This window comes from Limnobaculum allomyrinae (assembly GCF_016649425.1).
GTDB classification, from domain to species: Bacteria; Pseudomonadota; Gammaproteobacteria; order Enterobacterales; family Enterobacteriaceae; genus Limnobaculum; species Limnobaculum allomyrinae.
The window spans coordinates 249,314-306,984 of the sequence record NZ_JADRCR010000005.1 but is presented as its reverse complement, the minus strand read 5'-3'; the positions used below and the strand labels follow the sequence as shown (position 1 = coordinate 306,984).

Here is a 57,671-nt window from a genome sequence, read left to right as displayed (position 1 = left end):
GGCCAACTTCACGCTGTTGAATCAGGCAACGTTGGCTGTGATGTATAAACTCAATGGGATCTTCCAGAGTAATAATGTGACGTGCTGACTGCTGGTTAATCATTCCGGTCAAAGCGGCCAACGTGGTCGATTTTCCACTCCCGGTTGCTCCAGCTACGATAACTAAGCCATCCTGACAGTTGCTCATTGCTATCAACGAATCAGGAATTCCTAACGACTCCGGCGGTGGTATATGGTTTCGAATAAAGCGTAAAGCAGCAGAGATACCATCACACTGCTGAAAGAGATTCACCCGCAGGCGTATGTCTTCAATCGTTAAAGCAAAATCTAACTGCCTCTGTTGCTGGAATTGTACTCGTTGTTCACCGGTTAACAGAGCTAACAGTTGTTCTGACAGCCATTCAGACCGCAGTAAACTTTCTCCAAAGTAGTGTAAATCCCCGTTCACGCGCAATACTGGCAAATGGCCGGCAGAAAGGTGCAGATCGGAAGCATTTTGCTTTACACTATCAGTTATTAATTGGCATACATTCATAGCAGGCTCTCTGAATAGACTTATGACAACTATCCAACAGAATCTAGAAGCAGTCAGGTACCGTATCGCTGAAGCAGCGCAACAATGCGGCCGTTCTCCCAAAGAAGTTCAGTTACTTGCAGTCAGTAAAACAAAACCTGTAGAGGCCATTCAGGAAGCTATCGACGCCGGTCAACGTCTGTTTGGTGAAAACTATGTACAGGAAGGTGTGGACAAAATTCAGCACTTTGGCAGCCTCTCTGACACAGAATCGTTAGAGTGGCACTTTATTGGCCCATTGCAATCGAATAAAAGCCGACTGGTTGCAGAGCATTTCCACTGGATGCATACCGTGGACAGAGAGAAAATAGCCCACCGTTTAAGCGAGCAGCGGCCGGAAACCATGCCTCCGCTGAATGTACTTATTCAGATTAATATCAGTGATGAACAGAGTAAGTCAGGTATTAAGCTGGAGCAGTTAACCGAACTGGCAGCACAAATTCATAATCTACCCCACCTGACGCTGCGTGGGTTAATGACTATCCCGGCTCCGGAAAACGATCCAGCCCGTCAACTTGCGGTATTTCAAAAAATGACACAGGCTTTTAATCAGCTTAAAACCCGTTACCCACAAGTCGATACCCTCTCAATGGGAATGAGTGACGATATGAGTAATGCCATCCGTGCAGGCAGTACGATGGTACGTATTGGTACCGCTATTTTCGGTGCGCGTGACTATACCCTGTAATCTGCCAGGTAATTTGGGCACGTTTCCGATTACCTGAGCTTTAAACTGACAAAGTGAGACTTATCATGCAACACCGTAAAATTGCGTTTATTGGTGCCGGTAATATGGCAAAAGCGATTATTGCCGGATTGGTCAACGGCGGTTATCCGGCAGATTTGATTACTGCAACCTCGCCATCAATGAAACAGGATGGCCCACTACACAGCCAATATGGCATTCGTTGCAGTAATGATAATATTGAAAGCGCTCGTCAGGCTGATGTCATCGTGCTGGCGGTTAAACCTCAGATGATGGCCGACGTTTGTGCCCCTTTACATCAGCAGGTGGATCTCAGCGGAAAATTAATTTTATCCATTGCTGCCGGGGTTAGCGTTTCCCGTTTCACCCAATTGCTGGGGTCTGTCGATCTTATCCGCATAATGCCGAATACCCCATCGCTGATTGGTTTGGGAATGAGCGGTCTGTATGCGCCACCGCAGGTCAGCGCTCAGGATAGAGAATTTACCTCACAGCTTATGCAATCCGTCGGCGAAATCTGCTGGGTAAATGAGGAAAGTGGTATAAATAGTGTCATCGCTGCCGCTGGTAGCGCTCCGGCCTATTTTTTCCTGTTTATGGAGGCGATGCAAAATGAGTCTGAACGTCTTGGCTTTGCACCAGAAACCGCTCGTTTACTGGTTCAGCAAGCCGCGTTAGGCGCTGCGCAAATGGTGGTTAATAACCCACAGCTCGATATCGGTACTCTCCGCCAGCAAGTCACCTCAAAAGGCGGTACCACCGCTGAAGCCCTGCGCGTTTTTAATGAACATGGCTTAAGTGAAACAGTAGCCTCGGCTATGCAGGCTGCCATTAAGCGAGCAGATGAAATGGAAAAATCACTTTAAAATAGCAATCCGGCAATGAATTAGCGGGTTCGTTGCCATTTTTCCTTGATTTACTATATGCTAATCCCCAAATATACAGATGTTGTGATAGCGTAATACCGTTTTTCAGATTCCAGTCTGGCTAAGCCAGGGCAGACAATAACCAAGGGTTAACCATGCAATTTTTATCTTTTCTTATTGTAACCGTGCTCGATCTTTATGTATCGGTGCTACTGCTGCGGGTATGGATGCAATGGGCAAGAGCCGATTTCTACAATCCATTCTCTCAGTTTGTGGTGAAAATCACTCAGCCAATCATTGGGCCATTGCGTCGTGTTATTCCGTCGATTGGCCCTATTGATACGGCTTCACTCCTGGTTGCCTATGTTCTTATCCTGTTGAAACATGTCATTGGCCTGTGGCTGATTAATCAGGTTCTATTATTCTTCCCGGTTTATCTGCCGCTCTCTTTGCTGGAACTGCTAACCGCTGCCGGTAAACTGGTGTTCTGGATTATTATTATTCGTGCGCTGATGAGTTGGATTAGTCAGGGGCGTAATCCGGTGGATCAATTACTGATCCAATTAACTGAGCCGTTACTGTCGCCGATTCGTCGTTTACTGCCTTCAATGGGAGGTATCGATCTGTCGCCAATGATACTGATTCTGATCCTTTATGCGTTGAATTATCTGAAAGCAGATATTCTGGCTCTGATTCTGTAATGAGTGCGGTAGAACAACATTCTGATGCAATTATCCTTCGGCTTTATATCCAGCCGAAGGCCAGTCGCGATCAAATTGTTGGTCTGCATGGCGAAGAGTTAAAAGTCGCCATTACCGCCCCGCCGGTTGACGGTCAGGCAAACGCTCATCTGGTCAAGTTTTTGGCTAAACAGTTTCGCGTCGCTAAAGGTATGGTGACGATCGAAAAAGGGGAACTGGGGCGTCATAAACAGGTAAGAATCGATAATCCACAGCAGGTTCCTGCTGAAATAAAACTTCTGTTACCGGATGCCTGATAGCTCAGGCATCCTTCAATATTTATCTTTGGATAATCGATAGCTAAAATAAATTTTCAGTTTTCAGCAAATCACACTGATAGTCTTGTATATCCCCCGTATGACCTGCATTCAGGCCGAAAACGTCCAGTCGATTTGCCAGCAATAAATACATAGGTACATTGTTATGGTCGGTATAGGCCACCAACGCTAAACCATATTTCCCCATGTTATCTGCCGCATCTGAAACTTCCGTTGCTAAGCGCTGAAACGGATTGATTTCACGCAGCTGAGACTCAGTTAATGTACGCGCAATATAGTGATGACCATTGATCCCATAAGGAACCAGCGACCATTTCTCACTAAATTTATCTATCTGACTTCCTAACTGCGCCTGAATCTCCGGTTTAATACAGGCAATATGAATATGCAGTTGCTCCTGACTGCGCCCATAGGCTGAATTAACCGCTAATGAAACCATTTCCCGGGAAATAGGTTTGCCGGCCTGTTGAGCCAAATAGTGACGCGCCACCCATGCCTGATAGAGATAATCGGTAGAATCCCGCTGCTGTAATACCTTGCTCTCAATGCCATCAATTTTATCTGTAGGAATCAGCAAAAAATGCAAAGGGCCCTTACGATCTTTAAATATAACGTAGCCTCGTTTGGCATCTGGCGTCAAAACTACGTTAATACAGGGGGAAGCCACTGACGCACTTAATTGCTGATGAGGGACGCATTGCTCACTAACAATCTTCCATAATTCATCCGAGTGACTACGTACCCACCCCCACCAGATAGCTAAAATTACCAGCGATATTATGATGATCGCGACCAGCCATTTTAGTAATTTCGGCAATCGTTTTTTTCGTTTCATTCTCATCTTAGGAGTATTAATTGATAGTCTCTCCTGTCAATTATAACACACATGTAACAGTTGATTTTAATTCGATAAATTATGTTTCTGATGAACAACCGGATAAAACTTATTGATAATATTGAATAAAAAATAAAAACCATTTGATAAACGCTAAAAGAAACACTCTCCTTTACTATTTTCACTCATTCACCCGATGCTGTTTGAGTTATGCTATGCGGTTATGCAGTATTGAAAAATAAAACCCTATTCTATTGCAGGTATACCCTGCCCTGATTACAACTCGATATAACAGGTGGACTTCACAATGCAGAAACTGGTGCTTGCAACCGGTAACCCCGGTAAAGTGCGTGAGCTGGCAAACCTTCTGGCTGATTTTGGCTTTGAAGTGATTGCTCAAACCGACCTCGGCGTCGATTCGGCTGAAGAAACCGGATTAACCTTTATTGAGAATGCCATCATTAAGGCTCGTCATGCCGCGCAGGTTACGGGCCTGCCTGCCATTGCAGATGATTCTGGTATTGCCGTTGATGTATTAGGTGGAGCACCCGGTATCTATTCAGCCCGCTATGCCGGTGTTGATGCCAGCGATCAAGCTAATTTGAACAAGCTACTGGAAACATTGAAAGATGTACCAAAGGATCAGCGTCAGGCGCAGTTCCACTGTGTGCTGGTTTATATGCGCCATGCTAACGACCCCATTCCATTAGTTTTCCATGCCAGCTGGCCGGGTGAAGTGCTGTTTAGCCCGGCAGGTGAAGGTGGCTTTGGTTACGATCCTATTTTTTATCTTCCGGAACTGGGATGTACCGCTGCTGAACTAGCCCGGGAACACAAAAGTAAGATCTCTCACCGCGGTCAGGCATTGACCATGCTGTTGGATGCCCTGCGTAATGCTTAATCCTCCGCCGCTAAGCCTCTATATCCATATTCCCTGGTGTGTGCAGAAATGCCCTTACTGCGATTTCAATTCACATGCCCTAAAGGGTGATATTCCTGATATGGATTATGTAGAGCATTTGCTCACCGATCTGGATAACGATTTACCGCTTACCAGCGGCAGGTCAGTCAGCACGCTGTTTATTGGCGGTGGTACGCCCAGCCTGCTGGGTGCAGAGGCTATGCAAAGACTGCTGGATGGAGTTCGTAGTCGGCTAACGCTGGAAGATAACGCTGAAATTACGATGGAAGCCAATCCGGGAACGGTAGAAGCCGATCGATTTAAAGCCTATCAGCAAGCCGGAGTTAACCGTATATCTATTGGTGTTCAGAGCTTCAGCCAGCCAAAACTGGAGCGTTTGGGGCGGATACACGGCCCGGAAGAGGCAAAGCGTGCGGCGCATCTCGCACAAAGCCTTGGCTTGCGCAGCTTCAATCTGGATTTAATGCACGGTTTGCCCGATCAGTCACTGGATGAAGCACTGGATGACCTGAGGCAGGCGATTGAGCTGAATCCTCCCCATTTATCCTGGTATCAGCTCACCATTGAACCTAATACGCTGTTTGGTTCACGTCCTCCTGTATTACCAGACGACGATGCCCTGTGGGATATTTACCAGCGCGGCCATGAGTTACTCAGCGCGGCCGGTTATCAGCAATATGAAACTTCAGCCTACGCTAAACCCGGCTATCAGTGTCAGCACAACCTGAACTATTGGCGTTTTGGTGACTATCTGGGTATTGGCTGTGGAGCCCACGGTAAACTGAGTTTTAGCGACGGACGAATTATACGTACGGTAAAAACCCGCCATCCCCGTGGCTATATGAACGGTAAGTATCTGGACAAACAATTCAACGTTGAAACCGACGAACGACCTTTTGAGTTCTTTATGAACCGCTTCCGTCTACTGGAAGCTGCGCCAAGAGCAGACTTCAGTCGCCTTACCGGATTGGACGAAAGTGTTATTCGACAGAATATTGATAATGCGTTGAAGTTGGGGTACCTGACGGAGACCAGTGAATACTGGCAGATTACAGAGAAAGGGAAATTATTCCTGAATTCATTGCTAGAACTGTTCTTGTAACCAGAGAAAAAGGGCAATATTAAGTATTGTATCCATTTCGGCCATAAACAGTATTGTGTACAAATAAGCTATTGTGCATGGCCGAGCAGGAGGCGTTAAGGCGAACGCCTCCTGCACCTCCGCGCCTTCGCACACGAATCCAGGTCGCCTACGGCGACTTCCTTCCTCCTTCGTTCGGGCTTACGCACCAGCGCAGAGCCGCTCCAGACGTCGCTGCGCCTCGCCAAACATCCCTGTTTGGCGTGCTACCCTCCCTCAGTCGTCAGCTGAATTCCAGTGCTCAATAAAAAGGTCAAAAGGCAAAAGACAAAAGACAAAAGACAAAAGACAAAAGACAAAAAATCTTTGAATAAGATGTTGTTAGCCCACAACTATATTTAAAAAAACATAAAGCCCACATTAATGCGGGCTTTGTTATATATTGCTATGAAATTACTGTGGTAATACCTTCAATAAATCGGCTCGCTGCTGCTCCAGCACCGTCACCCGACCGCATGCTTCTTTACCGAACTGGTTGAAGTCTTTCTCTTGCTTCTTCCACTCGTCTTTAATTTGCTGCTGTAAGCCACCCAGACTGCCTAATACTGCCTGCAGAGGATTACCAGACTTACCGGCTTTAGCCACTTGCTGGATACCCAGTTCGTTAATGCTGTCCTGTAATACGCCGCCCAGAGTATTTTGCATAATCGCCTGACCATTCGCTTCAACTTGTGAAACGGCCTGATGGTGAAAAGCTAAACCTTCTGCGCGAGGCTCCAGTACTTTTTCCATCTCTTTCGTCAGTTCTGAGCTCAGAGTGACTAAACGTTTACGCACATTACTCTCGGTGCCCAATTGCTTAACAATCACGTTATCCAGTGCACCCTGAGCGGTTTTCAGGCGTGAACGAACACCGTCGTTAATATAAGGCAAATCGGTACGCAAATTGGTTTGATAGCTCACTGCCTGAGCGCGAGCTGCATCAGAAAGGGTTAATACTTTACCATTACGGGTCACATCACCATTCTTACCAATCACCAGCTCACCGCTGGCACCAGCAACTTTAACCGTATCCTGGTTAATAAAAATATCATCCTGTGGTTTTACATTACATTCATAAGCCGCTTGCGCCTGCCAGGCCATCAACAGCAAAAGGGCCGCGCCGGTTTTTCGTAACATAATTATTCCTCAATGGTTAATGCGAAATCGTACTTTTGTTGGTTCAACCAGACTATAGACATCAGAGTCTATCAGGTGTTCATCGCTTAGGGGGATTAACTGAAAAATAGCAGAATTAGTTAAAACTGTTCAATACTGTGGATAATCAACCTTACCCAAAACTGAAAACGATCGGGGGAAAATCATTCCCCCCGACTTAACCATTACTCTTCGTAATAATTAATATCCATCAGCTCGCTGGCTTTCACATCCAGCATACCTTTGTCTTCCAGCCAGTTAGTCACAATACCACGATGCTCTTCGGTACATTTACCGATCTTTTGCAGGCATACCAGACCATCCCACTTAAGATAGCCGCCGCCCTCAAAGGAGAGGTCGTGGGCTTCAAACACTTCGTTGATAAAGTTATCAATTGTTGCGTCGATCTTCTCAACCGCGGTTCCTTCAGGAAATGCCCAACTGATTAAAAATCCGATTTCCTGAAACTCATCGATACGCATTTTTTTACGTAAACGACGACTACGTTGATGTGCCATTATTCACTCCTCTCAAACATCAAATCCCATACACCATGTCCTAAACGATGGCCGCGTAACTCAAACTTGGTTAACGGGCGAGAATCAGGACGTGGCACATAAGTACCATCAACCGACAAATTACGATATGCCGGAATCGCGTTCATCACTTCTAACATATGCTCTGCATAATTTTCCCAGTCGGTGGCCATATGAAAAACACCACCCACTTTTAATTTTTTCAGTATCGCCAACGCAAACGGCGTCTGAAGAATTCGGCGCTTATGATGGCGAGCTTTATGCCAGGGATCGGGAAAGAACAATTGAACCATATCCAGAGAAGCGTCAGGGATCATCTTGTCCAGCACTTCAACCGCATCATGGCACATCACCCGCAAGTTCCCTACTCCGGCTTCATGAGCGGAAGAGAGACAGGCACCGACACCCGGGCTATGAACTTCAATCCCCAGAAAATCCTGCTGTGGGTTATCTTGCGCCATTTTAACCAGCGACATACCCATACCAAAGCCGATTTCCAGCGTAACTGGCGCTTCCCGCCCAAACAGTTCCGACAGGTTCAGAGCTTCTGGTTGAAACTCTACGCCCATCACTGGCCAGTAGTTATCCAGCGCATATTGCTGGCCTTTTGTCAGCCGCCCCTGACGGCGAACAAAACTACGAATGCGGCGCATCGCGCGGCCGTCTTCATTAAATTCAGGGGAAATGACATCGTTAATCATAAAAAATTCTGTTTATACCGGCCGCTGTTAATGATGAATATAAAAATTTCAGGCTGGCATCATACCCTATATTGCCTTAATCCTTAAACAATCCGCGACAAACCATTTGGGTTATTCCTGATGATTATTTCAGGTTAAGGTTTACTCTGGCTAATGTCTGTGCTGGAATCACGCCATCTGTTTTATTCTCCGAGAAATGTCACATTTATATGATGCAAGCAAAACCATTTGCACAGGCTGTTTTGAACTGGTACCAAAAGTTTGGCCGTAAGACCCTTCCCTGGCAAATTGAAAAAACGCCGTATCATGTCTGGCTTTCTGAAGTCATGCTGCAACAAACGCAGGTCACTACTGTTATCCCTTATTTTCAGCGTTTTATTGCTCAATTCCCTGATATTAACGCTCTGGCGGCGGCACCTACGGATGAGGTATTGCATCTCTGGACAGGGCTAGGCTATTACGCCAGAGCGCGTAATCTGCATAAAGCAGCAAAAACCATTGCCCTGCAATATCAGGGCGTTTTTCCAACGGATTTTGACACCGTACACAACCTGCCGGGCATTGGCCGTTCTACCGCGGGAGCCATACTCTCCCTATCGCTTAATCAGCACTATCCGATTCTTGATGGCAACGTAAAACGGGTCATCGCCCGTTGCTATGCCGTAGAAGGCTGGCCGGGGAAAAAGGAGGTGGAAAAACGCCTTTGGGACATCAGTACTGAAGTCACCCCGTCAGAAGGCGTCGCTCAATTCAATCAGGCCATGATGGATCTTGGTGCGCTGGTCTGTACTCGCTCTCGTCCTAAGTGTGAATTATGTCCACTCAATTCAGGTTGTATCGCCTACGCCAATCAGAGCTGGGCTGACTATCCGGGAAAAAAACCAAAACAAAAAATACCGGAGAAAAACGCATGGTTCCTGTTACTTAAGAACAATGATAAAGTCTGGCTGGAACAACGACCGGATGTCGGGCTCTGGGGAGGTCTTTACTGCTTTCCTCAGTTTAGCGATTGGAGCTCGCTGACTCACTGGCTGGAACAACGAGGAATGTCTGCCGATGATTTAAAACAGCAGACGGCTTTTCGCCATACTTTCAGCCATTTCCACCTGGATATTACGCCGATGTTGCTTAATATGGTGCCCGGTCAGCGCTGTCAGGAACAGAGTCAGGGTATATGGTACAACCTGACTCAACCGCCATCCGTCGGGCTGGCAACGCCAGTTGAACGATTACTTAATCAGCTTAAAAATGAACACGAGGATTAGCATGAGCAGAACCATTTTCTGTACTTACCTGCAAAAAGAAGCCGACGGGCAAGACTTCCAGCTTTATCCTGGTGAATTAGGCAAACGGATTTTTAACGAGATTTCGAAAGAAGCATGGGCGCTATGGATGAGTAAACAAACGATGCTCATCAATGAAAAGAAATTAAATATGATGGACCCGGAACACCGCAAATTACTGGAACAGGAAATGGTAAATTTCCTGTTTGAAGGTAAAGATGTCCACATCGATGGTTACACACCACCAAGCCAATAATCTTTGTTTTGAATAATGCGCCATTAAAAAATGATCATTAATTTAAAAAAAATCTGCGCGCTACTGCTGATAGCGCCCTTGCTGGTCTCGTGTGGAGGCGGCAGTAAGAAAAAACCTCAGGATGATGATAAATATATTAAAGACACCAATGCCTTCGATATTATGATGGGCCAGTTTGCCCATAACGTCGAAAACATCTGGGGTATGCATGAAGTCCTGATTGCCGGGCCGAAAGACTATGTGAAATATACCGATCAGTATCGTACCCGTAGCCATATTAACTTCGATGCCGGTGTGATTACCGTGGAAACGCTGGCGACAGAGAACCCGGAAGCCAGCCTGCGTCAGGCTATTATTACCACCTTATTGATGGGTGAAGATCCGCAAACCACCGATCTTTATTCTGACGCTAACGATATTCAGATCAGTAAAGAACCGTTCCTGTATGGTCAGGTACTGGATCAGGATGGCAATACTATTCGCTGGCAATGGCGCGCCACGCATTTTGCTGACTATATCATTCAGACTAAACTGAAGAAGCGTTCATCAGGACTGCGGGTAATCTGGTCGGTGGATATTCCATTGGTCGCAAACCACCTGGATAAACGTGCCCATAAATATCTGCCATTGGTACGTAAAGCCGCCCGTAAATATAACGTTGAAGAGTCACTGATTCTGGCAATTATGCAGACCGAATCCAGCTTTAACCCTTATGCCGTCAGCCGTTCCGACGCACTGGGTCTGATGCAGGTAATGCAACATACCGCTGGCCGTGACGTCTTTAAAATGCAGGGTAAATCAGGACAACCGAGTCGTAACTTCCTGTTCGATCCGGAAAACAATATTGATACCGGTACCGCTTATCTGTCGATTCTGCAAAACAGCTATCTGGGTGGAATTACTAACCCTACATCGCGCCGCTATGCGGTTATTACCGCCTATAACGGTGGTGCCGGTAGCGTGTTGCGAGTGTTCTCCAGCGATCGAAACAAAGCACCGGATGTGATTAACCGTATGTCGCCGGGTGATGTGTATGAGACACTGACTACCAAGCATCCATCGGCTGAATCACGTAATTACTTGAATAAAGTGAATACGGCACAGAAAAATTACCGGAGATAATCCGCTCATGCCGCTGCCAGTTCAAACTGTCAGCGGCATAAACCCAACAATAAGGAATTCTGTTATGGGTGGTATCAGCTTACCGCAAATTATTGGCATCGTTGTTGCCGTCGCTATCGTTATTTTTTGGCAAAGGCGCCAGCGTGAAAAAATGGCAGCACAACAACAAAAATTAGAAAACAAGCAACAAAACAACCAGGAATAATCTCAGACTACTGAGCGATATTGCACAAAACCGGCGAACAATCGTATTGCCGGTTTTTTAATGGATGCGAACCATCACAGGCAAACGTACAAAACCTGATATTATTCTGTTTAAGTTTTTCAATCACTCAACAACCAAACCGTGACGACAGATGGTTTTCCGTCACCACAGTATTAAAGGAATATACTGATGAATGTGGAATTGGATATTAATGGCCTTAGCTATATCGCCACATTTCCGGATAAGGATATACGGGATCTTCATCTGCCTTTGCTGCGAATGTTGACTGAATTCCAACGTCGTAAAAAACAGCGGCTAATTGTCTTTCTTGCAGCGCCTCCTGGTATTGGTAAATCAACCCTGACCAGCTTTTGGCAAATCTTGTCTCGTCAGGATATGGCACTAAAAGACCTGCAAGGGCTGCCGATGGATGGCTTCCACCGTTATAACAGCTATCTGGATGAGCATAACCTTCGAGCCCGTAAAGGTGCACCCGAAACCTTTGATTTGGGGCTGCTCAAAGACTACATAGCGACATTACAACAGCCGGAAGCCCGTTGGCCTGCTTATGACCGCAATCTTCACGATCCGCTGCATAATGCCATTGAGGTTACGTCCCCTATTCTGGTGATTGAAGGCAACTGGTTATTGTTGAAAGAACCTGGCTGGCAGGAACTGATTACTCTGTGTGATTACAGTATTTTTATTACCAGCCCAATAGAAAATCTGAAGCAGCGTCTGATTGAACGAAAAATGAAGGGTGGATTAAGCTATCAGGATGCCGAAAATTTCTTTGAAACTTCCGATGCCCTTAACGTCCAACGCGTGTTAAACCATAGCCAAAAAGCGGATATGACGTTAATGATGCTGCCTGATGGTTCTTACACTACGGTTGATATCAACATTCTTGATTGATTAAAATTTGATGAAACATACCACTAACTCGTTGCTTTAGGTGTATAAATAACCGCAGTAACGAGTTGTAAAAAGATAATAGTTAACGGTATATATTGTGCTATTCCAAAGCGTTTATCTTATCAAGTCATATATTTTACAAATCGTTATTACAAACGAACTATCTCCTACACCAGCAAAAACCAGATGCCGTCAGTATTTTGACAGGGGCACCTTATTTTTGCTCAAATACTGAAACGATTTTTCATTTTTATATATTGGTTACCGGAGCAACCGCTAATGTCCCGTCCATTATTATTAAAACTATTATGCCTTTTGTCTGGCTTGATGATACCTGCTACCAGTTTTGCAGCAGATATTGATGGTTCAACATTGAGTCTGGGATGGGGTATTCCATTTGTCGGTATTCTGTTGTCGATTGCACTGTGCCCCTTGCTTATCCCTACTATCTGGCATCATCATTTCGGTAAAATCACCGCGTTATGGTCAGTGCTGTTTCTTATTCCATTTACGATTACTTTCGGTATGGGAACCAGCGTTGGGTTAGTCGCTCATGCCATTCTGGCTGAGTACATTCCTTTTATTATCTTACTGTTCGCCCTGTTTACCGTGTCTGGCGGCATTTTAGTGAAAGGCAATCTGCATGGCTCACCTAAACTAAATACCGCCCTACTGGCCATCGGAGCGATTCTTGCTTCACTGATGGGAACCACCGGTGCAGCAATGCTGTTGATTCGTCCGCTTATCAGAGCAAACGATAACCGTAAGCACCGGGTACATGTGATTATCTTCTTTATATTTTTGGTGGCTAATATTGGTGGAGGGCTCACGCCGCTGGGAGATCCACCACTATTCATCGGCTTTCTGAAAGGTGTCGACTTTTTCTGGACTGCCAAACATATGCTACTACCGGTTTTAATCAGCACGCTGGTCTTGCTGGCGCTGTTCTATCTGGTAGACAGCCACTATTACAAACGTGAAGATGAAATTGAAGCGCGCGATCCTACCCCTGACTCCAAATTACGCCTGTATGGTAAATTTAATTTTATTCTGCTGTTGGCGGTCGTTGGCAGCGTTTTACTCTCCGGCTTCTGGAAATCTGGCGTAGAGTTCATTGTGCTGGGTGTACACATGGAATTGCAAAATATCACACGTGACATTCTGCTACTGGTGATTGCCGCTCTGTCGATGATGATAACCGCTAAACAGGTTCGCTCAGCCAATCAGTTTAGTTGGGAGCCTATACTGGAAGTGGGCAAACTGTTTGCCGGAATCTTCATTACTATCGGCCCGGTATTAGCTATTTTGCGGGCAGGTCAGGATGGACATATGGCCGGCCTGGTTGCCATGGTTTCTGACTCAGAGGGTGCACCAATTAACGCCATGTACTTCTGGCTATCCGGTGCGTTGTCCGGATTCCTGGATAATGCCCCAACCTATCTGGTGTTCTTTAATCTGGCCGCCGGTGACGCCGCAACACTCATGGGGCCATTACAGCAAACGCTGCTGGCAATCTCGATGGGTTCGGTATTTATGGGTGCACTGACCTATATTGGTAATGCGCCAAACTTTATGGTGAAGAGTATTGCCACGCAAAGCGGCATCGCGATGCCAAGCTTTTTCGGCTATATGAAGTGGTCGTTCGGTATTCTGATACCACTGTTCCTGATACTGACAGTGATATTCTTTCTAATCTAAAAATATTGTCACCAATAAAAATGCCGCATAAGCGGCATTTTTATTGTGGCGAAAACGGAATTATTTAAATCCCCATTGCCGACATCGACATCACAATAATGGCGAACAGGATACCAAACGCAACCAGCGCCCCAACCAAATTGGTACCACCTTTAGCTTTCAGTGCCGGGATAATTTCTGATTTTTGAGCAACCGCCAGCGTTTCGGCAATTTTCTTATCCATATGCTGTTTATACAGACGGTTAGCCAGGATACCAGCCCCGACGCCCATGCCGATACTGATAACGTTGGTAATCACCTCGGATATACCCAGCATTGACTGAATGCCCGTCAACAGGAAACCAAGCCCCAGATAAATCGCGGCATACAGATACATTTTGCGATAAATGAACCAGAACACACCGATAAAAAATGCCGCCCAGTTCCAGCTTTTAGGAATGTCACCACCATGGGGAAAGAAGGAGTAGTATTTGCTACCAACAAAGATTTTTGAATATTCCTCTGCTTCAGGGGTAGAGTAAATATCATCGATAGGAAAACTATCGGTAACCGCAGCAGAAACTGCATAAGGATTGACGGATGCCGATTCATCACAAACAACGCACTCTCCGTTGTCGTTGACCGACATATTCCCACACTTTTGACACTTCTCCATGACATCTTCCCGTATTTATCTGAGGTCTGTTTTGTCGTTCCGATCGACAAATATAATTAAAGTGAGCCTATAGTATCGCTCATGAAAGGGGCTTTCAACACGCCTTTCACCGAACAAATAAATTAGTTACTCAGGTAACAAATTATCTCTTTGGGATTGAATCAATTATGTTCCGGGATAAGTTTTAATCAGTTCGAATACACCATTAATCATAAACTGAACGCCCATACATACCAGCAGGAAGCCCATAACCCGGGAGATGGCTTCAATTCCGCTTTTACCGACACCTTTCATAATCAAATCGGAACTACGTAAACAGCCCCACAACACCAGCGATAATATCACTGCCGCTAGCACCACAGCGGTATAGACCATCCATTCACTATAGTTACCTACCTGATGCCAGGTTGATGCTGCAGAAATAACCATCGCAATAGTACCCGGCCCGGCGGTGCTCGGCATAGCAATAGGAACAAAAGCGATGCTTTGCGTCGTCGGTTTCAGTACCTTTGTCTCTTCGCTTTCTGTCTTCTCTGGCTTAGGTGGATGCACCGGAGGAAACAGCATTCTGAAACCGATATAAGCCACAATTAATCCGCCGGCAATACGCAGCCCCGGAATTGAGATACCAAACAATCGCATCACCAACTCACCGCAGAAGAATGAGATAACCAGAATCAAAAACACATAGAATGATGCCATCATAGCCTGACTATGGCGCTCTTCACGGCTCATATCACCGCTCAGACTGAGAAACAGCGCTACCGATGTTAAAGGATTGGTCAATGGAATCAGCAACACCAAACCAAGGCCAATCAAGTGCATAATTTGCAGTACATCATTCATACTTTAGGGAGTTCCATCTTATATCGCGCAGGCCGAATGCCTGTGATGTTTCATTATCATTAGATTAGCGGATATTGAATTAACAGCAATTTACTAATCATGCATTCATCATTCTTAATGATAACTCACCGTTATCATTTGAATTGCGCAGTATACATGCTAATCACAGATTATTATTAGCAACCCGAGCCTGAAACATGTCTGATTTCTCTACTCTGCCGATTTGAAAATTATGAAGTTAATGACAAAACTGATGAAAAAAAAACCAATTAGCCCCGTTTTATAGCCTTACTGGTTTAAAGTATTTGACCTTCGGCACGTAATCCGGTTTAATGTCGCTCCACTGCCCGGATAGCTCAGTCGGTAGAGCAGGGGATTGAAAATCCCCGTGTCCTTGGTTCGATTCCGAGTCCGGGCACCAAATTCATATCAACGGACCTCTACGGAGGTCCGTTTTTGTTTGTATATCCCCAGTAAAATCAATAAACCCCAGCCTGTCCATCTCAACTGAACTCAATCAGCTTCTACCCACATCTACCCCCTTGCGAGGGTACAATTGAGGGTATAGTCTGATTCGATAATATTTGTACCCTCAACATAATGCAGGAAACCCGTCATGGCATTAACCGATGCAAAGATCCGGGCTGCCAAACCGGATGAAAAACCCTACAAACTGGCAGATACTGGCAACATGCATCTGCTGGTTCACCCTAACGGCTCGCGCTACTGGCGGCTACGCTACCGCCATCAGGGAAAAGAGAAAACGCTGGCGCTTGGCCTCTATCCCGATATCTCACTGTCTGAAGCTCGCTCATTGCGCGATGACGCCAGAAAGCTCATCGCACAGGGTATCGATCCCTGTGAACAAAAACGGGCTAAAAAATCGGATTCGGAGGCATCGGATACCTTTGAAACAATCGCCCGTCGGTGGCACGCCAGCAACAAGAAGTGGTCTGAAGCACACCGGGCCAAAGTGCTGACCAGCCTGGAGACACATGTATTTCCTTCTATCGGTTCACGAGATATCAAAACGCTGAAAACCCCCGATCTTCTCGTCCCGGTGAAAGAGGCTGAGGCAAAGGAGATTTATGAAACGGCATCGCGCCTGCAACAACGTATCTCAGCCGTTATGCGATACGCGGCGCAGTCGGGCATGATTGACTATAACCCGGCGATTGATATGGCCGGAGCACTGGCAACCGTTGAACGTGAGCATCGCCCTGCCCTTCCGCTTCATCGCCTGTCAGAACTGATCACCCGCATTGATGTTTACAAAGGGCAACCTCTCACCCGACTGGCTGTAGAATTCACTCTGTTGATATTCATTCGTTCCAGTGAGTTACGCTTCGCCCGCTGGTCTGAGATTGATTTTAAGAAATCCATGTGGGTGATACCGCCTAAACGTGAGCTAATCCCCGGCGTGAAGTTTTCTGAACGTGGCTCAAAGATGAAAACACCGCACATGGTTCCGCTTTCCAGTCAGGCGCTGGAGATCCTGAAACAGATAAAACAAATCAGCGGTGAATATGACCTGATATTCACTGGCGATCGCGATCCGTATAAACCGATGAGTGAAAACACGGTCAATACAGCCTTACGGGTGATGGGATATAACTCGAAAGTTGAGGTCTGCGGTCACGGCTTTCGCACGATGGCCTGTAGCTCTTTGATTGAATCGGGACTGTGGTCGAAAGATGCCGTAGAGCGCCAGATGAGCCATCAGGAGCGTAACGGTGTACGCGCAGCGTATATCCATAAAGCGGAGTTTATCGACGAGCGTAAGCTGATGCTGCAATGGTGGGCCGACTTTCTTGATGCTAACCGGGAGGAAACAATTAGTCCGTTTGATTATGCAAAACTCAATAACCCAATGCAGACCAGATAATTCGTGTAGTACACCAATTACGCACAAGAGGCATCCGTACTTTAACGTCCGGGTGCCTTTTTGCTTTCTAACAAACTGAAATCAAGGAGAATTGTAAAATGACTACGATATGCCCGGAATGCGGTTCTGACCGCGTAAGTGAACGTCATATTGGCAGGAAGACGGGAGGTATTGTCGGCGGAGCGGCTGGCGCTCTCAGTGGCGCAGGGACTGGTGCTGCGATTGGTTCAGTTTTGCCTGTAGTGGGGACAGCGACAGGGGCGGTTATTGGTGCTCTGCTGGGACGGTTTGTCGCCGGGGCAACGGCTGGAGCTGTTACTGGGTCGGTCATGGATGGTGTACTGTTTGACCGGTATGAATGTCGTAACTGCGAGCATACATTTGACTGATTATATTGATGTATTTATCTTTCCATCTCTCAGATAGCATATCTATCACGTTCCTGTTCCCTTCAAATTCTTCTCATTGATTGATCTACTCCACCGATCGGTTTACGTTTTTTAATAGTTATTGCAGATTAATTATTGTTAATTGATCGTTTTTATAAATAGATAGTGTCGATCGATTTCGTAATTTCGATCGGTATTAACAATTTTACACATCTTCATCTTCCTGAAAAAATCACAAAATCTTGCATTCAATCGCGCAGTTACCTGTTGGAAATTTTGAAAATCGCTCAGTGGCTTTCGCAGCAAGATTTCCGTCTGGACTGGGTTAGTAAAGAGAAGGAGTAAATGGAAGACGAAGCAAAAGCAGGTGGCAGCCCCATAGAGTTTTATCCTGGGGATTAGAAAAAACCTATCGGAAGGCTTATGAGTTCTTCTGCTATGACACAAACAGAATTCGGAAAAATTCAATTTTTTAAGGGATTACAAATGAACATTAATTTTGCAGAAAGTATTTACTCCAGAAGGGGGCTTATCGCCTCTATTGCTCTTATCACAGCAATGCTCACTGGTTGCGATTTGCCAGAGAAAAGACAATTTATGACGGGGTGTAAAATTGCAACCCGTAACGGTTCTGTATGTGCTTGCACCTGGGAAAAGATGAGTGCTATTTATCCGCCAAAATTACTAAAAGCGATTGGCGATCAACGAACAGCCCCACCCTCTGACTTTCAGCAAAATATGAGAAATTCTTTACAACAATGTATACGTGAAGAATAACTATGATTGTCGTGAGTAGATACATTTTATTTATAAAAATGAGGCTAACCATATGCATCATACCGCAATAAAGTATTTTATTCTCGCGTTCGTGTTGTCACTGATTATTGTATTATTTAATCTATTTTCAGCGACAGGGAAAATTTATGGCTTTTGGCACGGGGTGAAAATTTTGTTCTGGCTGACGGTTGGCCCTGGTGTTGGAATGCTAATTGGTGCCTTTATTCGGCAGTGGTTAATGCCTGATGCAATATATACCCGCGAAGGTGCCATTGGAATATTCAAAGCCAAAATATTTTGGGCAGTTGGTCCTCAATCTATTGGTTGGCTACTTGGGGCATTGGCAGTTTCAGAGCAATTATATTAGTAGTTTTTATTCGCCTCCTGAGTTCAGGGGGCTTAATTATTTAATAAGGTAGTAGAAATGAATAAATTAAATATTAGTGTTCTGTTTATTTCTGGTGTTTTATTCGCAGGTCCTTCTTTCGCGAATGGAAATTATGACTTGAAATGTACGCTCGATGATGGTGATCAGATGACGGTTAGTCATGTCAGCGATACAGTTTACATCGCATTCCTTGCACCTGGAGATGATCCTGATGAGGGAGGTTCAGTTATTAAATTGGATGTTCCCTCTGGAGGCATTAAAGAAGAGTTATCAGATCCTGATTTAAGATATCCTTACTATACCCTCACAGGGACTGATGGAGAAATTGATGGGAGAGTTGTGGTTAGCTATTACATAAATGCAGATGAAAATAAGGCTATGACTTATTTTTCAAATATTAACAACAAAGGAAAAGAAATTTCCAAACATTATTGCAAATCCGACACAATCAAAATTAGAGATGAATTAACCACAAAAGGAATATTTATTAAAAATTCTCAAACAAACTCTGTAGATAATCAACAACAAATTCAAAAATACAATGCTGATGACGTTATTGATATTAATGTAACAACTTCTAACTGGAGTAATGGAACTGTTGCTACGTATTGGTGGAAATATAACATCACCAGTAAAATAGATGGTTTAAAAATTAATGGGTTTAAAGTTAATCGTGGGAACTGTGGCGTAAAATTAAGTGCAGAAAGTGAGTCAAGAATGGTCATGAAATCCACATTTGATTTTGGGGAAAGTATCTATTTTAATGTTTATACTAATCGAGATTATACAAAATGTCGCCCCTTAGAGGCGAGTGTGGAAACCAATTATGGTAACTTCACATACAATTTTGGCCGAAAAAATTAATAGGGAATAACATGAATCATAGTAATGTAAATATGCTGAAGAATACTATCAATACGAAAATTTCTAATTTTGTGCTTCTGTCTATTGTTACGGGTGGTATCTACCCTATGATGTGGTTGTACCTCAATCAGACAAAGATAACAGAAGAAACAAAGAATGAATTTGTTGCTAAAGACTATCCACTATGGTTTGCAATCGTTACGGGGTTTGGCTGGTTATTATCAGACATTGGTATAGCAATAAGCGACGATATGACTATTTTTGATTATATTGCTAATTTATTATCATTGGCTTCTGCCGTGATGATTATTGTCTGGACGTTTAAAGCAAAAAGTGCATTGCAGACATATGCTTTAAATGAGTTCAAGTTCGAACTGAAAATGAACCCATTCTACACGTTCATTTTTAATATTTATTACATCACCTATTGCATTAACGATATGAATTCGGAGTTACAGAAACATAATATTATTTTCAATCAACAAAAAGACTAATACACCTTTCAACAAAGGAAGATTATGTGGCTTAATTATTTAAGGACATCCATGAAAGAATTTATTAGCATTTTAATATTTGCCATTTCTGGCTTATTTTCTTTTTCTTCTTTTGCCAATCCTGATGATTCATGTAATGCTGAAGATATTATTTTTGATGCCTTCTCGATAGAGGGTGATAAGCATGTCAGCATTTGCTACGTTTATGGAGAAGCCCGTTATATTTTTAGTACAAATTCCAAGCCGGAAATTGTATTAAATGTACCATTGAATGCCATTAAGCTTAGAATAAATAATGATGGGGATCAGTTTGTGACCATTCTTAACGGAAAATATATCTACGAGGCAGGAGAACGTATTCATGGTGGCCCATTTTTTTCAAAAATACAAATATCATAAATTAGTAACCGAGATTAAGTTAACAACGAAGGCATATGAAAACAATATAAAAGAACATATTACACGTCGATCATTATAAATCTCATAACTTGAGTAACCAAGTTAATAAAAAGGGATGGATAACTTCCTCCCTTTTATTTTTTGAATCTGTACTTAATGGTTATGATTTACTTATTTAGATATATCCAATATCAAAAAAGTTATTGTTATAGAGGAAAAATACTTACAGGCTCTGGGCAGTTGTTCATTCAGTGTGATTAAACGTTCTGATAATGATGTTTCAAATTGAAGCGAGATACAGTCCAGTGATTACCACTCGTCACAAAGGTAGAGCGCAGTTTACAGTGACGCGCTATAGCGACTGAAAACGCCCCAAATATTCTCCTGTGTCACTGGCCCAACTGATAAAAAATATAGTGTACGAAGTATTGTTGATGATATTGATTCCGATTAATATCATCGCGTTATCTATAGTAGACCATGTGACCTGCTCCCCGTTGATTAATGCATACAATGATCCTGGTCATGTCTTTTGGTAATGAATCATCAGTGTCTACGTTTACTGTTTAGGATGCCTACAACGGGCAGGTTTCCATCGTTAAAGCATGGTTTCTCTCTTTCTTTTTGTTATCCTGCCCGGAAGATATTGGCAAATTGAGGCAAGCAAAAAGCTATGTTTAATGACAAGATGTCGTACCCATTCAGACCCTGGGGAGAACCACTCGAAGAGGCTGAGAAAATGAGCCTTTCCAGGGAACTGGCAAAGAACACCGGTTATCCTGTTGACTCACTCCCTCCGGTACTGCGTAATGTGATTACTGCATTATGCAGGGACATTAGCGCCCCCATTGAGCTAATTACAGGAACGGTACTCTCCGCTGTATCTCTGGCGTGTCAGGCCTTTATCGAAATTCAGTTTCCTGATGGCAGAATTAAGCCATGTAGCCTGTATAATCTGGTTATTGCCGACTCAGGTGAGAGAAAATCAACAATTTATTCACTGGTCATGAAACCTATTCTTGAGTTTGAAAAAACGGAGAAGAAAAATTACAGCGATGCGCTCCTGATACATAATGCACAAATGCTGATGTGGAACGCCACAAATAAATCTGTTTTAAGAAAACTAACACAAAAAATCGGAAACGGTGAAGATTGTCAGTCTGAACAGGATGAGTTGAAAAAACTTGCGCTTAACCAACCTCCGCCACCAAAAAAAATCAAGCTGATATATACAGACACAACACCTGAAGCGATGCAACGAGGTCTATATGATAATATTCCTACTGCGGGGCTAATGTCAGATGAAGCAAGTGTGTTTTTTGAAGGCCGGGCTAAAAATAATCTTGGATTTCTGAATGAGTTATGGGATGGTGCTCCTGTTGATATTGAGCGTCGTAGCCAAAAGAGTTTTTCAATTGATGATGCTCATTTTACCATGTTGCTTATGGTTCAATACGATGTATTTATCCAGTATTTTAAAAAACACGGAAGAAAAGCGGCTAGTTCTGGTTTTTTATCAAGATTTTTAATTTCATTCATTCCGTCATCAGTAACACCACGGTTGTCGTCTAGTAATATTGCTAACAGTAAAGAATTAGTCTGCTTTCATGAAGAAATAAACATTTTATTATTAAATTTAAAAGAACAACTTCAAAAAGGCAAAAAACCAAAGACGCTCAAACTCACCGCTAATGCTCAAACAGAACTTGAGGCATTTTATCGAAAAATTGAGGATGAAATTTCTACGCATCCTAAAAACAACGCTATTAAAGCATTGCTCATGAAACTGGCAGAGAATGCTTTACGCCTTGCAGGTCTGTTACATTATTTTCAGTATCGTGATGAAGATGAAATATCACGCGATACACTTCTCTGTGCTATATATTTTGCAGGAATTTATGGTAATCAGGCAATGATTTTATTTTCAACTGAACTGGCAACACCAGAACAGGATGCTGAATATGTTTACAACTGGCTGAAGCGAGAGTTATCAAACATAAAAAATATTGGAGGAATCTTTGCCAATATGCCTGATGATTTAGATGATGCTGCCGAAAGTAATCAGAAAGAAATACCTGAGATTGACTTCGTTATAAAATCGCATATGCGAAGAAGCATTAGCAACTCCCATCTGAGGAATAATGGGCGCTTAAATGCAGCTCTAAAATTCCTTGAAGAAGAGGATAGGATATGGATAGATCGACAACGAAACACCAATGGTAGTGTAACTGAAAAGATCTATTTAAAACAATAAATTCAGTATGTTTGTACTTGCTACTCATGCTACGTAGCATGAGTAGCAATATAATCATGATGAAAATAATGCATTTAATATCATTTTAAAACAAAAAATAAAAATATTAGCAACATTAAACAAACATTTATTTTTGAGTAAATTTCAATCAATCAATGGATGATACTGCTCCTCAGATAGACTGATTTCTATATTTCATTTTTCTGAATAAACGGACTTCATTTATTAATGTCTTTTAAACGAGCGGTACGCCACCCTGAGACGTTTTTAATAGCAAGGTGATAACCTTGCCTTCCCAATACATTTAAAGCATCTGAAATGATTACAGGGTGTTTATTATTTTTGTGTTCTTTATGGGCGTATATATCATTATAGAAAATATTACTGCCGTGAGGCATTAATTCGTTCCTGAACCCATTTTTCCACTTCACTTTGCAACCATCGGGAACTTCGACCTAATTTCACAGGTTTAGGGAATTGCCCTTCACTAATCAGCTTGTAAAACCACTTATCTGTCAGTCCAGTAAACTCAGTGATAAATTTCATATCAACCATTTTATCGTTAAGCAGACTAGTGTTGTTATTCCGGGTGTCCATGAGACTGTCTCCATATGAAATATTGAGAGATATGGAGAAGCGTTGACTGTAATGATTAACCGTTGACGCATTCCCCTTCTCAACATCCACATGTCAGTAATAAAATAATTAATGAGGATTAGCCTCCACCTAATCCCGCTGATGACATGATATTGTAATCAGTACTGAGAGCAACCAAAGTTACGTTTACCGTCCGAATAGTCTTTACTGTATTCTTTAGCCAGATAACTTAACCTGTTCATGATAGTTGCATAATCATTCTGGTAAGATAAGCCATACATGTTCAGACGAGCATGACACTTATCAGGAAACTGAATAAGCCGATAATACTGTTGATAGCTCTCCTCTTGATCGAGATGTAATGCCCTTACCCAGGCCTCCATAATCATATATGCCAGGTTGTGACGATATTTACCTTCATGGTCAGGTTTATATGTTCCGGGATAGGCATAAGCTTCTTGATTGAAAAATAAAGCCAGATGATAATGCTTCTTGCCTTTTTTGTTAAATTCTCTTACCCACACATATCTTATCCGACAATGATGAGTTCTTTTCCTGAGAGATATTTTATTTAGCCTATCTGCATTCTTCTGGGATTTCAGTGATTCCATAAAACGCGTTATTAATGTCGAGTCTTTTTCATATGGACTATTTTCTGGCAATCTCAGGTCAATTCTAAGTATCATTGTTCGGTGATATTCTCTGAGTGACTTGTTTAAAGTATCTTTGATTCTTTTTATGTGTTTTATATTTGATGGACCATTACTGCTTAAATTAATCATGCTCTTTCCCTTTTGTTATTACATGTCAATATTATTAGGAAGTGAGTAATATTTTATTACAAGCAACTGGTAATAATATTTAAAATATTGCATAGGTGCTATTTATCCATACTTATTAAGCACTAATTATTGGTTATGCTATATTATTATATTACCAACCCGACATGGGGACGGAAGTAAAAATCAAAAATGCAATAAAAGAAGGAAACGTCTAAAACAACTAATTTATTGTGCAATTACACATGATATTAACTCTGAAGTTAATTAATGAACTTTTATATAGAATAGCGTTCTTTAACACACATAAAAATACAGCTAAATATTATTAAGGTGAATAATCAAGAACGAACTTTATTTATCGAACTCAACTCCAAGCTTGACATCCTACACCAATTGCAGACAGACCATGCTCCTTTACCGGGGCATGGTCTTTTTCTTTTATGTTTTCTAATAAGGAATTATCCATGAGATTAGCCAGTCGCTTTGGTCGCGTGAACCAGATCCGTCGTGACCGCCCATTAACCCATGAAGAACTGATGCACCATGTCCCCAGCGTTTTCAGTGAAAATAAACACGAATCCAGAAGTGACAGATATACCTACATCCCAACAATTACCCTGCTGGATAATCTTCAGCGGGAAGGCTTCCGACCGTTCTTTGCCTGCCAGACCCGTGTTCGGGATGAGAGTAAACGCGAACATACGAAGCACATGCTGCGTTTGCGCCGCGAGGGGCAAATTACGGGTAAACAGGTGCCGGAAATTATCCTGCTGAACAGCCATGATGGTTCCAGTAGCTATCAGATGCTGCCGGGCTTGTTCAGAGCTATTTGTTGCAACGGGCTTGTTTGCGGTGAGTCCTTTGGTGAAGTTCGCGTACCGCATAAAGGTAATGTTGTTGAAAGGGTAATTGAAGGGGCTTATGAGGTGCTCGGTATTTTCGATAAGGTTGAAGAAAAATGCGATGCCATGCAGTCGTTGATGTTACCTCCACCTGCACAACACGCACTGGCTAAAGCGGCACTGACATACCGTTTTGGTGAAGAGCATCAACCTGTTACCGAATCACAGTTACTGGCTCCCCGACGCTGGCAGGATGAATCCGGGGATCTCTGGACAACTTATCAACGTATTCAGGAGAACCTGATTAAGGGCGGCTTATCCGGTCGCTCTGCGCAGGGGAAACGTGCCAGAACTCGTGCCATTAATGGCATCGATAGTGACGTTAAGCTCAATCGCGCTCTGTGGGTAATGGCTGAAAATATGCTGCAACTTGCATCGTAAATCCCTTTGGTTATCCCACTTCATTTGTCGTGGTGTTTTGTTTTCTAAGGAGTCGTCATGTCTGAATTTAATTTAACTTCTGCCTTCCCGATAAATGAACAGCGTATTATTCGCCGCGCAATGCGTCTGCTGGAGAAATACCAGCGTCAACCTGGCGAGCAGTTTATTGCTACCGGCTTTACTAAAAACTGGCTGCAACTACGTCTTGCCCGACAGGAACGGGAAATATTTATGGCGCTATATCTCGATAATAAGAACCGCCTGCTGGAACACGAGACGCTGTTCCTCGGCACGATTAACAATACTGAAGTACATCCCCGCGAGATTGTGAAATCAGCACTGCGCCACAACGCGGCAGCGGTGATCCTCGCACATAACCATCCGTCAGGGGTGACGGATGCCAGCAAAGCAGATCGCACTATTACTGACCGGATCGTAAATGCCCTGGATCTGGTGGAAGTACGGGTAATGGATCATCTCATCATTGGTAATGGCAACTGCCTCTCTTTTGCCGAACGCGGCTGGCTTTAAGGGAGAACAATGCAATGAAGATTATCAGCAAACGTCAGGCAATGGCGATATACCGCCAGCATCCCCGGTCCCGGCTGTTTCGCTTCTGCACGGGTAAATACAAATGGTCAGGCAACATCTGCCACTACCATGGTCGGGAAGTACAGGATATCAGCGGAGTGCTCGCCGTATTCGCGGAGCGCCGTCAGGACCGCAACGGCCCGTATGTCGTATTACGCAGCGTAAGCCTGAATTAATTCACGATTAAGGAGGACTACATTTTGTCGAAGAAAAACACGATAACAACGCATGATATCAGTGAACCCTGGTGGGGACTCAGACGCAACATCTCCCCGTGTTTTGGTGCCCGTCTGGTACAGGAAGATAACAGCCTGCATTACCTGGCTGACCGTGCGAATTTTAGCGGACAGTTCTGCGATGCAGATTTACGCCATCTTGACCAGTCTTTCCCGGTATTGATGAAACAGCTGGAGTTAATGCTCACCAGCGGTGAACTGAATATTCACCATCAGCACTGCGTCACGCTGTATGCCAGAGGACTGACCTGCGAGGCCGATACGCTCGGTTCGCACGGCTACGTTTATATCGTGATTTATCCCACTCAACGTTAATTTCATTTCCCAACGAGAAACTATATGAAAACTCTTCCTGCAAATCAGCGGGTGGCGAAGCCATGCCCGCCGCCAGTTCTTGTCTGGCAAACGCTACTTACACGCCTGCTGGAGCAACACTATGGCCTGACGCTGAACGATACGCCGTTCAGCGATGAAACTGTTATTCAGGAGCACATCAACGCCGGTATTACGCTGGCTGATGCTGTTAACTTTCTGGTGGAAAAGTACGAACTGGTTCGTATCGATCGCGGAGGGTTTAACTGTCAGGAACAGTCACCTTACCTTCGGGCGGTAGATATTTTACGGGCGAGGCAGGCAACCGGCCTGTTGCGACAAAGCCATCATCCTTCGATACGCTGAATCTCGCGAGCCGTCTTCCCGATCTACATTCCCGAACTTACTTCCTCTTTTACTCATTGCATAATGCGCCTGCCATTTACGGCGGGCGTATTTGCTTTTTACGGACAAAATATCATGCAAACAGAAGCTGAGGTTTTAACCGATAATAATGAACTAATTTGCTCGACCAGCATTGAGCGTATCGTGACAGGACGCGATGCTGCGCTGAAACAGATCGAGGCGCTGATTTGTCAGCTCGATGATGTTTCCCGACTCACTTCCGGGATTGGTGGCGATGTCGCTAATCATTGGGCGATGCGGCAGGGCCATTCTTTCGACTGTTGGTTAGTGCAACCTGTTGATAAAGCGATGCCAGTCATCACCCGTAAAATATCTACCGCAGTATCTGGCGCGATTTGATGTTAAAGGCCGAAATGTACGGTTTGATGGAGGACGAAGAACATGATGAGAGACACGGCAGTCTGAATTGAGGCTACAATTTTAAGCTATGCATGATGACTGAACCAATTCGGCGTTTTTTTCGTGTTTTGCGCAACATAAATTTTAAATAAATTCATTTAAATACATAATGTTAAGTTTAATTTAAACTTTTTAAAAACTTGTGTTGTGCGCACAATGTGTTTTGTATATCATGTATAAAAGATCAGGATTAGTTCCAAGAGAAGAACCAAATGACGATTAACATTACACCGGAAATAAAAAGTGAAAAAATCCATCTGCGAATTACTCCCTCACAAAAGGAGATGTGGAAGTCGTTAGCTGAAGCTCAAGGGATAAGTCTTGCCGCTTGGATTGAAAATAAAATATCGACAACCTTAGCGTCAAACAACGATCTTTTTAGAAAAGATAAATATAAGTTAGTTTCTCTTTTCGCTGGTTGCGGCGGAATGGATTTAGGCTTTTGTGGCAATTTTAAAGTACTTGGTAATGAATATAAAAAGACAAAATTTGAAATTATATGGGCCAATGAATTTAACCCTAATGCAGTAAAAACATACAAAAAGAATTTTTCTCACGATATTGTTGAAGGTGATATTTGGGAACTTATCGACTCAACACCTACTGAATGTGATGTCCTTATCGGAGGTTTTCCTTGCCAAGATATTTCTATCAATGGGAAAAGAGCGGGTGTAGATGGAAAGCGTAGCGGTTTATATCTCGCGATGGTGGAAGCAGTAAAACGAGCTCGGCCTAAAATATTTATAGCTGAAAATGTTAAAGGTCTTCTAATGAAATACAACGAAGACTCTTTAAACAGAGTTATCCAAGATTTCAGTAAATTAGGTTATAATGTAAGTTACAAACTTTACAACTCAGCTAATTTTGGCGTTCCCCAAACTAGAGAACGTGTTTTTATTGTAGGAACATTACATGGTAACCCATTGTTTAAAGAGCCAATCGATGTTCTTCACAAAAATGAATGGCTAACATGTCGTGATGCTATTCATGATCTAGAAACATTCGATGAAAACCGCGATATCAGTCATATTTGGAGTAAGGCTAAAAAGAGTCCAGATCAAGGTAGTCGCCGTTTAAATGAAGACAAACCATCGCAAACGATAAGAGCTGAATGCCATGGAAACATCCAATTCCATTATAAATTAGATCGTAGAATATCAATGCGAGAGGCAGCAAGAATACAATCTTTTCCTGATGATTTCGTTTTTGAATCAAATCTTAGAGAAACAGAACGGCAGATAGGTAACGCGGTTCCACCTGTTTTAGCATGGCATCTTGCGCGAGCCGTCGAAGAATATCTTGATCAATTATAACTTACATCCCCACAATAGGTAGCATTCCTATTGTGGGGGGGTTATTTAACATTTAAAAACAATACGTTAGATGGTATTACATCGCTCCACTCTTTCATATAAGAATCAGCTTTATTCAACCAATATTCAACTCTTTTATCATGGGGTATTTTCTCCCCCCAATATTCAACAAACAATGCATCTTCTAAACTATGGAATGCCTCATACATTTCATTTTCAATATCTTCAAGAGCACGAAGAACATATACTCCCCCCCATCTCATCTGATGCTCTCATCGCGACGCTACCAGCAGTAAAGAGGTCTCTTGCTTGATTGCACAAAATGCCATAATACGTTAGTAGAAACATAGTAATATCATCATATTTCCCTTTAACACGGCTTGATCTTAGGATTTGCGGGCACAATACTGCGGATTCTGCACGATAACGTCTTTTTTCGTCTTGTGTTAATTTTGTATATAATCTAACCTCAAGCGGTAAAGATCTTTCATCTGGTTGATCATCAATCCACCAAAGACGTTCCCCAGATTTTAATCTCCCTTTTGCATAATTCCTTATATATGGCATTTTTTCTTCTGGAGTTAAAATACGGAAATCGTTATAGCTAATATTTAATTTTTTAAATAATGGTTCTTTCGCATCAATTTCCACTTCGAAACGGGGTACATGAGATGTTCTAACATGCATAATGCTATCTTCATATCTACCCCATCTAACTTCAGGCTCGCCACCAATTTTCCCAAACAGGAGATAAACATGATCAACACCCTGCTTACGACTTCCTTCAAATATGCTGTTAGCAATTGAACGCCAAGTATTTTTATCAGAATATTTTACTTCAACACCAAAGTTGCCAATAATAATATCTGGAAATTCTTGTGCGGGGGGGCTCATGTCAACAAGTATTCCCATATCTTTTAGTATGTCATGTAACACTACTCTTACTTGTTGCTCAAAATATTTTGATGAATGAAACTCGGTTGATTTTTTTAAGTCTTGGGTTAATTGCTCAGTTGCCTTGGATAAGAGAACTTCAAATTGATGGCGCTCTATCATATTTATATTAACTCAATAATTTCTCTGATAGTTCATCATGCTACAACGTAGCATGATGAGTGACAAGTTGCTCCTATAAGCCAATTGATTATGATCATCAAACGCCGTCGAACAGGGGCAAACAACACTGTTAACTAACACACAGGTTTCAGTCAAAATACTTGTCATCCAGAGACCGAGTTTACTTCAAAGAGAGCCAACTTTCCTTGATCAAGTGTGTGGTATCAAGTACTGTGGCATCAAACGCTTATGGCCCTTCCTCATATCAAGTATGAGATGAGCTTACTAAACATAGGCTAAATTTTTCTTCCGATTTTATCCTTCAATGTACCGCAAAGTAGCAATGAGGGCATAATTGAGGGTATAAAAACAATCGAATTCAATAAAATCATTATATTACAAATCATTAGATATACATTTCGATTCCGAGTCCGGCACCATCATTTAAAAACCCGCCTTTTGGCGGGTTTTTGCTTTTTGGGGAAACTCAAACCGTCTCCGCCAGTCCCTGATTCATAACCTTCACAGCCTGTTTGACTTGCTTCAGTTGTTCTCTCAGTTCCTTCACTTCGTCATTATCAGGAATAAGCACAATGCAGCCCTCGGTGATTTTCACGGTGACACCCGTACCGGTATCGAATCCGGCTTCTTTTAGCCATTTCCCGCTAAGATTAAGCAAAGGTGTGCTGGTGTCGCCTCGATTGGGTATATAGCCTACTGTGTAGCGACGCTGAGTTATGGAGAGGTGGGGTGTTTGGGTGAGGGTTGTAGCCATAGGGCAACCTCCAGTGAGTAATGTTTATTACCGCTGCCGGAGAGGTCAATCTCACGGGTGGCGGAACCGGGCGGGGTTGACCTTACCGGCCTCACTGACACCGGCGCGTCTTACGACGCCCCCGCCCGGCCCGCCATTGAGATGTAGCCGTGCGCACGACACAAAAAAAGCGCAGACGCGCCTTGTGTCGTCAGTGAAGGATTTCAGGAGGTCAAGCCCGACGCCTGAATTTGCAGGCGTACAGCCATGCTACAGCTAAGGAAAATCAACGGCAAGGAGATTTATAGGGATCGTTTTTCTATTTGCGAAGCAGTACGCAAACTCAACCCACTTTCCCCACTCTCCTCTCCGGCAAGCACTAAATCTCTTAACTCACTCACCCGAGCTTCTCTTTGTTCCAACAAGCGAAGCGCCGAGCACACCACTTCATTAACTGAGCTATAACGCCCATCAGCAATCATCCGTTTCACAAAGTCGTCAAGCCTGTCATCAATATCAACACTGATAGTTCTTAGCATATACATTCCTTGCGTTATCCATTAACTACTACCACCTGACCCCAGCTTATTTTAATATTGATAGAAAAGCAGCCTCCCCACACAAGAGACTCTAAAAATGTACTGGCAAGAAAAAATCCACCACCTCAAACAGCACTACCCTGCCCCTCAGTTTAATGACCCTTTCTGGCGGGGAAAAAATATCATCGCCACTATCGCTCAAACATTCTTCCATTTCTCCCATGAGGATATCTATTCTCATAAACTTGATGCCACGAAAATCAAAAACAGAGAACTGATAAAAACCTGCCCGACAATAACACTCTATCAGGAAGAGATGGTTAAATTACCGGAAAGTGTGAACTACTGGCTGCTACTGATGAACCCGCCAATGGGGGCTGAATGCCAAATCTATGATTGTCAGAAAAACGCACTGAGAGAACTGCTGTATCTCTCCTCAGGTGTACCTGAACCTCAGTTTTATCTCATTGATAAAAAATACCAATGGTTAGTTTTTTTCGACGTGAACCGGCAGCAGGATGTCGTCACCATCTACAAAAGCGGCCAACAACCAACAATATGGGGCTGAACTACCTGACTACGTTTAACGATTATTCCCCTCTCCTGTCACCATATTTTCTTGCTATATTAACCGCAACCCCATGCTGAACAGGAAATCAGTATATGAGTAGTTCTAAAAAGTTACATTTGCAGGATGTCAAAGACCTACTACCTTTTATGACGCCGTTCCCATCGGCTGAACAGGTTTTCGCTGGTGATATTAAGGCCCATCGCCGTCATCTGTTACCGCTGTTAACCCTTGACCTTGCCGCCATCAACCCCGAATGGTCTGGTAAAATTCATTTTATTAGCCCCAAAGAGCCTTATGAAGGCATGATTGGTGGCAGAACCACCGAATATCATGACTATTACAACCGGGAAAACTGGCTGGCATTTCGTCTGGAAAACGATCGTTATACCTTCCTCGGTGATTTTCGTTATTTCTATCTGGAAGGACGCGAAGACAGCGATCTTGCGGAATACTATGAAGATGGTGAGCAGGGTCTTGAAAAGGCGAAAGCATTCTATCTGCAACATGGCATGCTTAACCCCTGGGATCAGACGGATAACCCACAGGCCTGGGTTGATGATATTGGCTCAGAGCCTGGCGTTGGGAACTGGTGTGATGGCTTCCCGCTGGAGTATGAAACAGGAAGCGACGGAGATGAAAATGCCTACCCACTCACTGAAGATGGTCGACGCTTTCATCTGATTGGTTGGCTGGCCTCATATTCTTACTGCGATACCGGAGCCGATGGCGTTCTGCTATTTTACGATCCGGTTGATAAGATTGTGCTGTTTACCTTTGACTGGACATAATCCCGTTAGCATCGGTTATGTTTCCGATCACTCTCAAACAAAAGGCCATCCTTTGGATGGCCTTGTATCTCAGCAATAAACTACCATCAGAAATTGATTCTAAACCCGATATTTGCCTTCATAGGTGACTCAATATCACGGCCTTTCACATAATCTACTTCAGCATAAACAGAAGTATGATTGTTTACCGCCAGATTAACCCCAACACCATACTTACCCGCAGTGCCTGAATAATCATTGGTGAACTTATGGATGTCGTTAATATATACATCGTTATCAGAGATGAACTCGTGTTCCGCCGCCACTTTAATGTACGGGCTCAGAATAACCTTGTCGTTTAAAGCAAACTCTGCACCAAACGAAACACCAATTTCCCCTAACAGAGACTTCTGATCGTCAACTTTAGCTTTCATACCATTATTAAAGCGGAATGATTTCCCTTCAATGGTCAGATAGCTCATACGCCCATAAGGTTCAGCAAACAGACCATATGGTGAGTTAGCAAACTGATGCTTGTAACCCATTTCTAACGCAGCACCCAAACCGTTCTGTTTGTAGTCAGCATTGGCTTGTGAGCCGTTAGTGGTTTTCACACGCAGTTCATTATCAAAATGAGAGTACTTCACCAGACCATCAATATAGAAGTTATTCTCTGTCACATAGGTTGCATAAATGCCGGCAGTGTAAGCATTAATATCACTGTTACCACCACGAGCATGCTTCACGCGGTTATCCGACATAGAAGCACTTAACCCAATCATCAGCTTATCATTGCCAATATCAAAGGCTTTATCGCCACCCAGCTCCATACCAGAACGATAAAGCTTATAGGCTGAGTTTTCTGGCCCATTCACCCGCAGGCTACTGTTCAGAACACGGCCCCATGCGTTAGCGCCTTCGCGATTATTACGCGTGATGTCACCACGACGCAGACGTAAGTTATCCAACTCTTCGTTGAAAATGAACTGGGTTGCAGAAGCCATACTCAACACCCCATCGGTTGATGGGCTGGTTTTAGGACGATCGGTGCCTGGCTCCGGAGTTGGCTCAGGATCCGGTGTTGGTACTGGATCCGGCGTTTCGCCCGGTTCAGGATCTGGCGTTGGTTCAGGCGTCGGCGTTGGATCAGGATCTACCACTGCTGCACTTTGCTTCCCCAGGAACCAGGTATAGCGATCGCCACTTTGTGCTGACTTTAGATCGTAAACATAGGCACCAATATCAACACCGTTACCATCGTTTAACAAAAACTGCCCGCTTTCACCTTTAGCAACATAAATCAGCGCCAAACTATCCTGACTGGTTGGCTCATTTCCGCTGTCCTGAATTGCTACATTAAATTTGCCTGTAGCCTGTTTAATATCCAGCAAATCACCACTCAGCGTTGATACATCACTGTTCATCGCGATAGCCGCTGTACCATCTGAATTCATTTCATCAACGTATAAATGCTTAAATGCCCCTACTGGTGAGAAAGCAAAGGTTGAACCACCGTTAATATTAATTTGATGAATATAGGAATCATCATAGTGTGGCGTTTTGATCACTTCGTTTTCATTCTCTTCCATGGCATAACGGTTACAGGTGTCAGTACAGTCACCCAGGTAATTAAAAGTCGAACCGTTATTCAATGACAAAGAGCTATTGGTTAAACGCAGTCCACCGTGGCGTTCACTGTATATACCGGCACTCACAACAGAATTATCTAAGTTAACCTGAAACTCATCCTGATCGAGATAACCTTCAGTAAGGTACTCCCCAACGTGAGTTAGCAAGTTTTTAAACTGCCCGTTGCTGTTGGTTAAATTGATAGCAAAAGCGTTATTACGATCGACCCAGCCACTTGACTCACCCAGTTCAATACCTGCCAAAGTCTCTGCTTTCAACGTACTGCCAACAATATTCAGGTTAGCGGTTAAGTCATGCTGATTATAGTCAAGCCAATCATTATGAGATCTAATAGTAAATATACTGCCTAAACGCGTTGTCAGATACTCTTGCTCGATAGTGCCATCATTATCTGAAATGTGTTGTTTATTGTTAATGATGGTTGAATCAACAATCGAATAGAGATCAATGTTATCAACGGTAACATCTTCCTGGCTATAAGGCCTTAAAACAAAAACTGAATGTGCATCCACATTAATATTGGCATTAACCAGAGAAATGAGTTCCGACTTTTGAGCGCTGGTATTGTTCAGATTAGACTCAAGGGAAAATAACGTGTTGATCTTTTGAGTAATATTAACATCCCAGGAATCCAGTGTAATACCGCCTGTGCCAGGATTTCCATATGAATCACTGTAAACGTAAATCAGTTCATTGTAGTCGCTTTCATCGTCATACCATTCCACATTGATATTGGTATCTTTGATATTCAGGTTATTAACTAAAAAGCGTTTATTCGAGTCCGAATAATTCTCAATCCAATAGTGATTATCAATAAAAATCGAGTGGGCGGTAAAATCCAGAACATTATCGGTTTGATTATCAAACGAACAACCATAGCTGCTACAGAAGTCATCCGGTTGACCGGCAAAGACATTACCTGCAAGTGGGGCACTCAGAAGCGCAGTAAAGGCAATATAGTGGCGAAATTGAATCATCATAGCTCCCTAAAATTATACTAATTCCCTGGTGATCTTTAAATGTTTGTAAAAATGATTTCATTTCAAATTAAATTAAAATAAAAAAATCAAAAGCGTGTCATATTTAAAGATAAACCTTGCGGCACATATTAATTTACAAATAGAAAAATAGCAACACATTGGCACCAACCATCAATTCAATTGTGTTGAAAAAATCAAAAAATAATTTAAATTCAATATATTATAAAATAAATAATTACAATTGAAATAAAGACTAATTTCAATTAGATAATTAAAACTATTAATCGTTTGTTATACCTACTGTTAACTAATCAGAAAAATTATTAATACAAGGTTAATAATTAGTCAATTAAGTTTCACTGAGAAAAAATAGCAACTCTTCATTATCATGATTGTAATAACAACACAAAAAACTATTGCTGGTACTTATCATCATCCCCTACCAGTAACCTTCAATAACGATTGATTTCTATCTGATACACACTAATTGTTCAAAAAACACTAAACAAAAAAAATAATTAATTTTTTATAATAAATGAAACTCCCAAGAAGCAGCCACATTTCTATGGACTACAATTAATCATTTAATAAACAAAAAAAGAAATAAATTGGAAATATAAAATAAAAAACTAGCTCTATAAATCAATATCATAATGATGATATCAAAATAAAAAATTAAATTTCAAAACAATAGAGAAAAAATAAATCAATGAAAAGAATGCCACAAAATCAAAAAAAACAAACAAGATCGAAAATATAAAAACACAATTAAATCAACAACAAAGGAGCGTGGAAGTTATTTAACCAATTAATTGACAACCAACTACTTAGCAATTAGCATCGCTCTCGATAAGCATTAACCAATATATTAGTTAATATACTTACCTTTAAGTATTAGCTTATCAATTAATACTAAATATTTATTTGTCGCTTTTAAATAAGGATTTTTACAATGCGTGAATTACATAGCTACGAAGTAGAAGAAGTATCTGGTGCTGGTAAAATTGCTGATACAGCAACTGCTATCGGTGGTCAAATTGGTGGTCTGGTTGGTTCTTTCACCAAGAATAACCAAGCTGCTACTATCGGCAGCACTATTGGTCAAGGTTTAGGTAACTTTGTTGAAGCTGGCATCACTGCAGTTAGCAACCTGGTAAACCTGTTCAAAGGTCTGTTTGGTAAGAAGTAATACTACCACTCAGTAAATAATAATGAGAGGCACATCTTTGCCTCTCATTTTTGCTTTTTATATTTTTCGCTCTAAATCACCGAGATGTCTTAATTGACAATCAGGATTATACAGACATGGAAAAGCGTCGTTTATTTCGCCAGGAAGCGATTGAACATCAAAAAGCCAAGTGGGCGGGAACTGCGCTACTCATCACCGGCTATCCCGCATGGTTTATTGCCTGCGCCTCCACCTTATTTGTTATCGTTTTGGTTATATCGTTAGCCTTTGGCAATTATACCCGTCGCATAAACGTTAATGGCGAAATAGTCACTCAGCCCCGGGCGATTAATATCTTTGCTCCGCAACAAGGTTTTATTTCAAAGCTTTTAGTTGATGCTGGTGTAGAAGTGACCAAAGGCACTGCACTGTATCAATTAGACGTTAGCCGTATTGCACGTTCGGGTAATGTCACGATTCACACCACAGAAGCCATTGAAAAACAAGTAGTTCATGTTGAAGGCATCATCGCCAAGCTGGAAAAGAATAAGCAGGCAACGCAAGAAAATATAAAACAACAAATCGCTAAATCCGAAGCCGCTAATAAAAATTCTCAAGTCTTGGTTAATAACGCTGCAAAGGGCATGGAAGAAATGCGCCAAAGCATGAAGACTTATGAAGAATACCAACGGCAAGGTCTGGTGAATAAAGAACAGTTTAACAACCAGCGTTATCTCTATTACCAACAGCAGAGTTCCTATCAGGCTCTGAATACACAAATCATTCAGGAAAATCTGAAGATCAGCAATCTGCAAAGCGAACTTACTACCAGCGCTGCCGATTTTGATAACCAAATTGCACAAAATCAATATCAACTCAATGAATTACAGCGCCAATTAACCGAAGCCGATGCTGCCGGAATGCTGATTATCAATGCGCCCAGCGATGGAAAAATTGAGTCACTGAGCGTCACCGAAGGGCAAATGGTTAATCCGGGCGATAGTCTGGCGCAGTTAATTCCAACCAGTATCAACGCCTACTATTTGGTGCTTTGGTTACCTAACAACAGTCTGCCTTATGTATCACCTGGCGACCGCATCAATATTCGCTATGATGCTTTCCCCTATCAGAAATTTGGTCAATTTCCGGGAACCGTTCAAACTGTTTCAGCGGTACCAGCCTCTATTCAGGAAATGTCCACCTACAGCAGTGCCCCTCGTGCAGCGGCTGGTGGAATCGATCAATCTTACTATAAAGTCATTGTTGCGCTGGACAGCCACCACTTTATGTTAGCCAACAAAGAGCTGCGCTTAACCAGCGGTATGAGAGCACAAACCACCCTGTTTCTGGAGAAACGCCCCCTGTACCAATGGATGCTTTCACCTTTCTACGATATCAAAAAGAGCATAACGGGGCCCGTAAATGGATAAGGCAACCTTCACTCATCTGTTAGAAAGCCTGAATTTTAACATGCGAAAAAAAGTACCACAGATACTGCAAACCGAAGCTGCAGAGTGTGGGCTCGCCTGTCTGGCTATGATCTGCCGTTATTATGGTATGAACGTTGATCTGTTCAATTTGCGCCGCCGCTTTGGTATCTCATCCCATGGCGCCACATTAGGCGTAGTTATCAATACCGCTTCCGAAATTAACCTGAAAAGCCGGGCATTAACGCTGGATCTGAATGAAGTTAATCAGTTAAAGACCCCCTGCATTCTGCATTGGGATTTAAACCACTTCGTGGTGTTGGTGGCGGTTAAGCGCAATAAGTTTGTTCTGCACGATCCGGCGTTTGGCCGACGGGTCGTCAGTGAACAGGAGATGTCACAGCACTTTACCGGTGTGGCACTGGAACTTTGGCCGGGCAACGAGTTTGTTCCTTACAACCAAACCAGTCGTTTAAGCCTGTGGAGCATGATGAGCCATATTGAGGGTCTGAAAGGATTCCTGATTAAGGTGTTTGCTCTGTCTATCGTTATCGAAACGGTAAACTTGCTGATCCCCGTAGGGACTCAGTTAGTCATGGACCATGTCATTCTGGCGGAAGATCATGACCTGCTGGGGCTGATTTGTCTGGGGTTACTGTTTTTTATTCTGTTTCGTACCTTTGTTGGTATGTTGCGCTCCTGGACCTCATTAGTGATGGAGGCGTTGGTTGGCGTACAGTGGAAAGCCGGTCTGTTCGACCATTTAATGAAGCTCCCCCTTGCTTACTTTGAAAAACGTAAGTTGGGTGATATTCAATCCCGCTTTAGTTCACTGGATACCATTCGCACCACGCTGACCCATAATTTAGTCAGTAGCATCATCGACAGTCTGATGGCCATTGGCGTTTTCATTATGATGTTGCTGTACGGTGGCTGGCTGGTGTGGGTGGTGCTGGGCTTTACCGTGCTGTATATGATCCTGCGCCTTTCCACCTATCAGTATTATCGGCAGGCATCAGAAGAGCAGATTATCAAAGGTGCCAAAGCTAACTCCCACTTTATGGAGACGCTGTATGGCATCAGCACGCTGAAAGCCCTTGGTCTGACCTCCACCCGTGGACAATACTGGCTTAATCTGAATATCGATACTACCAATGCCAATATTCGGCTCACCAAGCTCGATATGGTGTTTGGCGGCATGAATACGCTACTGGGTATGGTGGATCAAATCGTTATCCTGTGGCTGGGTGCATCAATGGTGATTGACGGGCATATGACGCTGGGGATGTTTGTGGCATTTAACGCTTACCGCGGCCAGTTCTCTGAACGTTCCGCCAATCTGATTAACCTGGCGCTGGAACTGAAAATGCTGTCGCTGCACAGTGAGCGACTCACCGATATTGTCTTCTCAGAGCCGGAAACCACCCAGCCTAACAATATGGCATTCCCTGAGCATCAACCGCTGGGCTTTGAAGTTCGTAATGTAGGATTCCGTTATGACAATCTCTCGGCCCCTATCTTTTCGAATCTGAATTTGAAAATAGAACCGGGAGAAAACGTTGCGATTATTGGCCCATCTGGCATTGGTAAAACCACACTGATGAAAGTAATGGCGGGGCTACTGTCACCCTCACAGGGGGAAGTACTCGCTAACAACATTGATATTAACAAAATTGGTATGAACAATTACCGCAGGTATATCGCTTGCGTATTACAGGATGACAAGCTTTTCGCTGGTTCCATTGCCGATAATATCGCCAGTTTTGAAACGCAAAAAGAGGATGACTGGGTAATTGAATGCGCCAAATATTGCAATATTCATGATGAAATTGTACGTATGCCGATGGGATACGAAACACTGATCACTGAGTTAGGCGGCAGCCTGTCCGGTGGACAAAAACAGCGCTTGCTGATCGCCCGCGCGCTGTATCGTCGGCCAAGTTTACTGTTTCTTGATGAAGCCACCAGCCATCTGGATACCGCTAATGAAGCGCATATTAACGCGGCAATTTCGGCGCTAAAAGTGACACGGATATTTATTGCCCATCGCCTGTCAACTATTGAGAGCGCCGATCGGGTGATTAATCTTGATCCTGCTATCGAGTCCTGAGCAAACTGACAATCCTATTCCGACTCCTGTAACGACCTCAATATTTGAGGTCGTTTATTTATCCGTTCCGAAGCCAGAATGTTTACTGGTATAAAGCTATTGTATAATCTGCTTCAATAATAGCCATCGGTACCGACTACATAGACAGAGAATAACTTTATATGTCTACACTCTCAGGGAAGAACATAAAAGAGCTCATTAAATTTTCACTATTGTTATTCACAGCCCTGTTCTCAATTTCTGTTGTCTACAGCCAAACCTCATCAATACTCATTCATACCAATATACCCGATTGCCGTAATACCAACTCCCAGGAAAATTGCATTATTGCTTACTTTAAGGATTTCACCGTTACTGATAAAAACAACAGCCATACATATCGGGTTTTGCTGAGCAGAGATAATCAACAACGCTATATTGTTCAGGATTTTTATAGCCAAACCCATCATGCCTACACGGAACCTTTTGTGATCAGAGACCCGCAGGATCTCAACAAAACACTGGATGATTACACAATGGTTAACATTAGTATTGATGGTCGCTACATTGGGTGGTATCCCGATGGGCAGAAAGAGTTCGAGTTTCTTTATGCTAACGGTGTACCTGTTGGTATCTGGTTTGGCTGGCATGAGAATGGAAACATTCTATTTAAAGAAGTAAAAAGTGGCGATCTCACAGGTACTGAGCTCTGGTGGTATAAAGATGGCCTCCCTCGTTCTGAAAAACGCTATCAGCGAGACAAAGAATTAGCAATTGAAGTCTGGTGGTACGAAAATGGTCAAAAAGAGTCCGAAGGTAGCTACATTAACGATCACAGCAGACAAGGCTGGTGGAAATACTGGTATAAAAATGGGCAGCTCAAAGAAGAAAGTCTGTACGATCAGGGTAAATTGCAAGGTACCAGTAAAAAATGGGATGAAAACGGCAACCCGATACCGTAGTCTGCCAAATTACTCATCGCGGCCCCTATAACGGCTTCCCGAACAGGAAGCCGTTATCACATCTGAAACTATCATTGCTCAAGCTGGTTAAGGGCAGTGAACAACGCTGCCATCTTTTCATGCAGAATAAACTGTAGTGACTCTTTCACGGCTGCCTGCTCAATATGAATCACCGCACTGGCAAGAGCCATACACTGTTCCGCCAGCTCCAACGGATCGTTTGAGGTGGTATCGGTAATATCAAACATGACAGAAACCTCCCTTTTTCAGGCAACTTGCTGAAACAGAAGATCGTTTTTTAGATCCGGATCTGAAACTGGATCGAGGGTAAGGTATAAATTCAGGGTGAGTTTGGGTATGCTTCTCAATAGCCATAATGTTAGCTCCTATAACGTTGTGGTCAGAAACCCCGTATGTGTTCCACCACTGCGGGGTTTCGCTATTTTAAATCCGCCAACGTTTATCCGTTGACGATGACAACACGGTATATATGCACCGCTAAAGGGTCAATGCACAATCAGCAGAATTAACCGGCAAATGAAAACTTTTCGCACTGCACCGCAAAAATTTGAAAATTACGGTGGGGTTTGCAGGGGTTTATCGGCAACTTGCTGCTATATATAAATATTATCCCTCCTGTGCAAATCATTCTGACTATACCCCACACATAATTTCTGGCATAAGCCATAAACAAAGCGTAAAGTATATGGCATATGCCAATCAGGAGCCCCTATGTCGAGACCAAAAATCCCCCGAAAAATCTGCGGCCAGCCCGCTAACAGCTGCTTTAAACCCAACGGTATCCCGATGCGATTACTGGATGAGATTCAGCTATATGATGACGAATTTGAAGCACTTCGTCTGGTCGACTATCTCGGCATGCAACAACAAGAAGCAGCAATACAGATGGGCGTTTCTCGCCAAACACTGGCAAACGTACTCAAAGCCGGGCGATTTAAAGTGGTGGAATGCCTGAGCCAGGGTAAGGCTCTGCTGATGAACCGAAAAATTGAAGATGAAAAAACAGAGAAGGAAAACTAACCATGATAACTGCCGTACCCATTAGCCATGACCGCATTGCCGGGCACTTTACCAAAGCAGACAGCTTTATTTTTATCAACGGCGAAGGCCGCGTGATATGTCACCATATCAATCCTGCTCGCGAATCTGGCTGTGCCGGTAAAAAAGCCTTACTGAATCTGCTTGGCAAACAAAAAACAGAACGCGTCATCACCCGCAATATTGGTGAACGCATGTTAGGCAAATTGCTGGATCGTAATCTGGAAGTATTTCAAATCGACCATAGCCAGTTAGACCCCCAAATATTAGGCGCTACTGAAAACTTACCCTTGACCGCCCTGACCGACTCATCACAAGGTCGTCGCTCCGCAAACTATGAAACTAAAAAAGAGTCCGGCGGATGTGGCTGCCACCATGGCGAAGAGCATGAAACCGGCGAAAAAACCGAAGGCTGCCACCAACACGGCGGCAAACGCTGCTGCCAGCATTAGTTTTTTTAGTTAACAGAAAGGACGCAAGATGGCGTCCTTTCTAATTAATAACAAAATTTGATAATTCAGTTCTGTGTCTTAAAAAGCTAATCGTTGGGAGAGACCGCCGTTGGAGTCGACTTGGCGCAAGCGCTGTTCAAACAGGGTGAAACACCGCAAGGTGTTTCATAACTGCCCCCAGGGAATCCAGGCTCGGAGCACTCCGGCAGCTAAGTACGGATAGTCTTCCGGCCGGGCACATTACCTATATAAGCACTATGCCATTACGGCCGGAATATACACTAAAACTAATTCATACAAACGCTACCGCACTCAAAACGCAAAACAAGAACACCCTAATGCTCCCCAAAACGCCCCTTCATCCGATACCGGAATCGATGAGCCTCTGGCAATATTGTGTTGATGCTGATGCACCTGACAAGGCCCACAACAATGATGCACCTGAGCGAACATTCCCGCTTTGCTGGCGGCCGGTGGTGCCGGACGATAATGGCCCGGAACCAGTGAAACCGGTGACCAGTCCGGCAGAACAGGCAACGCCGGTGGTGATAAAGGCGCAAACGTACTGGTGGCATAGACAATTTTACCGTCTACTACCGTCATCACTGACTCAATACCTTTAATTTCCTCTTCTGCCACACTGAAATAGTCTTTAGATAACACGGCTAAATCCGCTAACTGCCCGGCTTTTATCTGCCCCTTCTTACCCTGATCGCTGGAGAACCATGAACTACCGGCAGTCCAGAGTTCTAATGCCGTATCGCGCGACAGCTTATTATTACTGCTGTACATCTCCATACCGCCAACGGTACGACCAGAAACCAACCAGTAAAGCGCAGTCCACGGGTTATAGCTGGCAACCCGCGTGGCATCGGTACCCAAACCTACCGGTACACCTGCTGCCAACATTTTGGCTACCGGAGGCGTATGTTCTAATGCTTCTTTACCATAGCGTTCAGCAAAATATTCCCCCTGAAACGCCATTCGATGCTGCACTGCAATACCGCCGCCTAATGCCTTCACCCGATCAATATTTCGCTCGCTGATGGTTTCAGCATGATCGAAGAACCAGTGCAGCCCGTTAAACGGAACTTCCCGGTTAACCTTCTCAAACACATCCAGCATACGGCTGATTGATTCATCATAAGTAGCATGTAAACGGAACGGCCAGCGATTCTCTACCAGATGGTGAACCACGCGCTCCAGTTCATCCTCCATACCCGGTGGTAAATCAGGACGCGGTTGGAGAAAATCTTCAAAGTCTGCGGCAGAAAATACCAGCATTTCACCAGCACCATTGTGGCGATAGAAATCACTACCGCTTCCCGGCTTCAGCATGTCAGTCCATTTTTCGAAATCATCCAGCTCCTGTTTCGGCCGTTGGGTAAACAGGTTATAAGCGATACGAACCGTTAGCTGATTCTCTTTTTCCAACTGCTCAATAATCTGATAGTCCTCCGGATAGTTCTGAAAACCCCCTCCGGCATCAATGGCACTGGTCAAACCCAATCGGTTAAGCTCGCGCATAAACTGGCGCGTAGAGTTAATTTGCGCTTCCAGCGGTAATTTTGGCCCTTTTGCCAGTGTGGCATAAAGAATGGTCGCATTAGGACGCGCAATCAGCATGCCTGTTGGATTACCTTTATCATCGCGCTGAATTTCACCGCCCGGAGGGTTTGGCGTATCTTTGGTATACCCCACAACCTGTAGCGCGGCCCGGTTTAGTAATGCACGATCATAAAGGTGCAGAACAAACACCGGCGTATCCGGCGCGGCTTCATTGAGCTCTTCCAGCGTAGGCATACGACGTTCTGCAAACTGAAACTCAGACCAACCGCCAACTACCCGCACCCACTGAGGTGATGGCGTTCGCGCCGCCTGATCTTTCAACATTCTTAACGCATCTGACAGTGAAGGTACCCCTTCCCAGCGTAATTCCAGATTGTAGTTCAGACCGCCGCGAATCAAATGAAGGTGGGAGTCGTTTAAACCCGGGATCACCGTATGACCTTTCAGATCCACCACCGATGTTCCTTCTCCCGCATAACGCATCACTTCGGCGTCACTACCTACGGCAAGAAACTTACCCGCTTTAATTGCAACAGCGCTGGCAAGCGGTTGAGTACGGTCAACGGTATGAAACTTACCGTTGGTTAAAATTAGCGATGCATGTTCAGACATAATAATCTCCCTTAATTACTCTTATCGGGCTTTTAGCCATCGAGCAAAAATTCGTGTCATCATCGGCATCCAGAAATAGACCATTAATCCGGCGACGGTGGCATCATTCAGAAAGTGACCCAATAAAGTCCCTTTCAGTTGAGGAAAAATAAATCCCCATATCAAAGGAACAACCAGGGTTGAAGGAAAAATCACTGCAATAGAAATAATAAATTGTTTCCATCGCGCAGGTTTACTTACTCCTGCCTGAGGCGGTGTAAACCAGAATTCAGCACCAGGCCGAACCTCTAATACATCGTCCCCGGCCAAAATTGGCTTTATATCCACTACCAATTTTTTTCGTTCGTCCGATTGAGTCCAGCGGTACAGGTTATCCAGTGAGTTAAAACGAATTAACACGGTATAAGTTTCATCATCTCCTGATGGGCGTATTACGTTAACGCCCATATGGCCTTCGAAATGCTGAGCTATCGGTATAATTCGCTGTAACCACTTTTCATAATCCGAGCGGTGAATAGCATGAATTTTATGGGTGATCACCAGCGTTGCTGGTTCGGAATTCGCCATCATAAAGAGATTTCCCCGAAAGAAAGGATGGCGCAAAGCGCCATCCGGGTGCATCACTTAGTGCGAGGTGCGGCTTTGTGTACCAGTGTATAAGCGTAATCTACGCCCATACCATAAGCACCGCTGTGCTCACGAACTAAATCCATCACCGCGTCATAAGTCTCTTTACGAGCCCAGTCACGTTGGTACTCCAGCAGAACTTGTTGCCAGGTTACCGGCACGGCACCGGCCTGAACCATGCGATCAATCGCGCGTTCATGAGCATCAACAGAAGTGCCACCGGAAGTATCCGTCACGACGTAAACCTCAAAACCTTCTTTTAGCGCCATCAATGCAGGGAAAGTCAGGCAAACTTCTGTCCACAGAGCTGAAATAATCAGTTTTTTACGGCCGGTAGCCTTCACCGCTTCAACAAACGCTTTATCTTCCCATGAGTTCATTGATGTACGTTCGATTGGCTTAATTTCCGGGTGTACCGCTAAAAGCTCAGGCCAGATATAACCGCTGAAACTTTCGGTTTCAACAGACGTATAAATGGTTGGAACATTGAAGATTTTTCCTGCTTTGGCTAATGCGACAGTATTATTTTTCAACTGTTGACGATCGATATTGGCAACACCAAAGGACATTTGTGGCTGATGGTCGATAAAAATGAGAGTTGAATTTTTTGGATCGATAAGTTCGTGAATAGACATGTTCATACCTTTTTCAAGAAACAAGAATACATACAGCACTATTAAGAATAGTGCCAAATATAGAGTTAGCCATAAATCTAGCAACGCTTTACAAAATCATTAATAACTACTGAAGACGTTGACAAGAATACGCTTTAAAAAAGAAAAGGAAATGACTAATATCTTGAAAGACATGAGTTAATAAATAAGAGAAATAGCTATAAGCTATTGTATTAATAGCTTATAAAAATGTTTTTTATCAAGTTCAGTCAACCACCCTGAACAACACCATCAACCTGACTGATGGATAAACTAACAACATAACCTTAACCAAAAAAATAAATAAAATCATTATAAACAAAAGGATAGATGCGTTTCATTGTTTTTCAGGTAATACATGCATCTATCCTATCGCCCGTGACTGACTAACACACAACAGCACTGATATTCATACCAAAGAAGTCATTACTGTATTTATCCTTGTTCACTTGATATTTCTTTAAAGCCGCTTCGGTTCCCTCCGATAATATATGAACATTAGAGACAACAAATCCTTGATATAATAGTGAACTAATAACTTCACCACATTCTTTATCTTCTAAACATTGAGGAACAATAATTTCATCTTTTAATAAAAAAACGTAATGTTTATTATTCATATATTCTCCGCAATAGGTTATAAATATTCCACCTGAATCCGGTTGTCAGTGGTAAGCTTGCTACCGGGTAATGTTTCATCGCGATAAACGGATTACAGCAAAACTATGCTGTTATTTATAATGAATAATTATCCACCGGTGATAACCAACAGGAATGGAATAATGGAAATACGCCAGTTGCATGCGTTTGTGGTGCTTGCGGAATCCCTGAGCTTCAGAGAGGCTGCGCAAAAACTGTTTATCACTCAACCAGCATTAACCAAACAGATCAAAGCGCTGGAACAGTCACTGGGTGCCCCTCTGTTTACGCGTGGTCGTCATGGAGCCCAACTATCGTCATTTGGTCAACAGCTGTATGAAAAAGCCAGGGACTTGGTTGTACAGGCGCAAGAATTTAAGCAGTTTGCTCAGGAGAGCGCCCGTCAAATTAAGGGAAATCTGGCTATTGGCTATGGTTTATCCGGGATAAAGTTAGTTCCTCAGTTAACCGCCCAGTTTAAAAAACGCTATGACAGCATCAGCATTAAACTGGTGGATATGACCTCCTCAAAACAGACCGAAGCACTATTGGAAAATCAGTTACAGATAGGATTTTTACGCCAGCCCGTGCACCCTGGTTTAGAGTGCCGCACGCTGTTAACGGAGAATCTGGTACTGTTAGTTAATCCTCGCTTTTATCCTTCAACCGAGATCAACGCGCAAAACTATGCCCAACAGCTTAATAAGCTCCCTTTTATTCAGATAGCCACTGGCTTTTGTGCTGGTTTTTCTCACCTTTCCCATCAGATAGAAAAATTTCTACACGCTAATCATCTGGCACCTAAAGTCATTCAATATGTCGAAGATATGCAAACCATGCTGGCGCTGGTTTCTACGGGAATGGGGGTAGGAATCTTTCAGGGGAGCGCCGTTCATATTGCACCGGCAGATGTTGATATTATTCCTTTATCCGGCGAGCACGCCAGCTGGAGTATGGGTATGTGCTGGAATGCAAAATTTGCTAATCCCGTCAGGGATATCTTTATCAATATGGTGATAGAGCAACAAAAGTCGATGATAGCAGATAACAGTTAGCTACAGGTCTGCTGCACAATGTGAATGACGCCCAACGGTATCCCTTCAGGCAAACGATAACTCACCCGGCAAGACTGCTCATCCGCCTTGCCCCACTGAACCAGCACATCACCATCTTGCTCCAGACCATTCAGAAATACTTGCCCCTCTTCACCTACCAGGCTGCTTTGCGAGTGTTCTCCATTTTCTAACGTTGCCACTGCACCAAAAGGTACTGGCCCCCCTTCGGTACGTAATAACGTCATCAATACCCGATAACCCGGATGTGTATCAAATTCGGTAACCACTACCGCTCCCCGGGTTGGAACCGTCATGCGTACTGGCTGAATTGATTGGTCATCATCCAATCCGCTTAATGAGGTTAACGATACCTGATTTCTGCGATAAGGTTGTACGCTGGGTAATACACCATACCCCCGGAAATCTGTATAGACGCCGGTTTGATTATTGACGTTAACATTATTGAAACCCGGAGCTTTAATTAAAGCTATCGTTTCTCCCAGCGACTGAGACAACGTAATACCATCCTGATGTATCACCACCCCACCAGCCACACCATAATTCAGCTTTTGGCTATGGTTATCATAGCTGTAAGCTGCATTGGTTTCGCCATATCCACTTTTATAAGCCATTCCTACGTTGCCGGTAGTGTTATTATTATTACGATCGTAACCTGCTTGTGCATTCCAGCTCAGCTTATTGCCCTCTAACCCACTGCCACTTAAACCGGTATTTTGGATAACTCCACCTTTTTTGCTGTTACTGATGTTGTAATTAGCACTGGTTGTGGAGTGCCAGCGATCCAAAGGAATACTGATATTCAGTGCAGAAATCTGATCGCTATCGGTATAGGTCGTGCCACTACTGGCAGTCGTATTTCGGCTATAGGTATAGTTCAGACCAAAACGAATACGATCCCAACTGAAGTTGTAGCCAATACCGGCAGAAGCGGTACTGCTATTATTCCAGTAATCTTCATTAATGAAACTGAGGGAAAGCGCACCCTCGCCGACTTTTTGAGAGACTAATGCTTCCTGACGGTTACGCTGTCGGTTTTGATAACTTTTACTATTGTTACTATAACTTTCCAGCACATCGGTCAGCCCATAAAATCCATCGGTCGAATAGCGATAGCCCGCCACCGTGACATTGGTACCCGTTTGTAAAATGTTCTTGTTATAACGAGCACGGAAGGAGTGACCGTTATAGTTTTGAATAAAATGTTCCCCTTGCCTGAGAGCAGATTTAGCCTGAGTAGCATCAATAGATAACGCCCCCAGGATCCCCATACTTTTACCAAAACCAGCCTGTAATGCATGATATTTGCTTCCGGCAACCTGACTACCGCCATAAGCTGTCATTCCCCAGGGCAGACCATAGCTGCCGGTCAATTGAGTAAAGACTGTTGGCTCAATACTATTGTTATAAGAACGATATTGTCCGGAAGACAGGCTATATTTCATTACCCCCTCACGTAACAACATGGCTAATGAAGCATAAGGCACCAATAGATGTTGTTCGCTCCCATCCGCTTCTTTGATAGTGACATCTAAATCACCGGAGCTACCGGTAGGATAAATATCATTAATTTCAAACGCGCCCGGGGCAACATGTGATTGATAAATCACATAACCATTCTGACGAACCGTGACTTCGGCGTTGCTACGGGCTATCCCCCGAACCACCGGAACATAGCTGTTTAAGCTATCGGTAACCATATCCTCATCAGACATAACCTGAACGCCACGAAATGCCACGCTATCAAACAGATCGGAAGGCGTATTACTGTCGCCGATGGTCAATTGACTTTTTAGCGAATGGATATCCCGCATCGCGTAACTATAAATAGATTCCCAGCGCTTATCCTGATTGCTGCTGTTCCAGGTAGAGTAATTACGAAATCGCCATGCGCCGAGATTAATGCCCGGTTGTAAGCTAATAAACTGCGAGTCCGCGGCTGAGCCCGGACTGACAATATGATGTACCCCTGTCAAACTATAATTGAGTAACACCGCATTAATACCATCATCCCAGCGATCTACGGGAACATATCCACTGGGTACAATGGTAATCGCTTCTGCAGGTAAACGAATATTTAAGCGCTGGGCACTGAATTGTAATACTGCGTCGGCTTGGGGAATAACCGACAGGTTCATACACTGCCCGGTATGGGTTCCGTCTGATTGCAGTTGAGGATAGATATTAACGTTGATTCCCAGCTGTTTAAGATTTTCCAGACTAAAACAAGGTTGCAGGCTATGTTGGCCGTCAGAATTTTCACTCAGTTGAAAAGGAACATACCAGGTATCAATCATTTTATCGTTAATATAGATATCAACATAGTATGTGTCACCAGACTGAAACCGATGATGAGCAGGTTCATCTGCCTTATTTGGGTCGATAGCCCCCCTTACCAGAAAAGCCGGATTAAACGCATTTTCAGCAAAAGTACGGGATACGGAGCCTGTGGTTACAATGAATATCAAAGTAACAACCAGCGCCCAAAAACTATGGCGAGACCTATCTCTTTTCATAAGGTGAAATCTTAATCTTTATACATCCTGTAACAATAATCAGGCATCAACCCAAAACCGGTTAAATACACACTTAAGTTAACACCGTAACCCTATCTAACGCCCTACTGGTGGGGCTGACATGATACTTTTGGCGAGTTCCTGCCTGCCCCAGAGAAGCAATTAAAAACCGCAAAAATCTACGCATTAACTCAATAAATCGCTGTCAATATCACCCAATCCCTCAGATGAATTTGTTATTCAAAACTATAGCCTTAAGATAATCATAAAGTTAATAACAATGAGGGCTAAAAGAAGAATGTATTGAACCCTAAACCGTGGTAAATAAAACAATCATAAAAAGATAACCTTTTATTTATCCTGAATTTTCTTCCCTAAACATGTCATTTCTTATCTATTATAATTATTAATATGGTAATGATGATTATTCTTAATAAGATACTAATAAAAAATATGAAATAAAATTGTTCCAGAAAATGGCTCTGGATTCAATAAAGAATTACCCCACATCAAATAAATTAACAATACTGCAATATTTACATTAAATATAACACTTATAAAATATACAAAAAACCAACGCCAGATAATAAATAATATATCTTTTAATAAATAGGTCAGTAAGTATATTTAAATAAAACCAAAAAGTAAGTGCCTGATATAAGACACCTACTAAAGAAGATAATATTAGTATTTGATTGGTAAATAGTTTAATTCAAGCAGCCTTCCTTTTTTCAAAGTAATATAGCCACCCAGTTTCAAATCTGATAATACCTTCATGATGTAACTACGAGATAAGTTAGTTCGCTCCTGAATAAATTCAGTAATATTAATATGATAACGCTTATCTTCAGACATTAAACTTAGCTGCAACAATAAGTGACGCACCACCAGATACGAACTTTTAGTATGTGCATAGCTGTCACGCCACAAGAAAACAGCATGATAGTATGACAACACGGTAATAACATCCAGCCAACGATGCTTTGTTTCAACTGCCTGAAAAAATGCATTACGTTCAACAAGTTCAATATCACAAACGCTGTTAGTGTGCAGATAACAAAAACGTTGATAGGTTTCGCTCATGGGCAAACCAATAAGTTGACGATTTTCACTTGAGAATAATAATAAATCATCTGACTTTCTTCTTAACTCAACTTCACCTTCATGAAAAATAATAATATCAGGCCCATCACTGGGAATTATCACCCCTGGCTTAATAAGCTCTCTTTTCCCCATCCCTTGCACTAAGGACATAAGACCAATAATGGTCTCTTCGGGTCTTTCTGGCATAGGAAGCATCACTATTTTTCCTGAATAATATATTTTTATAGTAGGTACAATTAATAAAAATTGTTATATGAACATATCCAAGTTTAATTTAACTGAATTAAATAAAATATAAAAGCGCTAAAAAAATGGGAAGTTTATCTGTCTATTTATCATTCTGATGTCTGAATATCATCCTGTGATTATCATCAGAGATCCTCGAGGTGTCTCATATTTATAACATTCGCTACTATTGTGTGTGGTCGTTCTGAGATAACATATCAACAAGAAACAGGATGGATCCTTACTCAAAGATGCCACCTCTACAGTATTCAGCAGTATTTAAAGGATTATCTCTATGGATTTACTACGATTTATATTGCGGCTTCCCTTCACACTTTTACGTGCCATTTGGTGGACTATCAGCGCCATCTTTCGCCTTGCCAGTAAAATTCTGTCCCCTGTTATTGGGCGGGTTCATTGGCAGTTACCGCGTTGGTCTAAATTTATTGGGCAGCTCTTTACCACTGTGGAAGCTTGGGTAAATCGTCATCCTAAAGGAATATCCCTGGCCATCATTCTGCTCGCCACTGTAGGAGGAGCATCTATTTATGGCTATCACTGGAACCTTAATCGTCCTAAACCGATAGATCCGGCACCAATGGTCTATCAACAAACCGATATTCGCGTTCTTTCCCCCCGTGCTTATGACTATTCATCGTCTAAGCCATCGCCTCAGCGCGTTACTTTACGTTTTTCTCACTCCTCAGCGCCTATCACGCTGGTTGGCAAAACGTTGTCACAGGGCATCAGCATCACGCCAGCAATAGAGGGCGAATGGAAATGGGAAGATGAAAGAACGCTGGCCTTTACTGCCAGTAAAATATTACCCATGGGTCAGAAGTACCAGATAAAACTGGATGCCGATAAACTGGTTGCCCCTCAAATTAAGCTAAATAACACCAGTTATGATTTCACAACCGAACCATTTAAATACAGCCTGAATCAGGCTGAGTTTTACCGTGACCCGCAAGATCCACAGAAAAAAAGTGCTATCTTTGCCGTGAGTTTTAATGCGCCGGTTGATGTCGTCAGCTTCGAAAAGCAGCTTTCTCTGTCTCTGTTACCTTCTCAGCCGTTAAAATACTCCGTGGTTTACGACGATAAAAAATTAAAGGCTTGGGTACACTCTGAGTCACTGTCACTACCGGATAATGCCGGTCAGGTAAAATTGCTGGTTGGCAAAGGGGTGAAATCTACCGTTACCGCGAATCAGGTTGATCAGGCACAAAGCAATATTGTGAATGTTCCTGGCTTGTATAGCCTGCAACTAACCGGTGTGAACGCCGTATTAGTCGACACTGACAATGGTAAAAGTGCCAAAGCACTGATCGTTGAAACCAACGATAACGTTAACGATAAAGCCATCAAAAAGGCAGTAACCGCTTGGTTATTACCGCAACACAATTCGCAAGATGATAATCAAAGCCTGGAGCCTACCGATTTTTACGACTGGAGCCTCGAAGCGATTGATGAAAAAATCATGGCGCAATCTAAAGCTCTGACGTTCACCATCAATGACGCAGAACAAGAGAATCAATCCATATTCAGTTTTGCCTTTGATGCACCAGCGAACCGCTCGTTGCTGGTAGAAGTTGAAAATAATATAACCTCTACCGGAGGTTATAAGCTCAAGCAGAAGCAGTTCCGGGTTATTACTGTACCGGACTACCCTAAAACCTTACGTTTCATGTCCGAAGGTTCACTGCTTTCTATGCACGGGGAAAAACATATCACTGTTGCCGCCCGTAATATGCCAGGGTTGCAGTTGGATATTAAACGAGTCATTCCCAGCCAGTTACAGCATATCGTTTCATTTAAATACCGTGAATTTAGCTCTGCAGATTTTCGGCGTCTAGACAGTGAATATTTCACCGAACACTTTACCCATCAAGCCGCGTTGAAAAACGATCAACCGGGTGAAATTAACTATCAGGGTATCGACCTTTCCCGTTACCTGACTAATAACTCTGACTCTAAGCGCGGTATTTTCCTGCTGACGCTTTCCCAATGGGATCCGGCGAAAAAAGCCCAAAAGGCAGAGACTGAATATGATGGCAACGACCCTGATGCGGTTGCAGAAGAGTTAGATGAAGAACAGGAAGATAATGCTGTTCTGGACTCCCGCTTTGTTGTCGTTACCGATCTGGGAATTATCACCAAGAAGTCTCTGGATGGCTCCCGCGATGTATTCGTTCAGTCTATTTACTCTGGCAGCCCGGTTGATGGCGCTAAAGTCTCGGTTGTGGGCAAAAATGGCGTTGTACTGCTGAGCCAGACCACCAGCAACGATGGTCATGCACGCTTCCCGTCACTGGAAGAGTTCCGCAATGAACGCTCTCCGGTGATGTTTCTGGTTGAAAAAGAAGGTGATGTCTCTTTCCTGCCAACGACGGCTTATTACGACCGCCAACTGGATTTTTCCCGCTTCGATATTGATGGCGAAGAAAACCCAACCGATCCACGAACCTTAAACAGTTATCTGTTCTCTGACCGTGGTGTATATCGCCCGGGTGATACTTTCAATATTGGTTTAATTACCCGTACCGTTGACTGGAAAACGTCGGTGGAAGGTATTCCTCTGCGGGCAGAAATTCGCGATCCACGCGATACCGTTATGAGCACAATTCCTCTAACGCTGGATAAAGCCGGATTTAACGAACTCAGTTATACCACCAGTGAAAACTCACCAACCGGTGACTGGAGCATCTACCTGTATCTGGTAGATAAAGATAACCGTAGCTCCCGTCTGTTAGGCAGCACAACGGTTAAAGTAAAAGAGTTTGAGCCAGACAAGCTGAAAGTTGAATTAAAGCTTACGCCTGACCGTCGTCAGGGCTGGGTTAAGCCACAAGAGCTAAAAGCGGCAATTAATGTACAGAACCTGTTTGGTACACCAGCTCAGGATCGTCGGGTAACCTCTAAGCTAACGTTACGTCCTATTTACCCAAGCTTTGGTCAGTTCCCTGACTATATGTTCTATGAGAATCGCCACAGCAATGAAGGGTTTGATACCGAACTGGAAGAGCAGACCACTGATAAAGAGGGTAATGCAGACATTCCGTTAGGCATTAATTCCTATGCTGCTGCAACTTATCAGCTCCAGTTGGTTTCTGAAGCATTTGAAGCCGGTAGCGGCCGCTCTGTCAGTGCCGCAGCGCGAGTTATTGTTTCGCCTTATGATTACCTGGTAGGGGTAAAAGCCGACGGCGATCTGGACTACATTCATCATAATTCAGCGCGTCATCTGAACATTATTGCGATTGATCCTCAGTTAGCCTCTATTCCGCTGACGGATATCAAAGTTTCGTTGGTTGAGCAAAAGTATCTGTCGGTACTGACTAAACAAGACTCCGGCGTGTATAAATATCAATCCAAGTTGAAAGAAGAGACTATTTCACAACAAACGATGTCCATTGCGGCACAAGGTTCAGACTTTACCCTCGATACCAGTAAGCCGGGCAGTTTTGTATTAGTGATTAAAGATGCCAACGATAAAGTGCTTAATCGGGTTGATTACACGGTTGCGGGTAATGCCAATATTTCCCGCTCTCTCGATCGTGATGCTGAACTAAAAATGAAGCTGGACAAAACAGAGTACCTGCCGGGTGAAGAGATAGAGATTGCTATCAATGCGCCTTATACCGGTAGCGGTATCATTACTATCGAGCGCGATAAAGTGTATAGCTGGCAGTGGTTCCATTCTTCCACTACCAGTTCTATCCAGAAGATTCGCGTACCGGCAGAGATGGAAGGCAACGGCTATATTAACGTGCAGTTTATCCGCGACATTAACTCTGATGAAATCTTTATGAGCCCGCTGAGCTACGGCGTAATGCCGTTTAAAATCAGCCATCAGGCTCGTCAGGCAAAAATGACCATCGAATCACCAAATGTGATTAAACCAGGCGAAACGCTGGCCATCAAAGTCACCACGGATACACCACAGCGCGTTGCGGTGTTTGCGGTTGATGAAGGTATTCTGCAGGTTGCTCGTTATCAGTTAAAAGATCCGCTGGATTACTTCTTCCGTAAGCGTGTTCTTAGCGTTGAAAGTGCCCAGATATTGGATCTGATCCTGCCAGAGTTCAGCAAGATCATGTCCCTGACCTCGGCACCGGGTGGTGACGCGGGTGAGAGTGTTGACCTTCACCTTAATCCATTTAAACGAAAAAGAGATAAGCCCGTGGCTTACTGGTCCGGTATTACCGACGTTAACGGTGAAGTGACCTTTAACTATCCGGTTCCTGACTACTTCAACGGCAAGATCAGGGTAATGGCGATTTCCGTTACTCCGGAACGCATTGGCCGAGCGATGAACTACACCACCGTGCGCGATGACTTTGTGCTAACGCCAAACCTTCCAATGATGGTTTCACCGGGCGATGAATTTGATGTCAGTCTGGGAGTAGCGAATAACCTGACAGACCTCAACGGTGCTAAAGCCGATTTGAAAGTGTCAATGATACCGCCGCCTCAGCTACAAGTCGTCGGTGAAGCTGAACGGGCATTAACACTGGCAGAGAAGCAGGAAGGATTGGTCACTTTCCGCCTGCGCGCACTGGATAGCCTCGGTAATGCCTCCGTGGTGTTTAAAGCGGCTTATGGGGATAAATCTGCTCAACGCACGGTTAGCCTCTCTCTGCGCCCTGCTATGCCATACCGTACACAAACCCTAATGGGTCGTATGGATGGTTCTCAGCAGAGTGTGAAAGATATTCGTCAGATGTTCCCGGCATTCGCCCAGCGTGATGCCAGCGTCAGCCACTCACCGTTGGTGCTGACTAACGGTCTGGCAAAATACTTGATCGATTATCCGAATAGTTGCTCAGAGCAGATCATCAGCCGGGCGGTTCCTTTACTATTCCAGAATAACCATCCAGAAATGAAAGGCACATTAAGCCAGACTGAAGTTCGTGACCAGATTAAGCAAACCCTGACAGTACTGTTATCGCGACAGAATAACCGGGGGGCAATTGGCGAATGGCGCTCAACGCCAAACCCTGATTCATTTATTACCCCTTATGCCGTGCAATACATGCTGGAAGCGAAAGCCGCGGATTATCCGGTTCCTGAAGCGCTATTGAAGTCGGCTAACGTTTATCTGCGTAATCTGGCGGCTGATGATGCATTCCGTAGCCTTGGTGAACTACGCTTACGCGCTTTCGCTGCTTACCTGCTGACCAGACAGGGCGAGATCACCACTAATGAGTTAGCAGCCATTCAGAGCCGATTACAAAATAACTATCCGGAACGTTGGCAGCAGGATCTGAGCGCTCTGTATCTGGCCAGTGCTTACAAAATGCTGAAAATGGACCAACAGGCCGATCGGTTACTAGAACCAACCTGGAAGCTGCTCAGTAATGCTTATGATAAAGCCTGGTGGACACAAAGCTATCTGGATCCATTGGTTCAGGACAGTACGCGTCTGTATCTGATTACCCGTCACTTCCCGGAAAAAGCAGCACAGATCCCACCACAGCTGCTGGAAAACATGGTATTAACGCTGAAAGCAGAGCGTTACACCACGCTCTCTTCCGCTATGAGCATTTTAGCACTGGAGCAATATTCGGCATTAGTGGCAAGCAATACTAATGAGCCAAATGGATTAACTATCAGCACCAGAACGGGCCAGGATGGCACACCACCACAGGTAACCTCTACCCTGATGGGCTTTATTGCTAAAACACAGTTTGCTGATGGTACGAAAGAGATTCTGTTTGATAACCCAGCTAAGGCACCAGCCTGGTATGTGGTCACACAATCAGGCTATGACTTACAGGCGCCAAAACAGGCGATCTCGCGTGGGTTAGAAATCACCCGCGATTATACCGACGAGAAAGGCCAGCCGGTAACTCAGGTTACTCTGGGGCAGAATCTGTATGTGCACCTGAAAATTCGGGCCAACTCCGCAGAAGGTCTGGATAATCTGGCAATTGTTGATTTGCTGCCGGGTGGATTTGAAGTGGTACAGCAGACACCACAGGCTTCAAACGGTGAAGAAGAAAGTGGAAATGCTGATGATGCATGGATATCACCAATCAGCGTAAGCGGTTCCAGCTGGCAGCCGGAATACAGCGATATTCGTGAAGATCGCGTACTGATTTACGGTAGCGCAACCAATAAAGTGCAGGAATTCATCTATCAGATTAAGCCAACCAATACCGGTGTCTTTACTGTGCCACCGGCTTATGGCGAAGCCATGTACGATCGTGAAGTTCAGGCGCTTTCTGTTGGTGGCACTACGTTAACTGTTACACCACCGGCGGCAGACAATGCCGCCAGTCAACCCTCACAGTAAGAGGATTAGACGCTTACCGTGAGCCGCTTACGCAGCACAATGGGTAGCCGGGTAGTGAATGCCATCCGCAGACAAC

59 protein-coding genes, 1 tRNA gene and 1 pseudogene (2 of these 61 running past the window's edge) are annotated in these 57,671 nt (G+C 43.6%); 39 read left to right on the top strand and 22 right to left on the bottom strand.

The window, feature by feature from the left end:
* Positions 1–535, bottom strand: the 5' portion of a protein-coding gene (locus I2494_RS11925) for a type IV pilus twitching motility protein PilT (protein ID WP_218466804.1). It extends 458 nt beyond the left edge of the window; only the first 535 of its 993 coding nucleotides appear in the window; it begins with the start codon at positions 533–535; the stop codon falls past the left edge of the window.
* Positions 536–557: 22 nt separating this feature from the next.
* On the opposite strand from I2494_RS11925, the gene I2494_RS11920 reads away from it, so the two are divergent.
* From I2494_RS11920 to yggU, 4 genes are all read left to right on the top strand, one after another.
* Positions 558–1,262, top strand: coding sequence for a YggS family pyridoxal phosphate-dependent enzyme (locus tag I2494_RS11920; RefSeq protein ID WP_218466805.1), 705 nt, complete (start codon positions 558–560; stop codon positions 1,260–1,262).
* 65 nt (positions 1,263–1,327) lie between these two features.
* Positions 1,328–2,146: a pyrroline-5-carboxylate reductase gene (proC, locus tag I2494_RS11915; protein WP_218466806.1), complete on the top strand. Its 819-nt coding sequence runs from the start codon at positions 1,328–1,330 to the stop codon at positions 2,144–2,146.
* A gap of 155 nt (positions 2,147–2,301) precedes the next feature.
* A complete protein-coding gene (locus I2494_RS11910) occupies positions 2,302–2,847 on the top strand; it encodes a YggT family protein (protein WP_218466807.1) in 546 nt (181 codons plus the stop codon).
* The gene (gene yggU / locus I2494_RS11905; protein ID WP_218466808.1) at positions 2,847–3,143 is read left to right on the top strand and encodes a DUF167 family protein YggU; all 297 of its coding nucleotides are present in this window, start codon (positions 2,847–2,849) and stop codon (positions 3,141–3,143) included. Before I2494_RS11910 ends, yggU begins: the two co-directional genes overlap by 1 nt.
* Positions 3,144–3,186: 43 nt before the next feature.
* Here the strand turns inward: yggU and I2494_RS11900 are convergent, their stop codons facing one another.
* Positions 3,187–3,999 (bottom strand): CDP-diacylglycerol diphosphatase, encoded by an 813-nt coding sequence (locus tag I2494_RS11900; RefSeq protein ID WP_218466809.1) that lies wholly within the window; start codon positions 3,997–3,999, stop codon positions 3,187–3,189.
* 307 nt (positions 4,000–4,306) lie between these two features.
* Here I2494_RS11900 and rdgB point away from each other — a divergent pair, with 307 nt between their 5' ends.
* A complete protein-coding gene (rdgB, locus tag I2494_RS11895) occupies positions 4,307–4,900 on the top strand; it encodes an RdgB/HAM1 family non-canonical purine NTP pyrophosphatase (RefSeq protein ID WP_218466810.1) in 594 nt (197 codons plus the stop codon).
* Positions 4,893–6,023 (top strand): radical SAM family heme chaperone HemW, encoded by a 1,131-nt coding sequence (gene hemW / locus I2494_RS11890; protein ID WP_218466811.1) that lies wholly within the window; start codon positions 4,893–4,895, stop codon positions 6,021–6,023. The genes rdgB and hemW overlap by 8 nt, the downstream gene beginning before the upstream one ends.
* A 432-nt stretch (positions 6,024–6,455) precedes the next feature.
* On the opposite strand, the gene I2494_RS11885 is transcribed toward hemW, so the two are convergent.
* The 3 genes from I2494_RS11885 to trmB form a co-directional block, all read right to left on the bottom strand.
* Positions 6,456–7,181 (bottom strand): DUF2884 family protein, encoded by a 726-nt coding sequence (locus tag I2494_RS11885; protein ID WP_218466812.1) that lies wholly within the window; start codon positions 7,179–7,181, stop codon positions 6,456–6,458.
* Between the two features lie 203 nt (positions 7,182–7,384).
* The gene (locus tag I2494_RS11880; RefSeq protein WP_140919839.1) at positions 7,385–7,717 is read right to left on the bottom strand and encodes a YggL family protein; all 333 of its coding nucleotides are present in this window, start codon (positions 7,715–7,717) and stop codon (positions 7,385–7,387) included.
* On the bottom strand, positions 7,717–8,436 hold the full coding sequence (gene trmB / locus I2494_RS11875; RefSeq protein WP_218466813.1) for a tRNA (guanosine(46)-N7)-methyltransferase TrmB: 720 nt from the start codon (positions 8,434–8,436) through the stop codon (positions 7,717–7,719). The genes I2494_RS11880 and trmB overlap by 1 nt, the downstream gene beginning before the upstream one ends.
* A gap of 209 nt (positions 8,437–8,645) precedes the next feature.
* On the opposite strand from trmB, the gene mutY reads away from it, so the two are divergent.
* The 6 genes from mutY (at position 8,646) to I2494_RS11845 (ending at position 13,915) form a co-directional block, all read left to right on the top strand.
* On the top strand, positions 8,646–9,701 hold the full coding sequence (gene mutY / locus I2494_RS11870; protein WP_218466814.1) for an A/G-specific adenine glycosylase: 1,056 nt from the start codon (positions 8,646–8,648) through the stop codon (positions 9,699–9,701).
* Position 9,702: 1 nt separating this feature from the next.
* Positions 9,703–9,975 carry an oxidative damage protection protein gene (locus I2494_RS11865; protein WP_130590393.1) on the top strand — a complete coding sequence of 91 codons (273 nt, stop codon included), beginning with the start codon at positions 9,703–9,705 and terminating at the stop codon, positions 9,973–9,975.
* 30 nt (positions 9,976–10,005) lie between these two features.
* Positions 10,006–11,097, top strand: a complete 1,092-nt coding sequence (mltC, locus tag I2494_RS11860; RefSeq protein ID WP_218466815.1) for a membrane-bound lytic murein transglycosylase MltC — start codon at positions 10,006–10,008, stop codon at positions 11,095–11,097.
* Positions 11,098–11,161: 64 nt separating this feature from the next.
* Positions 11,162–11,302 carry a hypothetical protein gene (locus I2494_RS11855; protein WP_218466816.1) on the top strand — a complete coding sequence of 47 codons (141 nt, stop codon included), beginning with the start codon at positions 11,162–11,164 and terminating at the stop codon, positions 11,300–11,302.
* A gap of 189 nt (positions 11,303–11,491) precedes the next feature.
* The gene (locus I2494_RS11850) at positions 11,492–12,217 is read left to right on the top strand and encodes a nucleoside/nucleotide kinase family protein (protein WP_218466817.1); all 726 of its coding nucleotides are present in this window, start codon (positions 11,492–11,494) and stop codon (positions 12,215–12,217) included.
* Between the two features lie 279 nt (positions 12,218–12,496).
* On the top strand, positions 12,497–13,915 hold the full coding sequence (locus I2494_RS11845; protein WP_218466818.1) for a sodium:proton antiporter: 1,419 nt from the start codon (positions 12,497–12,499) through the stop codon (positions 13,913–13,915).
* 64 nt (positions 13,916–13,979) lie between these two features.
* On the opposite strand, the gene I2494_RS11840 is transcribed toward I2494_RS11845, so the two are convergent.
* Together I2494_RS11840 and I2494_RS11835 are read right to left on the bottom strand one after the other, a co-directional pair.
* A complete protein-coding gene (locus I2494_RS11840; RefSeq protein WP_218466819.1) occupies positions 13,980–14,570 on the bottom strand; it encodes a DUF2628 domain-containing protein in 591 nt (196 codons plus the stop codon).
* A gap of 165 nt (positions 14,571–14,735) precedes the next feature.
* The gene (locus I2494_RS11835; protein WP_218466820.1) at positions 14,736–15,416 is read right to left on the bottom strand and encodes a MarC family NAAT transporter; all 681 of its coding nucleotides are present in this window, start codon (positions 15,414–15,416) and stop codon (positions 14,736–14,738) included.
* A gap of 345 nt (positions 15,417–15,761) precedes the next feature.
* Between I2494_RS11835 and I2494_RS11830 the strand changes: the two genes are divergently transcribed.
* From I2494_RS11830 to I2494_RS11790, 9 genes are all read left to right on the top strand, one after another.
* Positions 15,762–15,837: transfer RNA gene (locus I2494_RS11830), tRNA-Phe, on the top strand.
* A gap of 195 nt (positions 15,838–16,032) precedes the next feature.
* Entirely contained in the window at positions 16,033–17,301 is a 1,269-nt protein-coding gene (locus I2494_RS11825) for a tyrosine-type recombinase/integrase (protein WP_218466821.1), read from the top strand.
* A gap of 98 nt (positions 17,302–17,399) precedes the next feature.
* Positions 17,400–17,690 (top strand): hypothetical protein, encoded by a 291-nt coding sequence (locus I2494_RS11820; RefSeq protein ID WP_218466822.1) that lies wholly within the window; start codon positions 17,400–17,402, stop codon positions 17,688–17,690.
* 423 nt (positions 17,691–18,113) lie between these two features.
* On the top strand, positions 18,114–18,467 hold the full coding sequence (locus tag I2494_RS11815) for a hypothetical protein (protein WP_218466823.1): 354 nt from the start codon (positions 18,114–18,116) through the stop codon (positions 18,465–18,467).
* Between the two features lie 52 nt (positions 18,468–18,519).
* On the top strand, positions 18,520–18,834 hold the full coding sequence (locus I2494_RS11810) for a hypothetical protein (protein ID WP_218466824.1): 315 nt from the start codon (positions 18,520–18,522) through the stop codon (positions 18,832–18,834).
* 57 nt (positions 18,835–18,891) lie between these two features.
* On the top strand, positions 18,892–19,719 hold the full coding sequence (locus I2494_RS11805) for a hypothetical protein (RefSeq protein ID WP_218466825.1): 828 nt from the start codon (positions 18,892–18,894) through the stop codon (positions 19,717–19,719).
* 11 nt (positions 19,720–19,730) lie between these two features.
* Complete coding sequence (locus I2494_RS11800) at positions 19,731–20,213, top strand: DUF4234 domain-containing protein (protein ID WP_218466826.1); 483 nt, start codon at positions 19,731–19,733, stop codon at positions 20,211–20,213.
* Between the two features lie 51 nt (positions 20,214–20,264).
* Complete coding sequence (locus I2494_RS11795) at positions 20,265–20,612, top strand: hypothetical protein (protein ID WP_218466827.1); 348 nt, start codon at positions 20,265–20,267, stop codon at positions 20,610–20,612.
* Positions 20,613–21,285: 673 nt separating this feature from the next.
* Entirely contained in the window at positions 21,286–22,866 is a 1,581-nt protein-coding gene (locus I2494_RS11790) for a YfjI family protein (protein ID WP_218466828.1), read from the top strand.
* A gap of 218 nt (positions 22,867–23,084) precedes the next feature.
* Here I2494_RS11790 and I2494_RS11785 read toward each other — a convergent pair whose 3' ends face one another.
* The 3 genes from I2494_RS11785 to I2494_RS11775 all read right to left on the bottom strand — a co-directional run bounded on the left by I2494_RS11785 (position 23,085) and on the right by I2494_RS11775 (position 24,245).
* A complete protein-coding gene (locus I2494_RS11785; protein WP_218466829.1) occupies positions 23,085–23,264 on the bottom strand; it encodes a hypothetical protein in 180 nt (59 codons plus the stop codon).
* A complete protein-coding gene (locus I2494_RS11780; RefSeq protein ID WP_218466830.1) occupies positions 23,248–23,463 on the bottom strand; it encodes a helix-turn-helix transcriptional regulator in 216 nt (71 codons plus the stop codon). The genes I2494_RS11785 and I2494_RS11780 overlap by 17 nt, the downstream gene beginning before the upstream one ends.
* A gap of 158 nt (positions 23,464–23,621) precedes the next feature.
* A complete protein-coding gene (locus tag I2494_RS11775) occupies positions 23,622–24,245 on the bottom strand; it encodes an inovirus Gp2 family protein (RefSeq protein WP_218466831.1) in 624 nt (207 codons plus the stop codon).
* Positions 24,246–24,709: 464 nt separating this feature from the next.
* Between I2494_RS11775 and I2494_RS11770 the strand changes: the two genes are divergently transcribed.
* From I2494_RS11770 to dcm, 7 genes and pseudogenes are all read left to right on the top strand, one after another.
* Positions 24,710–25,528 (top strand): DUF932 domain-containing protein, encoded by an 819-nt coding sequence (locus tag I2494_RS11770; RefSeq protein WP_218466832.1) that lies wholly within the window; start codon positions 24,710–24,712, stop codon positions 25,526–25,528.
* A 57-nt stretch (positions 25,529–25,585) separates the two neighbouring features.
* Complete coding sequence (radC, locus tag I2494_RS11765; RefSeq protein WP_218466833.1) at positions 25,586–26,059, top strand: RadC family protein; 474 nt, start codon at positions 25,586–25,588, stop codon at positions 26,057–26,059.
* A 14-nt stretch (positions 26,060–26,073) separates the two neighbouring features.
* The gene (locus tag I2494_RS11760) at positions 26,074–26,295 is read left to right on the top strand and encodes a DUF987 domain-containing protein (RefSeq protein ID WP_218466834.1); all 222 of its coding nucleotides are present in this window, start codon (positions 26,074–26,076) and stop codon (positions 26,293–26,295) included.
* 24 nt (positions 26,296–26,319) lie between these two features.
* On the top strand, positions 26,320–26,670 hold the full coding sequence (locus I2494_RS11755) for a type IV toxin-antitoxin system YeeU family antitoxin (RefSeq protein ID WP_267081279.1): 351 nt from the start codon (positions 26,320–26,322) through the stop codon (positions 26,668–26,670).
* A 24-nt stretch (positions 26,671–26,694) separates the two neighbouring features.
* Positions 26,695–27,033: a TA system toxin CbtA family protein gene (locus I2494_RS11750; RefSeq protein WP_218466835.1), complete on the top strand. Its 339-nt coding sequence runs from the start codon at positions 26,695–26,697 to the stop codon at positions 27,031–27,033.
* Positions 27,034–27,147: 114 nt separating this feature from the next.
* Positions 27,148–27,482 (top strand): annotated as a pseudogene (locus I2494_RS11745) (DUF4942 domain-containing protein); the annotation flags it as partial.
* Positions 27,483–27,704: 222 nt separating this feature from the next.
* Entirely contained in the window at positions 27,705–28,805 is a 1,101-nt protein-coding gene (dcm, locus tag I2494_RS11740; RefSeq protein ID WP_218466836.1) for a DNA cytosine methyltransferase, read from the top strand.
* A 41-nt stretch (positions 28,806–28,846) separates the two neighbouring features.
* Here the strand turns inward: dcm and I2494_RS11735 are convergent, their stop codons facing one another.
* The 4 genes from I2494_RS11735 to I2494_RS11720 all read right to left on the bottom strand — a co-directional run bounded on the left by I2494_RS11735 (position 28,847) and on the right by I2494_RS11720 (position 31,154).
* On the bottom strand, positions 28,847–29,068 hold the full coding sequence (locus I2494_RS11735; RefSeq protein WP_228350935.1) for a hypothetical protein: 222 nt from the start codon (positions 29,066–29,068) through the stop codon (positions 28,847–28,849).
* On the bottom strand, positions 29,031–29,861 hold the full coding sequence (locus I2494_RS11730; protein WP_228350934.1) for a restriction endonuclease: 831 nt from the start codon (positions 29,859–29,861) through the stop codon (positions 29,031–29,033). Before I2494_RS11730 ends, I2494_RS11735 begins: the two co-directional genes overlap by 38 nt.
* 487 nt (positions 29,862–30,348) lie before the next feature.
* Positions 30,349–30,636: a SymE family type I addiction module toxin gene (locus I2494_RS11725; RefSeq protein WP_218466837.1), complete on the bottom strand. Its 288-nt coding sequence runs from the start codon at positions 30,634–30,636 to the stop codon at positions 30,349–30,351.
* 281 nt (positions 30,637–30,917) lie between these two features.
* A complete protein-coding gene (locus I2494_RS11720; protein ID WP_218466838.1) occupies positions 30,918–31,154 on the bottom strand; it encodes a type II toxin-antitoxin system ParD family antitoxin in 237 nt (78 codons plus the stop codon).
* A gap of 97 nt (positions 31,155–31,251) precedes the next feature.
* On the opposite strand from I2494_RS11720, the gene I2494_RS11715 reads away from it, so the two are divergent.
* Together I2494_RS11715 and I2494_RS11710 are read left to right on the top strand one after the other, a co-directional pair.
* Positions 31,252–31,722, top strand: coding sequence for a hypothetical protein (locus tag I2494_RS11715; protein WP_218466839.1), 471 nt, complete (start codon positions 31,252–31,254; stop codon positions 31,720–31,722).
* 95 nt (positions 31,723–31,817) lie between these two features.
* Positions 31,818–32,513: a hypothetical protein gene (locus I2494_RS11710; protein ID WP_218466840.1), complete on the top strand. Its 696-nt coding sequence runs from the start codon at positions 31,818–31,820 to the stop codon at positions 32,511–32,513.
* Between the two features lie 86 nt (positions 32,514–32,599).
* On the opposite strand, the gene I2494_RS11705 is transcribed toward I2494_RS11710, so the two are convergent.
* The gene (locus I2494_RS11705; RefSeq protein WP_218466841.1) at positions 32,600–35,122 is read right to left on the bottom strand and encodes an autotransporter outer membrane beta-barrel domain-containing protein; all 2,523 of its coding nucleotides are present in this window, start codon (positions 35,120–35,122) and stop codon (positions 32,600–32,602) included.
* A 952-nt stretch (positions 35,123–36,074) separates the two neighbouring features.
* Here I2494_RS11705 and I2494_RS11700 point away from each other — a divergent pair.
* From I2494_RS11700 to I2494_RS11685, 4 genes are all read left to right on the top strand, one after another.
* Positions 36,075–36,311, top strand: coding sequence for a hypothetical protein (locus tag I2494_RS11700; protein ID WP_218466842.1), 237 nt, complete (start codon positions 36,075–36,077; stop codon positions 36,309–36,311).
* A 116-nt stretch (positions 36,312–36,427) separates the two neighbouring features.
* Positions 36,428–37,720, top strand: a complete 1,293-nt coding sequence (locus I2494_RS11695; protein ID WP_218466843.1) for an HlyD family secretion protein — start codon at positions 36,428–36,430, stop codon at positions 37,718–37,720.
* Positions 37,713–39,827, top strand: coding sequence for a peptidase domain-containing ABC transporter (locus I2494_RS11690; RefSeq protein WP_218466844.1), 2,115 nt, complete (start codon positions 37,713–37,715; stop codon positions 39,825–39,827). Before I2494_RS11695 ends, I2494_RS11690 begins: the two co-directional genes overlap by 8 nt.
* 161 nt (positions 39,828–39,988) lie before the next feature.
* Positions 39,989–40,768 (top strand): toxin-antitoxin system YwqK family antitoxin, encoded by a 780-nt coding sequence (locus I2494_RS11685; protein ID WP_218467023.1) that lies wholly within the window; start codon positions 39,989–39,991, stop codon positions 40,766–40,768.
* Positions 40,769–40,839: 71 nt separating this feature from the next.
* On the opposite strand, the gene I2494_RS11680 is transcribed toward I2494_RS11685, so the two are convergent.
* Complete coding sequence (locus I2494_RS11680) at positions 40,840–41,016, bottom strand: hypothetical protein (protein WP_218466845.1); 177 nt, start codon at positions 41,014–41,016, stop codon at positions 40,840–40,842.
* A gap of 484 nt (positions 41,017–41,500) precedes the next feature.
* Between I2494_RS11680 and I2494_RS11675 the strand changes: the two genes are divergently transcribed.
* Together I2494_RS11675 and I2494_RS11670 are read left to right on the top strand one after the other, a co-directional pair.
* Positions 41,501–41,809 carry a DUF134 domain-containing protein gene (locus I2494_RS11675; protein ID WP_218466846.1) on the top strand — a complete coding sequence of 103 codons (309 nt, stop codon included), beginning with the start codon at positions 41,501–41,503 and terminating at the stop codon, positions 41,807–41,809.
* 2 nt (positions 41,810–41,811) lie between these two features.
* Complete coding sequence (locus tag I2494_RS11670; protein WP_218466847.1) at positions 41,812–42,279, top strand: NifB/NifX family molybdenum-iron cluster-binding protein; 468 nt, start codon at positions 41,812–41,814, stop codon at positions 42,277–42,279.
* 312 nt (positions 42,280–42,591) lie between these two features.
* Here I2494_RS11670 and I2494_RS11665 read toward each other — a convergent pair whose 3' ends face one another.
* The 4 genes from I2494_RS11665 to I2494_RS11650 all read right to left on the bottom strand — a co-directional run bounded on the left by I2494_RS11665 (position 42,592) and on the right by I2494_RS11650 (position 46,360).
* The gene (locus tag I2494_RS11665) at positions 42,592–44,460 is read right to left on the bottom strand and encodes an amidohydrolase (protein ID WP_218466848.1); all 1,869 of its coding nucleotides are present in this window, start codon (positions 44,458–44,460) and stop codon (positions 42,592–42,594) included.
* A gap of 21 nt (positions 44,461–44,481) precedes the next feature.
* Positions 44,482–45,027: an antibiotic biosynthesis monooxygenase gene (locus tag I2494_RS11660; protein ID WP_218467024.1), complete on the bottom strand. Its 546-nt coding sequence runs from the start codon at positions 45,025–45,027 to the stop codon at positions 44,482–44,484.
* Between the two features lie 53 nt (positions 45,028–45,080).
* Positions 45,081–45,722 carry a hydrolase gene (locus I2494_RS11655; protein WP_130590376.1) on the bottom strand — a complete coding sequence of 214 codons (642 nt, stop codon included), beginning with the start codon at positions 45,720–45,722 and terminating at the stop codon, positions 45,081–45,083.
* A 404-nt stretch (positions 45,723–46,126) separates the two neighbouring features.
* Entirely contained in the window at positions 46,127–46,360 is a 234-nt protein-coding gene (locus I2494_RS11650; protein WP_218466849.1) for a hypothetical protein, read from the bottom strand.
* A gap of 162 nt (positions 46,361–46,522) precedes the next feature.
* Between I2494_RS11650 and I2494_RS11645 the strand changes: the two genes are divergently transcribed.
* Positions 46,523–47,434, top strand: a complete 912-nt coding sequence (locus I2494_RS11645; protein WP_218466850.1) for a LysR family transcriptional regulator — start codon at positions 46,523–46,525, stop codon at positions 47,432–47,434.
* Here the strand turns inward: I2494_RS11645 and I2494_RS11640 are convergent.
* Entirely contained in the window at positions 47,431–49,968 is a 2,538-nt protein-coding gene (locus I2494_RS11640; protein ID WP_218466851.1) for a fimbria/pilus outer membrane usher protein, read from the bottom strand. The two genes, I2494_RS11645 and I2494_RS11640, sit on opposite strands and share 4 nt — an antisense overlap.
* Before the next feature lie 684 nt (positions 49,969–50,652).
* Positions 50,653–51,267, bottom strand: coding sequence for a helix-turn-helix domain-containing protein (locus I2494_RS11635; RefSeq protein ID WP_228350933.1), 615 nt, complete (start codon positions 51,265–51,267; stop codon positions 50,653–50,655).
* A 325-nt stretch (positions 51,268–51,592) separates the two neighbouring features.
* Here I2494_RS11635 and I2494_RS11630 point away from each other — a divergent pair, with 325 nt between their 5' ends.
* Both I2494_RS11630 and pbpC read left to right on the top strand, forming a co-directional pair.
* Positions 51,593–57,595, top strand: coding sequence for an alpha-2-macroglobulin family protein (locus tag I2494_RS11630; protein ID WP_218466853.1), 6,003 nt, complete (start codon positions 51,593–51,595; stop codon positions 57,593–57,595).
* 39 nt (positions 57,596–57,634) lie between these two features.
* Positions 57,635–57,671 carry the 5' portion of a penicillin-binding protein 1C gene (gene pbpC, locus I2494_RS11625; RefSeq protein WP_218467025.1) on the top strand. 2,354 nt of this gene lie beyond the right edge of the window, so the window shows 37 of its 2,391 coding nt (coding positions 1–37); the start codon lies at positions 57,635–57,637; the stop codon falls past the right edge of the window.

What these genes read in the sequence shown, in the direction of transcription:
- I2494_RS11920 (WP_218466805.1), top strand. Translation starts at nt 558, where the DNA reads ATGACAACTATCCAACAGAATCTAGAAGCAGTCAGGTACCGTATCGCT.
- proC (WP_218466806.1), top strand. Translation starts at nt 1,328, where the DNA reads ATGCAACACCGTAAAATTGCGTTTATTGGTGCCGGTAATATGGCAAAA.
- I2494_RS11910 (WP_218466807.1), top strand. Translation starts at nt 2,302, where the DNA reads ATGCAATTTTTATCTTTTCTTATTGTAACCGTGCTCGATCTTTATGTA.
- yggU (WP_218466808.1), top strand. Translation starts at nt 2,847, where the DNA reads ATGAGTGCGGTAGAACAACATTCTGATGCAATTATCCTTCGGCTTTAT.
- I2494_RS11900 (WP_218466809.1), bottom strand. Translation starts at nt 3,999, where the DNA reads ATGAAACGAAAAAAACGATTGCCGAAATTACTAAAATGGCTGGTCGCG.
- rdgB (WP_218466810.1), top strand. Translation starts at nt 4,307, where the DNA reads ATGCAGAAACTGGTGCTTGCAACCGGTAACCCCGGTAAAGTGCGTGAG.
- hemW (WP_218466811.1), top strand. Translation starts at nt 4,893, where the DNA reads ATGCTTAATCCTCCGCCGCTAAGCCTCTATATCCATATTCCCTGGTGT.
- I2494_RS11885 (WP_218466812.1), bottom strand. Translation starts at nt 7,181, where the DNA reads ATGTTACGAAAAACCGGCGCGGCCCTTTTGCTGTTGATGGCCTGGCAG.
- I2494_RS11880 (WP_140919839.1), bottom strand. Translation starts at nt 7,717, where the DNA reads ATGGCACATCAACGTAGTCGTCGTTTACGTAAAAAAATGCGTATCGAT.
- trmB (WP_218466813.1), bottom strand. Translation starts at nt 8,436, where the DNA reads ATGATTAACGATGTCATTTCCCCTGAATTTAATGAAGACGGCCGCGCG.
- mutY (WP_218466814.1), top strand. Translation starts at nt 8,646, where the DNA reads ATGATGCAAGCAAAACCATTTGCACAGGCTGTTTTGAACTGGTACCAA.
- I2494_RS11865 (WP_130590393.1), top strand. Translation starts at nt 9,703, where the DNA reads ATGAGCAGAACCATTTTCTGTACTTACCTGCAAAAAGAAGCCGACGGG.
- mltC (WP_218466815.1), top strand. Translation starts at nt 10,006, where the DNA reads ATGATCATTAATTTAAAAAAAATCTGCGCGCTACTGCTGATAGCGCCC.
- I2494_RS11855 (WP_218466816.1), top strand. Translation starts at nt 11,162, where the DNA reads ATGGGTGGTATCAGCTTACCGCAAATTATTGGCATCGTTGTTGCCGTC.
- I2494_RS11850 (WP_218466817.1), top strand. Translation starts at nt 11,492, where the DNA reads ATGAATGTGGAATTGGATATTAATGGCCTTAGCTATATCGCCACATTT.
- I2494_RS11845 (WP_218466818.1), top strand. Translation starts at nt 12,497, where the DNA reads ATGTCCCGTCCATTATTATTAAAACTATTATGCCTTTTGTCTGGCTTG.
- I2494_RS11840 (WP_218466819.1), bottom strand. Translation starts at nt 14,570, where the DNA reads ATGGAGAAGTGTCAAAAGTGTGGGAATATGTCGGTCAACGACAACGGA.
- I2494_RS11835 (WP_218466820.1), bottom strand. Translation starts at nt 15,416, where the DNA reads ATGAATGATGTACTGCAAATTATGCACTTGATTGGCCTTGGTTTGGTG.
- I2494_RS11825 (WP_218466821.1), top strand. Translation starts at nt 16,033, where the DNA reads ATGGCATTAACCGATGCAAAGATCCGGGCTGCCAAACCGGATGAAAAA.
- I2494_RS11820 (WP_218466822.1), top strand. Translation starts at nt 17,400, where the DNA reads ATGACTACGATATGCCCGGAATGCGGTTCTGACCGCGTAAGTGAACGT.
- I2494_RS11815 (WP_218466823.1), top strand. Translation starts at nt 18,114, where the DNA reads ATGAGTTCTTCTGCTATGACACAAACAGAATTCGGAAAAATTCAATTT.
- I2494_RS11810 (WP_218466824.1), top strand. Translation starts at nt 18,520, where the DNA reads ATGCATCATACCGCAATAAAGTATTTTATTCTCGCGTTCGTGTTGTCA.
- I2494_RS11805 (WP_218466825.1), top strand. Translation starts at nt 18,892, where the DNA reads ATGAATAAATTAAATATTAGTGTTCTGTTTATTTCTGGTGTTTTATTC.
- I2494_RS11800 (WP_218466826.1), top strand. Translation starts at nt 19,731, where the DNA reads ATGAATCATAGTAATGTAAATATGCTGAAGAATACTATCAATACGAAA.
- I2494_RS11795 (WP_218466827.1), top strand. Translation starts at nt 20,265, where the DNA reads ATGAAAGAATTTATTAGCATTTTAATATTTGCCATTTCTGGCTTATTT.
- I2494_RS11790 (WP_218466828.1), top strand. Translation starts at nt 21,286, where the DNA reads ATGTTTAATGACAAGATGTCGTACCCATTCAGACCCTGGGGAGAACCA.
- I2494_RS11785 (WP_218466829.1), bottom strand. Translation starts at nt 23,264, where the DNA reads ATGCCTCACGGCAGTAATATTTTCTATAATGATATATACGCCCATAAA.
- I2494_RS11780 (WP_218466830.1), bottom strand. Translation starts at nt 23,463, where the DNA reads ATGGACACCCGGAATAACAACACTAGTCTGCTTAACGATAAAATGGTT.
- I2494_RS11775 (WP_218466831.1), bottom strand. Translation starts at nt 24,245, where the DNA reads ATGATTAATTTAAGCAGTAATGGTCCATCAAATATAAAACACATAAAA.
- I2494_RS11770 (WP_218466832.1), top strand. Translation starts at nt 24,710, where the DNA reads ATGAGATTAGCCAGTCGCTTTGGTCGCGTGAACCAGATCCGTCGTGAC.
- radC (WP_218466833.1), top strand. Translation starts at nt 25,586, where the DNA reads ATGTCTGAATTTAATTTAACTTCTGCCTTCCCGATAAATGAACAGCGT.
- I2494_RS11760 (WP_218466834.1), top strand. Translation starts at nt 26,074, where the DNA reads ATGAAGATTATCAGCAAACGTCAGGCAATGGCGATATACCGCCAGCAT.
- I2494_RS11750 (WP_218466835.1), top strand. Translation starts at nt 26,695, where the DNA reads ATGAAAACTCTTCCTGCAAATCAGCGGGTGGCGAAGCCATGCCCGCCG.
- dcm (WP_218466836.1), top strand. Translation starts at nt 27,705, where the DNA reads ATGACGATTAACATTACACCGGAAATAAAAAGTGAAAAAATCCATCTG.
- I2494_RS11735 (WP_228350935.1), bottom strand. Translation starts at nt 29,068, where the DNA reads ATGAGATGGGGGGGAGTATATGTTCTTCGTGCTCTTGAAGATATTGAA.
- I2494_RS11730 (WP_228350934.1), bottom strand. Translation starts at nt 29,861, where the DNA reads ATGATAGAGCGCCATCAATTTGAAGTTCTCTTATCCAAGGCAACTGAG.
- I2494_RS11725 (WP_218466837.1), bottom strand. Translation starts at nt 30,636, where the DNA reads ATGGCTACAACCCTCACCCAAACACCCCACCTCTCCATAACTCAGCGT.
- I2494_RS11720 (WP_218466838.1), bottom strand. Translation starts at nt 31,154, where the DNA reads ATGCTAAGAACTATCAGTGTTGATATTGATGACAGGCTTGACGACTTT.
- I2494_RS11715 (WP_218466839.1), top strand. Translation starts at nt 31,252, where the DNA reads ATGTACTGGCAAGAAAAAATCCACCACCTCAAACAGCACTACCCTGCC.
- I2494_RS11710 (WP_218466840.1), top strand. Translation starts at nt 31,818, where the DNA reads ATGAGTAGTTCTAAAAAGTTACATTTGCAGGATGTCAAAGACCTACTA.
- I2494_RS11705 (WP_218466841.1), bottom strand. Translation starts at nt 35,122, where the DNA reads ATGATGATTCAATTTCGCCACTATATTGCCTTTACTGCGCTTCTGAGT.
- I2494_RS11700 (WP_218466842.1), top strand. Translation starts at nt 36,075, where the DNA reads ATGCGTGAATTACATAGCTACGAAGTAGAAGAAGTATCTGGTGCTGGT.
- I2494_RS11695 (WP_218466843.1), top strand. Translation starts at nt 36,428, where the DNA reads ATGGAAAAGCGTCGTTTATTTCGCCAGGAAGCGATTGAACATCAAAAA.
- I2494_RS11690 (WP_218466844.1), top strand. Translation starts at nt 37,713, where the DNA reads ATGGATAAGGCAACCTTCACTCATCTGTTAGAAAGCCTGAATTTTAAC.
- I2494_RS11685 (WP_218467023.1), top strand. Translation starts at nt 39,989, where the DNA reads ATGTCTACACTCTCAGGGAAGAACATAAAAGAGCTCATTAAATTTTCA.
- I2494_RS11680 (WP_218466845.1), bottom strand. Translation starts at nt 41,016, where the DNA reads ATGTTTGATATTACCGATACCACCTCAAACGATCCGTTGGAGCTGGCG.
- I2494_RS11675 (WP_218466846.1), top strand. Translation starts at nt 41,501, where the DNA reads ATGTCGAGACCAAAAATCCCCCGAAAAATCTGCGGCCAGCCCGCTAAC.
- I2494_RS11670 (WP_218466847.1), top strand. Translation starts at nt 41,812, where the DNA reads ATGATAACTGCCGTACCCATTAGCCATGACCGCATTGCCGGGCACTTT.
- I2494_RS11665 (WP_218466848.1), bottom strand. Translation starts at nt 44,460, where the DNA reads ATGTCTGAACATGCATCGCTAATTTTAACCAACGGTAAGTTTCATACC.
- I2494_RS11660 (WP_218467024.1), bottom strand. Translation starts at nt 45,027, where the DNA reads ATGGCGAATTCCGAACCAGCAACGCTGGTGATCACCCATAAAATTCAT.
- I2494_RS11655 (WP_130590376.1), bottom strand. Translation starts at nt 45,722, where the DNA reads ATGTCTATTCACGAACTTATCGATCCAAAAAATTCAACTCTCATTTTT.
- I2494_RS11650 (WP_218466849.1), bottom strand. Translation starts at nt 46,360, where the DNA reads ATGAATAATAAACATTACGTTTTTTTATTAAAAGATGAAATTATTGTT.
- I2494_RS11645 (WP_218466850.1), top strand. Translation starts at nt 46,523, where the DNA reads ATGGAAATACGCCAGTTGCATGCGTTTGTGGTGCTTGCGGAATCCCTG.
- I2494_RS11640 (WP_218466851.1), bottom strand. Translation starts at nt 49,968, where the DNA reads ATGAAAAGAGATAGGTCTCGCCATAGTTTTTGGGCGCTGGTTGTTACT.
- I2494_RS11635 (WP_228350933.1), bottom strand. Translation starts at nt 51,267, where the DNA reads ATGCTTCCTATGCCAGAAAGACCCGAAGAGACCATTATTGGTCTTATG.
- I2494_RS11630 (WP_218466853.1), top strand. Translation starts at nt 51,593, where the DNA reads ATGGATTTACTACGATTTATATTGCGGCTTCCCTTCACACTTTTACGT.